The sequence below is a fragment of the Candidatus Methylomirabilota bacterium genome (assembly GCA_035260325.1).
Taxonomy (GTDB): Bacteria; Methylomirabilota; Methylomirabilia; order Rokubacteriales; family CSP1-6; genus AR19.
Genome location: DATFVL010000144.1, coordinates 1 through 57,671, shown reverse-complemented (window position 1 = coordinate 57,671; position 57,671 = coordinate 1). Strand labels below are relative to the sequence as shown.

Sequence of the window (57,671 nt, the reverse complement as noted above, 5' to 3'; positions counted from 1 at the left end):
CGACCCTCGACGAGATGCTCCCCGCGCTCGAGGCGGTCCTCGCCGGGCGGATGGCGGTGGACGAGCGCATGATGCTCACCGTCCGCGTCCTGCGCGGCGGCCAGCGGCTGTGCGAGTACGCGGCGCTGAACGACGTCGTCATCACCAAGTCCGCGGTGAGCCGGATCATCGACCTCGCCGTCTCGGTCGAGGGCCAGCACGCGACCGCGTACCGCGCCGACGGACTCATCATCTCGACCCCGACGGGCTCGACCGCGTACAGCCTGTCGGCCGGCGGCCCGATCCTCTTCCCGACGATGGACGCGCTGGTGCTGACGCCGATCTGCTCGCACACGCTGACGAACCGGCCGATCGTCGTCCCGGGCGGCCTCCGCGTCGAGGTCACCCTGCTGGCCGACCAGGAGGTGATGGCCACGGTGGACGGCCAGCTCGGGGTGCACCTCAAGGTGCACGACACGGTGGAAGTCGTGAAGGGCGGCGCGCGCATCCGGCTCCTCCGCTTCCCGCAGAAGGGGTTCTTCTCCGTGCTCCGGACGAAGCTGAAGTGGGGGGAGCGGTAGCGGCGTATCGCCCCGGATACCGCTTGAGCGGTCCGGCCGACTGACCTAGCATCCATTCCGATGCTGCGCGAGCTGCGCATCCGGAACTTCGCCGTGATCGAGTCCGTCACGGCGCCGTTCGGCCCCGGCCTGAACGTCCTGAGCGGCGAGACCGGGGCCGGCAAGTCCATGCTGATCGACGCGATCCTCCTCGTGCGGGGCGCCCGCGCCCAGACCGACGTGATCCGCACCGACGCCGAGACCGCCACCGTGGAGGCGGTCTTCGACGCCGAGCCCCGCGGCCCGGTGGCGGACGTCCTGGACGAGGCGGGGCTGGCCCTCGAGGACGGCCAGCTCGTCGTGCGCCGCGAGCTCGCGCGCGGGGGCCGCCACCGGGCCTTCGTCAACGACTCGCCGGTGACCGTGGCGCTGCTCGAGCGGCTCGGCGACCACCTCGTCGAGGTCCACGGCCAGCACGAGCACCAGCGGCTCCTCGAGCCCGCGCGCCAGCTCGAGCTGCTCGATCGGTTCGCCGACGCCGAGGACCTCCGCGAGCGCGTCGCCTCCCTCGTCGCGAAGTACCGGGCGGCCCGCGAGGCGGTCGAGCGCACGCGCGCGGCGGAGCGGGACCGGGCGCAGCGCGAGGACCAGCTGCGCTTCCAGGTCTCCGAGCTCGATGGCGCCCGCCTCCGGCCCGGCGAGGAGGAGGAGCTGCGCGGGGAGCGGCGCCGCGCCCAGCACGCGGAGCGCCTGCTCGCCGGGATCGTCGAGGCCGCCGCGCTTTTGGCGGACGACGAGGGCTCGGCGGCGGCGCGCATCCATCGGGCCGCGCGGCTCCTCACCGACCTCGGGCGCCTCGACCCCGCCTTCACCGGGCCCGTGGAGACGCTCGACGCGGCCGCCATCCAGCTCGACGAGGCGCTCGCACGGATCAGGGCGCTCCGCGACGCCGTGAGCGTGGAGCCCGGGCGGCTCGAGGCGGTCGACGAGCGCCTGGACGCGCTGACGCGGCTCAAGCGCAAGTACGGCGACACGGAGCAGGCGATGCTTGCATTCCGCGACCGGGCGGCGGCCGAGCTCGACCGCCTCGGGCGTCACGAGGAGATCCTGGCGGAGCAGGAGCGGCTCCTGGCCGAGCTGCACGCCGAGCTCGCCGAGGCCGCCGACGAGCTCTCCGAGCGTCGCAGCGCCGCGGGCGAGCGCCTGGCGCCCCAGGTCGAGCGCGAGCTGCGCGCCCTCGGGATGGAGCGCGCGGTGTTCCGGATCGCCCTCGAGCGCGGTGCCCTGGACGATGTCTCGCCGCGCGGCCTCGACCGCGCGGAGTTCCGGCTCTCGACGAACCCGGGCGAGGAGCTCCGCCCGCTCGCGCGCGTGGCGTCCGGCGGCGAGCTCTCGCGCGCGATGCTCGCGCTCAAGACGGTGCTGGCCAAGGCCGACCGCGTGCCCACGATGGTCTTCGACGAGGTGGACGCGGGCATCGGCGGGCGGGTCGCCGCCGTGGTGGCGCAGAAGCTCGCCGGCGCCGCGGAGGGGCGACAGGTCCTCTGCGTGACCCACCTGGCGCCGATCGCGGCGCGCGCGCATCACCACCTGCGCGTCGCCAAGAGCGTGCGGGCGGGCCGCACCCGCGTGAGCGCCGAGCTCCTCGCGGGCGAGGCGCGCGTCGAGGAGGTCGCGCGGATGCTGGGCGGCGCGCGAGTCACGGACACCGCGCGCGGCCACGCGCGTGAGCTGCTCGGCGCCGCGAGCGGCGGGCGCTGAAATCGCTCCGGGCCACGCGCGTGTGCCATAATCAATCGAGATGATCGAGGCCGTCCTCCGGGCGATCTTCGGCACCAAGCACGAGCGCGACGTCAAGCGCATGCAGCCCGCGGTCCAGGCGATCAACGCGCTCGAGCCGGCGGCGCAGGCGCTCGACGCCGCCGGGCTGCGCGCGAGGTCCGACGAATTCCGCAAGCGCCTCACCGACGGCGAGCCGCTCGACGAGCTCCTGCCCGAGGCGTTCGCCGTCTGCCGCGAGGCCGCGCGACGGACCGTCCGGATGCGCCACTTCGACGTCCAGCTCATCGGCGGCATGGTGCTCCACGCCGGGAAGATCGCCGAGATGGCGACGGGCGAGGGCAAGACGCTCGTCGCGACGCTGCCCGCGTACCTCAACGGGCTCACCGGGCGCGGCGTCCACATCGTCACCGTCAACGACTACCTCGCCAAGCGCGACGCGCAGTGGATGGGGCCCATCTTCCACGCGCTCGGCCTCTCCGTCGGCGTGATCCAGCACGAGGCCTCCTTTTTGTACGACCCGGCCTACGTGAGCTCGGACGCCCGGCTGACCACGCTCCGGCCCTGCACGCGCCAGGAGGCGTACCGCGCCGACATCACGTACGGCACGAACAACGAGTTCGGCTTCGACTACCTCCGCGACAACATGCGCTTCACGCTCGACGAGCTCGTCCAGCGCGAGCTCCACTACGCGATCGTGGACGAGGTGGACTCGATCCTGATCGACGAGGCGCGGACGCCGCTGATCATCTCGGGGCCCGCCGACGAGTCGACGGACCTCTACTTCAAGATCGACCGTGTGATCCCGAAGCTCAAGCGCGCGGCCACGATCGTCGAGGGCAAGCTGTCCGAGATCGAGGAGCAGAAGGCGGGCGACTTCATCGTGGACGAGAAGGCGCGCGCCGTGGCGCTGACCGAGGAGGGGATCGCGACCTGCGAGCGGCTCCTCAACGTCGACAACCTCTACGACCCGAAGCACATCAACCTCCTCCACCACATCCAGCAGGCGCTCCGCGCCCACGCGCTGTTCCGGCGCGACGTGGATTACATGGTGAAGGACGGGCAGGTGCTCATCGTCGACGAGTTCACGGGGCGCCTGATGCCGGGCCGGCGGTGGTCGGACGGCCTCCACCAGGCGGTCGAGGCGAAGGAGGGCGTGCGGATCGAGCGCGAAAACCAGACGCTCGCGACGATCACCTTCCAGAACTACTTCCGCATGTACGAGAAGCTCGCGGGCATGACCGGCACGGCCGAGACGGAGGCCGAGGAGTTCGGGAAGATCTACAAGCTCGACGTCACCGTGATCCCGACGAACCGCACGCTCATCCGGCTCAACCACCCGGACGTCGTCTACAAGACCGAGCGCGAGAAGTTCAACGCGGTGACCGAAGACATCATCGAGCGGAGCGCGAAGGGTCAGCCGATCCTCGTCGGCACCGTCTCGATCGAGAAGTCCGAGCAGCTCTCGAAGCTCCTGAAGAAGCGCGGCGTCCGTCACGAGGTGCTGAACGCGAAGTACCACGAGCGCGAGGCCGAGATCGTCGCCCAGGCGGGCCGCGAGGGCGCGGTGACGATCGCCACGAACATGGCCGGGCGCGGCACCGACATCCTGCTCGGCGGCAATCCCGACTTCCTCGCGAAGGAGATCCTCCGGAAGAGAGGGCTCGAGCCGGTGACCGCGTCGGAGGCGGACCGGCGGACGGCGTTCGAGGAGGCGTCGCGCATCACGGAGCCCGAGCATGGGCGCGTGGTGGCCGTCGGCGGCCTGCACATCGTCGGCACCGAGCGCCACGAGGCGCGGCGCGTGGACAACCAGCTCCGCGGCCGCTCGGGCCGGCAGGGCGATCCGGGCTCGTCCCGGTTCTACCTCTCGCTCGAGGACGACCTGCTCAGGATCTTCGGCTCGCAGCGGATCCAGACGATCATGGAGCGGCTCGGCATGCAGGAGGGTGAGCCGATCGAGCACCGGCTCGTGACGCGCGCGATCGCGACGGCGCAGAAGCGCGTCGAGACGCACCACTACGAGATCCGCAAGCACCTCCTCGAGTACGACGACGTGATGAACAAACAGCGCGAGATCATCTACGGGATGCGGCGGCAGATCCTCGACGGCGAAAGCCAGGCGGACACCGTCGCGGACTGGATCGAGGACGTCGCGGTCGGCGCGCTCGACGCTTACGCGGCGCGGGATGCCCACTCCGAGGACTGGGACCTCGCGGCGCTCGGCGAGGCACTCTACCGCCAGTTCGACGTCCGCATCCCGCCCGCGCGCTACGCGGAGGTCACCTCCCGCGACGGGCTCGACGAGCTGGTCGCGGAAGCGGTGCGCGAACGTTACGCGGCCCGCGAGCGCGAGCTCGGGCCGGACCTGCTGCGGGCGCTCGAGCGCCACGAGATGATGATCGTCATCGACCAGCAATGGAAGGACCACCTGCTCTCCATCGACCACCTGAAGGAGGGGATCGGCCTCCGCGGCTACGGCCAGCGCGATCCGCTGACCGAGTACAAGAAGGAGGCGTTCGAGCTCTTCCAGGACATGGTCGAGCGCGTGAAAGCCGCCGTCGTCGAGCGCCTCTTCAAGGTCCAGGTCGTCCGCGACGCGCCGATGGAGCTTCCCGCGCTGACGGCGTGGGCCGACGCGCGGGAGTCCCGCGGCGAGATGCCGCAGGAGCCCGGCCGCGCCCCCGTGGGGGCGGCCCGCCCGCAGGCTCCGGTGCGGACCGCGGCGGGCGAGAAGGTCGGGCGCAACGATCCGTGCCCGTGCGGGTCGGGCAAGAAGTACAAGAAGTGCTGCTACCTGAAGCAGTAGTGGTCGGCGGCGGGACCCGCCTCAGAGAGCCGTCGCCGCGGCGACGAGGTGGAACCAGTTGTAGCGGCTGCGGAACACGTCGACGGAGAGCACGAATTCGGCGACGGTGAGCGCCGGCGCGAGAGCGATGACCACGACGAGGGGCCGTCGCGTCACGGCGCCGAGCCCCGCGAGATAGAGCGTCGCGAAGGGCACGAGCGTACCCCCGATCAACCGACCGTTGGAGAAGAACGGGTAGCCGGGTGAGGGGCGCATCGACTCGAGATCGCTGAACCGAAACACCACCGACAGCGCGAGGAGGACGCCCACGGCCGCGACGAAGCTGGCGAAGCCGAGGCCGAGGAGAGCACCTGCTGCGTGAGCTCGGGCGCGCCACGCTCTCGAGGCCGCCAGCGCGAGGAACAACGCGGAGGAGCCGGAACATCAGATGTCGAGAGCCGTGAACGACGTCGTCACGCCGTGCCACGGGTATTCGCCGCGCTAGTAGGTCGCCATCAGGTCGTGCCAGAAGGGCCGCGCGAGCGCACAGGAGAATCACGATCCCGCGCTCGTGCCGCACGCTTCACCCGTCCCCCGGAAACGCATCCCGGTCCGCGCCTCACCCTTCGCCCCGCCGGCGCCCCGCGTCCGCGCCACGATCATCGCGCCACCAGGGCGATCCGGAGCACTCGGGACCTGGGGTCACGCCCCGCGGCCGAGCCTCGACATCTGGGGTCCGGCCCCGGCCGGGCCCCCCAGCGCTGGTACAATTCTTTTGGGCGTAAGGCCTCGTACGTGCTACATAAACTTTATGCGCCTCGAATCGATCACCCTGCACGGGTTCAAGTCGTTCGGCGAGAAGACCGTGGTGAAAGTGCTGCCCGGGATCACGGGCGTCGTCGGGCCGAACGGCTGCGGGAAGAGCAACATCTCCGAGGCGGTGCGCTGGGCCCTCGGCGAGCAGAGCGCCAAGTCGCTGCGCGGACAGCGGATGGAGGACGTGATCTTCTACGGCTCCGCCTCGCGCAAGCCCGTCGGGCTCGCCGAGGTCGAGCTCATGTTCGGGAACGACGGCGTGCTCAGCGTGCCATGGACCGAGGTCGCGGTCGCCCGCCGCCTCTACCGGACGGGCGAGAGCGAGTATCTCCTCAACCGGAACCTCGCGCGCCTGCGGGACATCCTCGACCTCTTCGCCGGCACGGGCGCGAACCCCCGCGCCTACTCGGTGATGGACCAGGACAAGCTGAACCACGTCCTCACCGCCAAGCCCCACGAGCGCCGCATCTTCATCGAGGAGGCGGCGGGCGTCGCGCGCTACAAGCAGCAGCGGAACGAGACGCAGGGCAAGCTCGACGCCGCCCGCCAGAACCTCGTGCGCGTCCGGGACGTGATGGACGAGGTGAAGCGGCAGCTCGGCTCGCTCGAGCGCCAGGCGAAGAAGGCGCAACAGTACAAGGCGCTGCAGACCGAGAAGCGCGACCTGGCGCTGGCGCTCGCGGCGGCCGACTGGATGGCGCGCGTCGCCGAGGGCGAGCGGCTCGCGGGCGAGATCGGGCGGCTGCGCGACGAGGAGCAGGTTCTCCGGACGCGGAGCGCGGGGCTCGCCGCGCGGGAGGCGCGCCAGCGCGAGCTCCTCCAGGCGAGCGACCACCGGCTCGCCGACCTGCGGCAGTCGGTCCAGAAGGTCCAGGGCGAGCTCGAGCGGCTCCTCGAGCGCCGCGAGCAGATGGGCCTGCAGCTCCGCGAGCTCGCGGAGGAGGCGGTGCGGGTTGCCGAGGAGCTCCGGGTCACGGCGGAGCGGCGCGAGACGGTGCTGGCCGAGCGCGACGCCGGCCACGCGGGGCTCGCGGAGGCGACCCGCCAGGCGGAGGAGCGCGACCGGGCGGCGGACGACCTCGCGGGGCGCCTCGAGCGGCTTCGCGCGGCCCTCGCCTCCGAGCGCGACCGCGCCGAGGCGCTTCGACTCGAGCAGGCGCGGCTCGCCGGCGAGCGCGTCGACCTCATGCGCCAGGCAGGCGAGCTCCGCGAGCGCGAGGCGCAGCTCGGGCGTCGGGCCGAGCGCCTCGCCCAGGAGTTGACCGAGGTCGAGGCGGAGGCCGGACGGTTGCACGCGCAGCGCGCCCGCTTCGTCGAGGCGCACGACCTGGCCCAGACCGAGCTCGGCGCGCTCGAGGGCGAGCGCCGGCAGCTCGCCGCGCGCCTCGAGGGCGCGGCCCGGCGCCTCGCCGAGGCCGAGGGCGGGCTCGCGGACACGCGCCTCGCGCTCGCGGCCCGGCGGTCGAGCCTCGAGGCGCTGGCCGAGCTCGAGCGCCAGCGCGAGGGCTACGGCGCCGGCGTGCGCGCCGTCTTCGGCGAGGGGCGCGCCAGCGGTCTCGCGGGGGTGGTCGGCACGGTCGCGGACCTCCTGGAGGTTCCGCCGGGGATGGAGCGCGCGATCGAGGCGGCCCTGGGCGAGCGGGTCCAGTGGGTGGTCGTCGAGCGCTTCGCCGACGCCCGCGCCGCGGTCGACTATCTGCGCGAGCGCTCGCTCGGCGCCGCCACGTTCCTCCCGCTCGAGCACCTGCCGTCGCCCGCGGGCACGCCCGCCGACGAGTCGGGCGTGCGCTGGGCGGCGGGGAGCGTCGCCGCGCCCAGCGCGAGCTTGGTGCACCACCTCCTCGGGCCCGTCGCGATCGTCGAGCACCTGGACCGCGCGGAGGCCCTCTGGCGCCGCAACGGCGTGGTGGCGATCTACGTCACTCCCTCGGGCGAGGTCCTGGGGCCGACGGGCCGCCTGCACGGCGGCGGCGAGACCCCGGCGTCCGGAGTCCAGCATTCGCTGCTTGCGCGCAAGCGCCGGCTCCGCGAGCTCGACGACGAGGTGCGGCGGCTCGCGGCGGGCGAGGCTCAGGCGCAGACGGCCGTGGCGGCGCTCGCCGAAGAAGTCACGGCGGCCCGCGAGCACGCCGCGCGGCTCGACCAGGCGGTCCACACCCGTCGGGCGCAGTGTCTCGCGAGCGAGAAGGACCTGGAGCAGGCGGCGCGCGAGCACGAGCGCGTCCAGCGCCACCTCGAGACGGTCCGCGCGGAGTCGCGGCAGGTGGAGCTCGAGACGGAGGAAACCGCGCGGACGCTCGGCCAGCTGGGCCAGCGCGTCGAGCTCGCGCGCGAGGCCGAGGCGGCCCACGAGGCCGCGATGGCGCGGAGCCGCGCGGCGATCGACGCCGCGCAGGTGCAGGAGGCGACGCTCGGCGGCGAGCTCACGGCGTGCCGCGTGGAGCTCGCCGGGGCGACGGAGCGCGTGGACGCGCTCGGCCGCGAGCTCCAGCGCCTTGGCGACATGGAGCGCGACCTCGCCGAGCGGCTCGAGCAGGCCCGGCGGCGGCAGGGCCAGCTCCACGACCGGCGCGCCTGGCTCGCCGAGGAGCGCGAGCGCACGGACGCGGGCGCGCGCGACGTCGCGATCGAGCGCGACCGGATGGAGGGCGAGACGCGGCTCGCGGCCGAGCAGCACGAGCAGCTCGCCGCCGAGCTGCGCGGGCTGGAAGGCGAGACGCGCGGCGTCGAGGGCGCGATCGGGCGGCTGATCTCGAGCGTCCACGAGCTCGACCTGGCCGCGACCGAGTGCCGCATCCGCCGCGAGGAGCTCGGGCAGGACGCGTGGCGTGCCTACGGGGTCGACGAGGCCGGGCTCCGTGCGGGTCACGATCCGGCGCGTGACCTCACGGGCGTGCGCGAGCGCGTGGCGGAGCTCGAGGAGCGCCTCGCGGCCATCGGCCCGGTGAACCTCGTCGCCGACGACGAGTACCGCGAGCTCGACGAGCGTCTCACGTTCCTCCGGACCCAGCACGACGACCTCGTCGGGTCGATCAAGGACCTCGAGAAGGCGCTCCGCGGGATGACCCGGAGCGCGCAGGAGCGCTTCGCCCAGGCCTTCGAGGAGATCAACCGCCACTTCCAGGGGATCTTCGAGCGGCTGTTCGAGGGCGGGCGTGCCGAGCTGCGGCTCGTGGAGGCCGAAGAGGGCGGCGACCCGCTCGACACGGGCGTGGATCTGATGGCCCAGCCGCGCGGCAAGCGGCTGCAGTCCGTGACGCTCCTGTCCGGTGGCGAGCGTGCGCTCACCGGGCTCGCCCTGCTCTTCGCCATCTTCTACTTCAGACCGAGCCCCTTCTGCGTGCTGGACGAGGTGGATGCGCCGCTCGACGACGCCAACATCCACCGCTTCCTCAAAGTGCTCCGTGAGCTGACGAGCCAGACGCAGTTCCTCGTCATCACCCACAACCGCAAGACCATGGAAGCCGCCGACGTCCTGTACGGCGTCACCATGGAGGAGCCCGGGCTCTCCAAACTCGTGTCGGTCAACCTGAACGCTCAGTAAGTAGGTGAAGTCGCAGGGGAAATGAGCTAGACTCGGCGGCGTCAGGGCTATGCCGTCCGTCGGCTCCTATCTCCGTGAGCTGCGCACCCGGCGAGGGGTTTCCCTCGAGGAGATCTCCCGCTCCACCCGGGTCTTGACCAGCTACCTGGAGGCGCTTGAGGCCGACGACTTCGAAGCCCTCCCGGCCCCGGTCTTCACGAGGGGCTTCATCCGCGCGTACTGCCAGACGCTAGGCGTCGCGCCGGACGAAGCGTTCGCCATCTACGACGGCCGCGCCGTGGACGCGCCCGAGACCAAGACGACGCCAGAGCCCCACGCGCGCCCGGCGGGGGCGGCCGCCACCGCGGAAGCCGCCCGGCGCCGAGAGACGGCCGAGACCCGGAGCCGCAGCGCCGTGCTCGCAGGGTTCGTGCTGCTCGTCGTGCTCGGCGTCGCGCTGTTCACCGTCACGCTCTGGCTCCAGCCCGCGCGCGAGCCCCGAAGGGAGGAGCGCGCGGCCGCGCGCGCCCCGGAGCCCAGGCCCGCGCCCGACGTCGAAGCGCGGCCGGCCGCCGAGACACCCCGCCCGGTCCCGGCGCCCGCCATGCCCGGGCCTCCCGCCGGGGCCTCGACCGGGGCGCCGCCCCAGATCGCCGGCGTCACGTCGCTCTACCGGCTCGTGGCGCGGACCTCAGAGCTCACGTGGATCCGCGTGCGCACGCAGGACGGCCGCACGAGCGAGGAGAATATCCCCGCGGGCGAGACCCGCGAGTGGGTGTCCAACCGGCCGTTCATCCTCACGATCGGCAACGCCGGCGGCGTCGCGTTCGAGCTGAACGGGCGGCCCGTGCCCCGGCTCGGCCCGAGCGGCGCGGTGATCGAGCGGCTGGTCCTGCCCGCGGACGTCCCGTGACCTTCCTCTCCGGTCTGGGCGCGCGCCTGCGCGAGGGGCTCCGGCGCTCCCAGGAGTACCTGGCGGGCGGCCTCGGCGCGGTCCTGGCACCCGAGCGGCCGATCGACGAGACGCTCTACGCGGAGCTCGAGGAGCTCCTGATCGCGGCCGACCTGGGCGCCGCCCTCGCGGCCGACTTCACGAACCGCGCGCGCGAGGAGGTCATGTTCGGGACGGTCACCCGCGCGGACCAGCTGCGCCCGCTGTTCCGCCGCTTTCTCCTCGACACGCTCGCCGCGGCGGCCCAGCCCCTGAGCCTCGACCACCGGCCGGCCGTCGTCCTCATGCTCGGCGTGAACGGCGCGGGCAAGACGACGACGGCGGCGAAGCTCGCCGCCGCGCTCAAGGGCTCCGGGAGGCACGTCCTCCTGGCGGCGGCCGACACGTTCCGCGCCGCCGCGATCGAGCAGCTCGAGCGCTGGGGCGAGCGCATCGGTGTCGAAGTGATCCACCAGGCCGCGGGCTCCGACCCCGCGGCGGTCGTCTTCGACGCGGTGAAGGCGGCGGCGGCGCGCGGCGCCGACGCGCTCATCGTGGACACCGCGGGACGCCTCCACACGAAGTCGAATCTCATGGAGGAGCTCGCGAAGCTCAAGCGCGTCATCGCGCGCCAGCTGCCGGGGGCGCCCCACGAGTCGCTGATGGTGCTGGATGCGCCGACGGGGCAGAACGGCTTTGCCCAGGCCCGCGTGTTCCACGAGGCGATCGGGCTCTCGGGCGTGGCGCTGACGAAGCTCGACGGCACCGCCAAGGGCGGGATCGTCGTCCGGATCGTCCGCGAGCTCCGGATCCCGGTCAAGCTGATCGGCGTCGGCGAGCGCGTCGAGGACCTCCAGACCTTCGAGGCCGAGGCCTTCGTGGACGAGCTGGTGCCGCCGTCGTGAGCGCGCCCGACGAGCGCTTCATGCGGCGCGCACTCGAGCTCGCCGAGCGCGGCCGCGGGCTCACGTCGCCGAACCCGATGGTCGGCGCCGTCGTCGTGACCCCGTCGGGAGAGATCGCCGGCGAGGGCGTCCACCTGCGCGCCGGAGGCCCACATGCCGAGGTCGAGGCGCTTGCCGCGGCGGGCCCACGGGCGCGCGGCGCCACACTCTACGTCACGCTCGAGCCGTGCGCCCACCGGGGGCGGACGCCCCCGTGCGCGTCGGCGGTCGTCGAGGCCGCGATCGCGCGCGTGGTGGCGGCGATCGGCGACCCGAACCCGCTCGTCGCGGGGCGGGGCTTCGAGATCCTCCGCGGCGCGGGGATCGAGGTCGTGTACGGGGTGCTCGCGGCGGAGGCGACGAGCCAGAACCGCGTGTTCCTCACCGCCGTGACCGAGCGCCGGCCGCACGTGACGCTCAAGGCGGGGATGACCCTCGACGGGAAGATCGCCGACGCCTCGGGGGCCTCGCGCTGGATCTCGGGTGAGCCGGCGCGCGCCCACGCCCACCGGCTCCGCAGCGAGGCCGACGCGATCGTCGTCGGCGTCACGACCGTCCTCCGCGACGACCCGGAGCTCACGGTGCGCCTGGCGCGTCCCTGGCCCCGCGAGCCCTACCGGGTCGTGCTCGACACCGGCGCCCGCACGCCCCCCGGGGCTCGACTGATCCGCGCCGGCGACCCGCGCCGCGTCCTCATCGCCGTGGGCGGGGGCGCGCCCGCCGAAGCGCGCGAGCGCCTCGCCGCGACCGGCGCGACGGTCGTGCCGTGTCCGACGCGGGACGGCCGTGTGGATCCGGGCGCGCTCCTCGCCGAACTCTACGCGCGGGACGTGCGCGGCGTGCTCGTCGAGGGGGGCGGCGAGGTCCACGCCGGGTTCCTCGACGCCGGCCTCGTGGACCGCGTGGCCTTCTTCGTCGCGCCCCTCCTCCTCGGCGGGCGGACCGCGCCGACCGCGATCGGCGGCGCCGGACGCGAGCTGAAGGGCGGCGTGCGGCTCGGGGCGCTCGCCGTCACGCGGCTCGGCGACGACCTCCTGGTCGAGGCCGACGTGGTCCGCGAGACGCGGGGCGCCTAGGATGTTCACGGGAATCGTCGAGGAGCTGGGGACGGTGGCGGCGCCGGCCCGCGGCGGGCCGGTCGCCCGGCTCGAGGTGCAGGCGAAGACGACGCTCGAGGACACGGCCGTCGGCGGGAGCCTCTCGGTCAACGGCGCCTGCCTCACGATCGTCGAGCGCCGGCCCGACGGGTTCGTGTTCGAGCTCGGTCCCGAGACCCTCGCGCGCACGACGCTGGGCCGCCTCCGCGCGGGCGAGCCGGTCAACCTCGAGCGCCCGCTCCGCTTCGGGGGCGCGCTGGGCGGCCACCTCGTCCTCGGCCACGTGGACGGCGTCGGAACCGTGGAGGAGGCAAGGCGTGTAGAATCGACCACACGGGTGCGCGTCGCGCTGCCCGGCCGGGAGCTCGAGCCGCTGCTGATCCCGCAGGGGTCGGTGGCGGTGGACGGGGTGAGCCTGACGGTCGCCGCCCTCGGCGACTGCTGGTTCGAGGTGATGCTCATCCCGCACACGCTCGCCGTGACGTCGCTCGGGCGGCTGGCGTCCGGGCAGGCGGTGAACATCGAGGCCGACGTGATCGGCAAGTACCTGGTGCGATCGCTCGCCCTCAGGGGGACGACATGACCGAGTTCTCGAAAGCCGAGGAGGGCATCGAGGAGATCCGGCAGGGGCGCATCCTGCTCGTGGTCGACGACGAGGACCGCGAGAACGAGGGCGACCTCGTGATGGCCGCGGACAAGGTGACGCCCGAGGCGGTGAACTTCATGGCCAAGTATGGCCGTGGCCTCATCTGCGTGCCGATGACGGGCGAGCGGCTCGACGAGCTGAAGATCTCGATGATGGTCTCCGACAACACCGCGCCCATGGGCACGGCCTTCACCGTCACCGTGGACGCGCGGCGCGGCGTCACGACGGGCACGTCGGCGTACGACCGGGCGGTGACGATCCGCACGCTGGTCGATCCGCAGATGAGCGCCGAGGATCTGACGCGCCCGGGCCACGTCCTGCCGCTCCGGGCGATGCCGGGCGGGGTGCTCCGGCGGGCGGGTCACACCGAGGCGGCGGTGGACCTGGCCCGCCTGGCCGGCTGCTCGCCGGCGGGCGTGATCTGCGAGGTGCTCGACGAGGACGGGGGCATGGCGCGCGTGCCGCAACTCGTGGAGCTCGCGGAAGCGCACGGCTTCAAGATGATCACGATCAAGGAGCTCATCGAGTACCGGATCGTGAAGGAAAAGCTGGTCCGGCGGATCGCGACCACCAAGCTGCCGACAGACTTCGGCGACTTCACCACGATCGCCTACGACACGACGGTGGACGCGCGGGTGCCGGTGGCGCTCGTGATGGGGCAGGTGGCGGGCGACGAGCCGGTGCTGGTCCGCGTCCACTCCGAGTGCCTGTTCGGCGACGCCTTCCACTCGCGGCGCTGCGACTGCGGGCAGCAGCTCGAGAAGGCGCTGGCGATCATCCAGGCCGAGGGCCGGGGCGTGTTCGTCTACATGCGGCAGGAGGGCCGGGGGATCGGCCTCGTGAACAAGATCCGCGCCTACGAGCTGCAGGATCAGGGCAAGGACACCGTCGAGGCGAACCAGGCGCTCGGCTTCAAGCCCGACCTGCGCGATTACGGCATCGGCGCCCAGATCCTCGTCGACCTCGGTGTGAAGAACCTCCGGCTCCTCACCAACAACCCGAAGAAGATCGTCGGCCTCGAGGGTTACGGCCTGCACATCGCCGAGCGCGTGCCGATCGAGACCCCGGCGACCGAGGCCAACCGGAAGTACTTGAGCACGAAGCGCGACAAGCTCGGCCATCTCCTGTCCTCGCTCCCCGACTGAGATGGCCGGCCGCGCGCCTGAGGCGCGCCGCCCCCGCGCGGCGCGGCGCTCGCAGCGGTTCGCGATCGTCGCGGCCCGCTTCAACGAGCGCATCACCAAGCGCCTCGTGGACGGCGCCCGCTCGGCCTTCGCCGAGGCCGGGTTCGACACCGAGCGCGTGGAGGTCCACTGGGTGCCCGGCTCCTTCGAGCTGCCCCAGGCGGCGTCGCTCCTGGCCGCGACGCGGCGTTACGCGGGCATCGTCTGCGTGGGCGTGGTCATCCGCGGCCAGACGCCGCACTTCGAGCACATCGCGCGCGAGGCGGCCGCGGGGATCCGCCAGGTCGCCCTGTCCACCGGCGTCCCGGCGACGTTCGGCGTGATCACGGCGCTGAGCGAGGAGCAGGCGTGGGACCGCGCCGGCGGCGAGGTCGGCAACCGCGGCGAGGAAGCCGCGGCGGCCGCGCTCGAAATGGCCAAGTGGATCGAGGATGTCCGTCGGAATCGGGCGGGTCGGAGCCCCGTGCTCCGCGGGAAGTCCGCGGGAGCGGAGCCCCGTGCGCCTCTTTCGGGCCACCCTCGGCCGCCGCGGGCTCGCGGCCCCCGCAACAACTAATGGGCAAGCGCCGGAAGGCCCGCGAGATCGCCCTCCAGTTCCTCTACGAGCTGGACCTCCACGCCGAGCACGACCCGGCGGCGCGCGAGCGCGACTTCTGGGCACGGCACCCGCTCGCGGCGGGCGGGCGCGCCTTCGCGGAGGCGCTCGTCCGCGGCACCAAGGTCAACCAGGCGAAGATCGACCAGACGATCGTGCAGTGCACGGAGCACTGGGACCTCGACCGGATGGCCGTCGTGGACCGGAACATCCTGCGCCTCGCGGTCTACGAGCTCCTGTGGAGCCCCGAGGTGCCGCCGAAGGTGGCGATCAACGAGGCGATCGAGATCGCGAAGAAGTTCGGGACGAAGGAGTCGGGCCGCTTCATCAACGGCGTCCTCGACAGGATCCATCGCGACCTCCGTCCCACGGCCTGACCCGGGCGCCATGCGATACGCCGTCCTCTCGGACATCCACGGCAACCTCGAGGCCCTCGACGCGGTGCTGGCCGACGCCGCCGACCGGGCCGACGCGCTCCTCTGTCTCGGGGACGTGGTCGGCTACGGCGCCGACCCGCTCGCATGCGTCGAGCGTGTCGCGGGGCGCGCCGCGGCGACCATCGCCGGGAACCACGAGCACGGGGTCGTGGGCCTCCTCGACCTCGAGTGGTTCAATCCCTACGCGCGGGCGGCGGCCGAGTGGACCCGAGAGCGGCTCGACGACGACCACCTACGCTACCTCGCCGCGCTGCCGCTCACCGCCGAGGTGGCCGACGCGACGCTCGCGCACGCGTCGCCGCGTCATCCGGAGGAGTGGGACTACCTGCTCTCGGCCGAAGACGGCTTCGACGCGTTCCCCGCTTTCGCGACACGCCTCTGCTTCGTCGGTCACACCCACGTCCCGGGCGTCTGGTCCCTCGGCTCCTCGGGCCCCGAGTACCTGGTAGGGGCGATCGAGCTCCGGCTCGAGCACGGCCGCCGCTACCTCGTGAACGTCGGGAGCGTCGGCCAGCCGCGCGACCGCGACCCGCGCGCCGCTTACGCGCTGTGGGACGTCGAGCGCGGCCGGCTCGAGATCCGGCGCGTGCCGTACGAGGTCGAGCGGGCGCAGCGGAAGATCCTCACCGGGGGGTTGCCCCGTCTGTTGTCGGACCGCCTCGCGAGGGGCGCCTGAACCGGTTCCGCGCGCTGCGCGAGCAGCTGGCGCTGGCCGCCCTGCTCGCGGGGAGCGCCCTCGGCCTCGCCCTCGCGTTCCCGCGGACCGACTGGGACGGGGTGGCGTGGGTGGCCGTGGTGCCAGTCATCGCGATGGCGCTGGCCCGCCCGCCGGGCGTGGCGCTCGCCTGGGGATGGCTCTTCGGGCTGGTCTTCTTCCTGGTGCTCCTCCGCTGGCTCGACTTCACCTTCCAGGTCTACAGCGCGATTCCGTGGCCGCTCACCTGGGGACCGATCGGCCTCCTCGCCGCGTACTGCGGTCTGTACGTGGGCATCTTCGCCTGGGCCGTTTCCTGGATCGGCCGGCGGCGCTCGCCGACGCTGGCGCTGGCGGCCTCGCCCTTCCTCTGGGTGGCGGCCGAGTGGGTGCGCGGGCGCCTCATGGGCGGGTTCCCGTGGGGCGAGCTCGGCTACTCGCAGTATCTCCGTCTGCCGGTCATCCAGATCGCCGAGCTCGGCGGGGTGCACGCGGTGTCGTTCGTCCTGCTCTCGGTGAACGCGGCGCTCACCGGGTGCCTCGCGCTGGCCTGGCGCCGCGCACTGGTGGGTCTGGGCGTCGGCGCGGCGCTCGTGAGCGCGGCCCTCGGCTTCGGGATGAGCCGGCTCGCCGAGCCGAGCCCGCCGGGCGAGGTCCGGGTCGCGCTGATCCAGCCGTCGATCGCCCAGCCGCTGAAGGCGGACCCGGGCTACGCCGCGACGACGCTCGGTATCGCGACCTCGCTCACCCGCCGCGTGGGCACCGAGCACCCCGACCTGATCGTCTGGCCCGAGACCTCGCTACCCGCCGTGCTCCGGCGGGAGCCGCGGATGCTCGCGGGCCTCCAGGCGCTCTCCCGTGAGCTCCGAGCCCCCATTCTGGTCGGGACGATCGACGTTGACGAAACGTCTCCGCCAAGGCTCTACAACACTGCGTTTTTCTTGACGGAGCGAGGCATCGCCGGACGCTATGATAAGATTCATCTCGTCCCGTTCGGAGAGTACGTGCCGTTGTCCACGGTCATCGGCTTCGTGCGAGGCTGGGCCGAGTTCATCGCCGACCTCGAGCCCGGCGCCCGCGCCGTGGTATTCCCTGGGCCGCCGGCGCCGCTCGGTGTCGTAATCTGTTACGAAGGAATCTTCCCGGAGCTCATGCGCGAGTTCGTGAGGGGCGGAGCGCGGCTGATGGTGAACATGACGAACGACGCGTGGTTCGGCCGAACGGACGGCCCGTGGCAGCACCTCGCCATGTATCCGTTCCGTGCGGTCGAGCACCGCACCGCCGTCGTCCGAGCGGCGAACACCGGCGTGTCGGCGGTCATCGCGCCGAGCGGCCAGATCATCCGGCGGCTCACGCTCTTCCGGCGCGGCGCGGTGTCGGAGCCCGTCCCGCTGCGGTCCCGGCTGACGCTCTACACCCGCTTCGGCGAGTGGCTCGCGTACCTGTCGCTCGCCGTCTCCGCGGGTGCGCTCGGCGCCGCGGCGCGCCGTCGGAGCGCCTAGTCGTGGGCGAGCTCAAGCGCGATGTCGCCGACCTCGTCGCCCGCGTCGGCGAGCTCAGGGGGCATCTTTGACATTCCCGGCAAGGAGCAGCGGCTCGCCGCGCTCGACACCGAGATGGCGTCGCCGGCCTTCTGGGAGGACAACCGGCGCGCCCAGGAGCTGATCCGGGAGCGCACCGAGCTCGCCCGCACCGTGGCGCGCGTCGGTGAGCTCACGACGCGGGCCGAGGAGCTCGGCGTGATGCTGGAGCTCGCCGCCGAGGCGGGCGACTCGAGCCTCGACACCGAGATCGCCGAGGGCACGGCGAAGCTGCGCGCCGACCTCGACGAGTTCGAGCTGAAGATCCTGCTCTCGGGTCCGCACGACGCGAAGGCGGCGGTCCTCTCGATCCATCCCGGCGCGGGGGGCACCGAGTCCCAGGACTGGGCGCAGATCCTGCTCCGGATGTACCTCCGCTGGTGCGAGCGTCACGGCCTCACGGCGGAGGTCGTGGACCTCCTGCCCGGCGACGAGGCCGGGATCAAGTCGGCGACGGTCGAGGTCACGGGCGACTACGCCTACGGCTACCTCCGCGGCGAGACCGGCGTCCACCGGCTCGTCAGGATCTCGCCCTTCGACGCATCCCGGCGGCGCCAGACGAGCTTCGCCTCGGTCGCCGTGGTGCCTGAGGTGGACGACGTCGAGGTGAGCGTGCGTGAGGACGAGATCCGCGTGGACGTCTTCCGCGCCTCCGGCCCGGGCGGGCAGGGGGTCAACACCGCGGACTCCGCGGTGCGCATCACGCACCTGCCGACCGGGATCGTCGTCCAGTGCCAGAACGAGCGGTCGCAGCTCCGGAACCGGGACACCGCGATGCGGATCCTCAAGGCCCGGCTCTACGAGCTCGCCCAGAAGAAGCAGCGCGAGGCGCTCGCGGAGCTGGCCGGGGAGAAGAAGGAGATCGCGTTCGGCAGCCAGATCCGCTCCTACACCTTTCATCCCTACCAGCTGATCAAGGACCACCGCACGGGGCTCGAGATCGGCAACGTCGAGGCCGTGATGGACGGCGACCTCGACGCCCTCATCAAGGCCTACCTGCTCTGGTCCCGGGGAAGCCAGGCGTGACCGAAGACACGAACGACCTCGTCCGCCATCGTCGGGAGAAGCTCGAGTCGCTGCGCGCGCTCGGCGTCGACCCCTTCGGGGGCCGCTTCCCGGTGACCCACTGGGCGCGGCCGCTCGCCGACCGGCTCCGCGCCGCGAGCGAGGAGGAGCTGAAGGCGGTCGAGCCCGTGAGCCTCGCGGGGCGCGTGGTCGCGCTCCGTCACCACGGCAAGTCGTGCTTCGCCCACCTCATGGACTACACGGGGCGGATCCAGCTCTACGCGCGCGCCGACCGGCTCGGCGACGACTACGCGCGCTTCACCGACCTCGACCTCGGCGACTTCGTCGGCGTCACGGGCGAGATGTTCCGCACGCGCACCGGCGAGCTCACGCTGGGCGTCAAGTCGTTCGGCTTCCTCGCGAAGGCGCTGCGGCCGCTCCCCGAGAAGTGGCACGGCCTCAAGGACGTGGAGACGCGCTACCGGCAGCGTTACGTGGACCTCGTCGTGAACGCCGACGTGCGCGCGATCTTCGTCCTCCGCACGCGCCTCGTCGCGGCGATCCGGAGGTTCTTCGACGCGCGCGGCTTCCTCGAGGTCGAGACGCCGATGATGCAGCCGATCCCCGGGGGGGCGATCGCGCGGCCGTTCAAGACCCACCACAACGCGCTCGACATGGACCTGTACCTGCGGATCGCGCCGGAGCTCTACCTGAAGCGGCTCCTCGTCGGCGGGCTCGAGCGCGTCTACGAGATCAACCGCAACTTCCGGAACGAGGGCGTCTCGACGCAGCACAACCCCGAGTTCACGATGCTCGAGTTCTACCAGGCGTACGCCGATTACACGGACCTCATGGACCTGACCGAGGCGCTCTTCGTCGAGCTGGCGCAGACGGTCCGCGGGAGCCTCGCGCTCACCTGGGGGGAGCACGCGATCGAACTCACGCCGCCGTGGCGGCGGCTCCGCTTCTTCGACGCGCTCGCGCAGGCGCTCGGCGTCGGCGTGACGCCCGCGACCGACCCGGCGACGCTCGCGCGGGCCGTGGCGGCGCGGGGGATCGAGATGGCCGGCGCCCCCGCGTGGAAGCTCTGGAAGGAGGTCTTCGAGCGGCTCGTCGAGCCCACGCTGGTCCAGCCGACCTTCGTCGTGGACTTTCCGATCGAGCTCTCGCCGCTTGCCAAGCGGAAACGCGAGGACCCAGCGCTCGTGGACCGCTTCGAGCTCTTCGTCGGGCGGCGCGAGATGGCCAACGCCTACAGCGAGCTCAACGATCCGGTGGATCAGCTCGCGCGCTTCCGCGAGCAGGCCCAGCTCCTCGCGCGGGGCGACGACGAGGCGCACTGGCTCGACGAGGACTACGTGCGCGCGCTCGAGTACGGCATGCCGCCGGCGGCCGGGGAGGGGATCGGGATCGACCGGCTCGTGATGCTCTTCGCCGACCAGCCCTCGATCCGCGAGGTGATCCTCTTCCCGCACCTCCGGCCCGAGGGCGGGCGGCCGGCGGGCGCGGAGGGGCGCGAGGCGCCGTGAAGCGCGGGCTCCCCTTCGAGCTGTTCATGGGGCTCCGCTACCTGCGCGCGCGGGGCCAGCGCACGAACCTGTCGCTGTTCGTGTGGATCGGGGTCGGGGGCGTCTTCCTCGGCGTCGCGGCGCTCATCGTCGTGCTCGCCACGATGACCGGATTCCAGGACGGCATCCGCGACCGGATCATCTCCGCCAACCCGCACCTGCTCGTCTACCACGCCGGCCGCGGAGGGCTCGGCGAGGCGGAGGCGGTGGCGGCGCGCGTCGCGGCGATCCGCGGCGTGCGCTCGGCGACGCCGTTCGTCCACCAGCAGGCGCTCTTCACGCTGCCGGGGGGCGGCGCGCACGGCGGGCTGGTCCGGGGCGTCGACCTCCAGGCGCCCACGGTCGTCCAGGACCTCCAGGGGCAGCTCCGCAGCGGGAGCGTGCGCCCGCTCGCCGACGGTGAGGCGGCGATCCTGCTCGGGCGCGAGCTCGCGCGCATGCTCGGCGTGAGCGTGGGCGACGAGGTCACCGCGATCTCGCCCGAGGGCGCCCTGACCGCGGTCGGCATGGTCCCGCGGATGCGCCGCTACACCGTCGCGGGGACCTTCGAGCTCGGCATGTACGAGCTCGACGCCTCGCTGGCCTACCTGGCGCTCCCGGCGGCGCGCGAGTTCGCCGGGCTCCAGGGGGCGAGCGGCATCGAGGTCAAGCTCGTCGACCCGTTCGACGCCAGGCGCGTGGGGCGCGCCGTCGGCGCCGAGCTCGGCCCCCCCTACTGGGTGCGCGACTGGATGGACATGAACCGCAGCCTCTTCGCCGCGCTCCAGCTCGAGAAGCTCGCGCTCTTCGTCATCGTGACGATCATCGTCCTCGTCGCCGCGTTCGCGATCATCGGCCATCTCGTGCTGCTGGTGGCCGAGAAGCGCAAGGAGATCGGCGTGCTCAAGGCGATCGGCGCCTCGGGCCGGAGCATCACCATGGTCTTCTTCACCGTCGGGATGACCATCGGCGTCGCCGGCACCCTCGCGGGCAGCGTGCTCGGGCTCGGCCTCATCTGGGCGCAGAACACGTACAAGATCATCAGGCTGGCGAGCGACGTCTACCAGATCAGCTACCTGCCGATGAAGCTCACCCTCGGCGACGGGCTGATGGTCATCGGCGCGACGCTGTTCCTGTCCTTCCTCGCGACGATCATCCCGGCGCGCCGTGCGGGCGCCCTCGAGCCGGTGGACGTGCTGCGCTATGAGTAGCCCCCCCGCCGGGCGGGACCGCTCGGCGGGCGCGCCGGCGCTCCTCGCGGGCGAGGAGCTCGACAAGGAATACCGCTCGGGTCCCGAGGTCGTCCGCGTCCTGCGCGGCGCAAGCCTCGCGATCCGGCCCGGCGAGATGGTCGCCCTCGTCGGCGCCTCCGGCGTCGGCAAGTCCACGCTCCTCCACCTGCTCGGCGCCCTCGACCGGCCGACCGCGGGCCGCGTCCTCTGGGAGGGCGAGGACCTCTTCGCGCGCGGCGAGTCGGACCTCGTGCGTTACCGGCGGCAGCAGGTCGGCTTCGTCTTCCAGTTCTACAACCTGCTCGGCGAGATGAGCGCGCTCGAGAACGCGATGATCCCGGCGCTCCTCCTCCGAAAGCCCGCGGAGGAGGCGCGGGAGCTGGCGGGCGCGGCGCTGGCCGAGGTCGGGCTCGGCGATCGCCTGCGCCACCGGCCGGGCGAGCTCTCGGGCGGCGAGCAGCAGCGCGTCGCGATCGCCCGGGCCCTGGTCAACGCGCCCAAGCTGATCCTGGCGGACGAGCCGACCGGGAACCTCGACCCGAAGGCGAGCGAGGTCATCTACGACCTGTTCGCGAGGCTGCAGGCGGAACGGGGCATCGCGTTCCTCGTGGCGACCCACAATCCCGACCTCGCCCGGCGGGCCGAGCGGGGCTACCGGCTGATCGAGGGACGGGCGCGAGAGATCGACTAAGGGTTTCGCGGATTTACTCCCGCGCGAGAAAAGGCTAGCGGGCATCTGGAGCGTGGGCTATACTGAGCGCGTAGCCTACTAACTAGCCGTCGTCGAAAGAGAATTTGCCGCTCGACGACCTGGGGGAGGGGTGGGGGACGGCCAGTGTTTGAACGATTCACCGAACGGGCGCGACGGGTCATCATCCTGGCTCGGGAGGAAGCAGGCCGCTTTCGTCACGATTTCGTCGGAACGGAGCACGTCCTTCTCGGTCTGATTCGCGACGGCGAGGGCATCGCGACGGCCGTCCTCCAGCGCCTCGGGCTCAGGCTCGAGACGGTGAAGGCGGAGGTCGAGCGTGCCCTGGCAGGCTTCCCCAAGACGCTCACGTTCGGCGAGGTCCCCTTCACCCCGCAGGCCAAGCGGGTGCTCGAGCTCTCCATCGAGGAGGCGCGGCAGCTCGGCCACAACTACATCGGCACCGAGCACCTCCTGCTCGGGCTGATGAAGGAAGGCCAGTCGATCGCGGCGAAGATCCTCGAGTCGCTCGGGGCGCGGCTGGACGAGGTGCGGCAGGAGACGCTGGCGCTCCTGGGCGACCAGTACTACCCCCGGCCGAAGAAGCGCTCCCAGACCCCGGTCCTCGACGAGTTCGCCCGCGACCTCACGCAGCTCGCACGCGAGAGCAAGCTCGACCCCGTCATCGGCCGCGAGCAGGAGATCGAGCGGGTCATCCAGATCCTCGCGCGCCGGACGAAGAACAACCCCGTCCTCATCGGCGAGCCCGGCGTCGGCAAGACGGCGATCGTCGAGGGGCTCGCGCAGAAGATCGTCAGCCACGACGTGCCGGACGTCCTGGCCAACAAGCGCCTCCTCCAGCTCGACCTGGGCGCCCTGGTCGCGGGGACGAAGTACCGCGGCCAGTTCGAGGAGCGGCTCAAGGCGGTCATGAAGGAGATCCGGCAGTCGGAGAACGTCGTCCTGTTCCTCGACGAGCTGCACACGCTGATCGGCGCCGGCGCGGCCGAGGGCGCGATCGACGCGTCCAACATGCTCAAGCCCGCGCTCTCGCGCGGCGAGATCCAGACGATCGGCGCGACCACGCTCGACGAGTACCGCAAGTACATCGAGAAGGACGGCGCGCTCGAGCGCCGCTTCCAGCCGGTGATCGTCAAGGCGCCGACGGTGCCGGAGGCCATCGAGATCATCCGCGGCCTGCGCCACAAGTACGAGGCGCACCACCGCGTCAAGATCACCGAGCAGGCGATCAACGCCGCCGTGCACCTCGCCGACCGCTACATCACGGACCGGCAGCTCCCGGACAAGGCCATCGACGTGATCGACGAGGCGTCGTCGCGGACGCGGCTCATGGCGCTCACGCCGCCGCCCGAGCTCAAGGAGCTCGAGAAAGAGCTCGAGCGCGTGATCCGCGAGAAGGACATGTACCTCGAGGCCCAGGAGTTCGAGAAGGCGGCCTCGCTGCGCGAGAAGGAAAAGATCCTTCGCCACCGCGAGGAGGAGCTCAAGCGCGAGTGGGAGAAGAACAAGGGCAAGGGCACCCAGTCGGTGGAGGAGGTGGACATCGAGTTCATCGTCTCGCGCTGGACGGGGATCCCGCTCGCCAAGCTCGAGGAGAAGGAGTCCGCGAAGCTCGCGCGGATGGAGGAGGCCCTGCACGGCCGGATCGTCGGCCAGGACCCCGCGGTCGCCGCGGTGGCGCGGGCGATCCGCCGCTCGCGCGCCGGCCTGAAGGACGCGAAGCGCCCCGTCGGGTCCTTCGTCTTCCTCGGCCCGACCGGCGTGGGCAAGACCGAGCTCGCGCGGGCGCTCGCCGAGTACCTCTTCGGCGACGAGAACGCGCTGATCCGCGTGGACATGTCCGAGTACATGGAGAAGTTTTCCGTCTCGCGGCTGCTCGGGGCGCCCCCGGGCTACGTGGGCTACGAGGAGGGCGGCTTCCTGACCGAGAAGGTGCGCCGGCGCCCGTACTCCGTGGTGCTCTTCGACGAGATCGAGAAGGCGCATCCCGACGTGTTCAACATGATGCTCCAGGTGCTCGACGACGGGCGGCTCACGGACTCGCTCGGCCACGTCGTGGACTTCAAGAACACCATCCTCATCATGACGTCGAACCTGGGCACGAGCCTGATCGGCAAGCGCGTGTCGCCCGGCTTCCTGCAGGAATCCGACGAGGCGTCGTACGACAAGATGAGGGACCGGGTGCTGGAGGAGCTCAAGCGCGCGTTCCGACCGGAGTTCCTCAACCGGATCGACGACATCATCGTCTTCCACGCGCTATCGCTCGACCACATCAAGCAGGTCATCCGGTTCATGATCGCCCGGATCAACAAGCAGCTGGCCGAGAAGGGTATCGAGCTCGTCCTCTCGCCCGCCGCCGAGTCCACGCTGGTCGACAAGGGCTACGACGCGACGTACGGCGCGCGGCAGCTGCGGCGCACGATTCAGAAGGAGATCGAGGACCCGCTGGCCGAAAAGATCGTGCGCGGCGAGGTCGCGGAACACGCACGCATCGAGGTCGACGTCGACGCGGCGGGCTTCACGTTCCGCGAGGCGCAGGCTGTCGAAGCGCCGCTCGAGCTTGCAGAGCACTAGGACGCTGTTCCCACACTCCTGAGCGTCCGGTGACGACAAGGGGTCGAGTCCGTCTCACCATTGTTGTCGCCCTCGTGACCGCCGTCCTCGGCGTCCGGGCCGCGGCGGCGCAGCCCCCGGCCCAGCGGCCGCCGTCCATCACGATCAAGGAAATCGCCGTCGAGGGCGCGCGGCGCGTCCAGGAGGCGGTCGTGTTCGGGCGGGTGAAGAGCACGGTCGGTTCCCCGTTCAACCCGACCCTCCTGTCGGAGGACATCCGCGCCATCTTCGGCCTCGGCTTCTTCGACGACGTGCAGCTCAAGGTGGAGGACTTCGAGGGCGGCGTGAAGGTCACGTTCGTCGTCACGGAGCGCCCGTTCGTGCGCGACGTGGATTTCGCCGGTAACAAGGAGCTCAAGCGCGAGGAGCTCCAGGACAAGATCGACCTCAAGCTGGGGCGGGTCTACAACCCGGTGGACGTCCAGCGCGCGGTCGAGAAGCTGCGCGACTTCTACGAGGACGAGGGCTACTTCGAGGTGCAGATCACGCCCAACGTGGAGAAGTTCGCCGACGGCGACGTCCGCGTGGTGTTCAGCATCGCGGAGGGGCGGCAGATCAAGATCGACACGATCGTCATCAAGGGCAACGCGGGCCTCAGCGACAAGGTGATCAAGGACGCGCTGGCGACCCGCGAGCGCCAGTACTTCATCCTCCGCGGCAAGGTCCAGCGCCAGCGCCTCGACGAGGACGTCGAGCGGATCATCACCCTCTACAACGACCACGGGTACGTCCAGGCGCGCGTCGAGTCCACCGACGTCAAGGTGGACCGCGAGCGCGCCCTCGTGACGATCACGTTCACGATCGTCGAGGGGCCGCAGTTCCGCGTCGGCGAGATCAAGGCGACGGGCTTCACGCTCCTGCCGGAGAAGGAGATCATGCGCCAGGTCCCCTTCAAGCCCGGCGACGTCTTCAGCCGGACGGCCATCCGCGACAGCGTGAAGGCGATCGAAGCCCTCTACAGCACGATCGGCCGGGCCTCGGCCGACGTGGCGGCGCGGACCGACCAGGTGCCCGGCCAGAACGTCTTCAATCTCACGTACGAGATCGTCGAGGGGCCGGAGGTCTACGTCGAGCGGATCAACATCACGGGGAACGTGCGCAGCCAGGACAAGATCCTCCGCCGCGAGATCCCGCTGCACGAGGGCGACCTCTACACGCTGCAGAAGAAGGACCGGGCCCGCCAGAAGCTCGTCAACCTCGGGTACTTCGAGAAGGTGGACGTCACGACCCAGCCGGGATCGGACAAGACCAAGATCATCGTCAACGTCGACGTGACCGAGAAGCCGACCGGCCTCTTCAGCCTCGGCGGCGGCTACTCGTCGGTGGACGCCTTCGTCGGCACGCTCGACCTGGCCCAGCGCAACTTCCTCGGGCGCGGGTGGGAAGCCTCCGCCCGCCTCCGGCTGGGCGCCCGGACGACCCAGGGCGTGATCAGCTTCACCGATCCGTGGTTCCTCGACCAGCCGCTCTCGGCGGGCTTCGACCTCTTCAGCACGGATCGGATCTTCACCGAGTACCACTACAACTCCCTCGGCGCCGGGCTCCGGCTGGGGCACCCGTTCCTCGAGTACTGGCGGTGGAACCTCGGCTATCGCGTCTCGCAGGACCGGATCAGCCACCTGTCCGACGTCGCCGCGCTCTCCCCGGCGCTCGTCGACCAGGTCGGGACGCGCGTGACCTCCATGGTCTCAGGCGTCCTGTCGCGCGACAGCCGCGACAACGTCACCTTTCCAACCACGGGCGGCCAGGCCAGCGCCTCGGTCGACTTCGCCGGCCTCGGCGGCGACTCGCGCTACGTGAAGACGGGCGTGTTCTTCACCCGCTTCCAGTCGATCTGGCTCGGCCACGTTCTCTCCGGCCGCGCCGAAGCGGACTACGGCTTCGGCTGGTCCCAGGACCCGCTGCCGCTCTTCGAGCGCTTCTACCTCGGCGGCCCGAATTCGGTCCGCAGCTTCAAGTTCCGCCAACTCTCACCCCAGGACGAGAGCGGCAACCGGATCGGCGGCAACAGCGAGGTGCTCGGCAACCTCGAGTACCTCATCCCGCTGCCGCTCGGGTTCCGGCTCGCGGGCTTCTTCGACATCGGCCAGGTCTATGGCTTCGGCAGCGACTTCGACCTCTCGACCCTCCGCAAGGCCGCCGGCCCCGGCTTCCGCTGGCAATCCCCGTTCGGGCCGATTCGCATCGACTACGGCGTGAACCTGGACCGCAAGAAGGGCGAGAACTTCGGCGCGGTTCAATTCTCGGTCGGCACGCCGTTCTAGGAGGCTCTGATGAGGGCACTGGGGAGCGCATTGATCGTCACGGCCGCCGCGCTCGTCGTCGCCGCGCCCGCGCTCGCTCAGGCGCCGGGGACGCGAATCGCGTTCATCGACGTCCAGCGCGTCCTGGCGCGCTCGGCCGCGGGCGTCGCCGCGCGCGAGCAGCTCGAGCGCGAGAAGGCGGGGATGCAGAAGGACATGGACGCCAAGCGCAAGGAGCTCGAGGCGCTGCGCGACGAGCTGGAGAAGAAGGGCCCGCTCATGACGGCGGAGGCCCGGCGTGACAAGCAGGACCAGTTCGAGCGCAAGCGGCGGGACGCCGCGCGGCTCGCCGACGACCTCCAGAAGGAGCTCGAGAAGAAGGAGGCGGTGCTGCTCCAGAAGGTCCTCCAGGAGATCTCCGGCGTCATCGAGAAGATCGGCAAGGAGCGCGGCTACCACCTCGTCGTCGAGCGCCGTGGCGCCGCCATCCTCTACGCCTCGCCGGAGGCCGACCTGACCGAGGAGATCATCAAGGCGTACGACCAGCAGGCCGCGAACAGCAAGATGAAGAAGTAGCGCCGCCGATGGGCAACAGAGCGGGGTTCACCCTGGGTGAGCTCGCCGAAACCCTTCGGGCGACGCTGGAGGGCGACCCGACCCGGATCGTCACCGGCGTGGAGACGCTCGACGCCGCCGGTCCCGAGCACGTCGCCTTCCTGATCGATCCGCGCTACGCCAAGTCCGCGGCGGCCTCGCGCGCCGGCGCGTTCCTGGCCGGCCCGGACGCCGCGGGCCTCCCCGGGCCCGTGCTGCGGACGGCGAAGCCCCAGCAGGCGCTCATCCGCCTGCTCCTGCTCTTCCACCCGCCGCCGGCGGCCGCGCCCGGCGTCGATCCCACCGCGGTGGTCGCGGCGGACGCGCGCGTCGACCCGACCGCGGCGGTGGGCCCGCTCGCCGTGGTCGAGTCGGGCGCGGTGCTGGGCCCGCGCGTGCGCGTCCACGCCTTCGCGTTCGTCGGCGCGCGCGCCGAGGTCGGGGAGGACTCCGTGCTCCACCCGCGCGTGGTGCTCTGCGCGGGCGTCAGGCTCGGGCGCCGCGTGATCGTCCACGCCGGCGCGGTGGTCGGCGCCGACGGGTTCGGCTACGCGTTCGACGGGGAGGCGCACCGGAAGATCCCGCAGGTGGGCGGCGTCCTCATCGAGGACGACGTCGAGATCGGTGCCAACACGACGATCGACCGCGCGACGCTCGGCAACACCGTCGTCCGGCGGGGCACGAAGATCGACAACCTCGTCCAGATCGCGCACAACGTGGAGATCGGCGAGCACTCGATCGTCGTCGCCCAGGTCGGCATCGCAGGCTCGAGCCGGATCGGGCGCGGCGTGATCCTGGCCGGACAGGTCGGCGTCGCCGATCACCTGACGGTCGGCGACGGCGCCGTCGTGCTCGCGCAGTCGGGACTCGCGCGCGACGTCGCGCCGGGCGAGAAGGTCTTCGGCACGCCGGCGCGGCCCGTGCTGCGCGCCAAGCGCCTCTTCACCCTCGAGGAGCAGCTCCCCGAGATCGTGAGGCGCCTTCGCCAGGCGGAGCGGCGGCTCGAGCGCCTCGAGGGCCAGCTCGGTCTCGCCGGCCCCGAGCGGACGAAGGGCGATGACGCGCGCTGAGCCGATCCATCCGACCGCGCTCGTGGACCCGGCCGCCCGGATCCATCCGGCGGCGCGGATCGGCGCCTTCTCCGTCGTCGGCGCCGGGGTCACGATGGGCGCCGAGGCGGAGGTCGGCCACCACGTCGTGCTCGAGGGGCGCGTCGAGCTCGGCGCGCGCGCGAAGGTCGGCCACGGCGCGGTGCTCGGCGGCCGGCCCCAGGATCTCAAGTTCAGGGACGGGACGCCCTCCGGGGTGCGGATCGGGCCGGACACGGTGCTGCGCGAGTACGTCACGATCCATCGCGCGACGCGTCCCGAGGGCTGGACCGAGATCGGCGCGGGCTGCCTCATCATGGCGTACTGCCACGTCGCGCACGACTGCCGCGTGGGCGACGGCGCGATCCTCATCAACTACGCGGGCATCACCGGCCACTGCGAGATCGGCGAGCGCGCAACGATCGGCGGGCTCACCGGCGTCGTGCCGTTCACGCGCGTCGGCGCCTTCGCGTACGTCGGCGGCCTCAGCAAGGTGACCCAGGACGTGCCGCCGTTCGTCCTGGCCGAGGGCAGTCCCGCGACGGCGCGCGGCGTCAACGTCGTGGGGCTCCGGCGCGCCGGCGTGCCGCCGGAGGACCGCCGCGTGATCCAGGACGCCTACCGGATCCTCTACCGCTCGGGCCTGGCGCCGCAGGGCGCGGTGGAGCGCATCCGGCGCGAGCTGCCCGCGATCCCGCCGGTCGCGCGGCTGCTCGAGTTCATCGCCGGGGCGCGGCGGGGGATCTGCGGCGCGCCGAGCCCCGAGCCGGGCGCCGTCCCCGCGCCGTCGGAAAGCGAGCCGGTGTGAGCGTGGAGCCACGGCTCCGAGCGGGCGTGGTGGGCGCCGGGCACATGGGCCAGTACCACATGCTCGTCTACGCCGAGCTGTGGGACATCGAGCTGGCCGGCGTCGTGGACGTGGACCGCGAGCGCGCGGCCGCCGTCGCGGCGCACTACGGGACGCGCGCGTTCACCGACCACCGCGACCTCCTCGGCCGGGTGGACCTCGTCAGCGTCGCGGTGCCGACGGAGCAGCACGCCGCGATCGCGAGCGACTTCCTCGAAGCGGGCGTCGGCGTGCTGGTCGAGAAGCCGATCGCGCCATCGCTGGAGGAGGCGCGCGAGCTCTTCGCGCTCGCCCGCCGGCGGGGCGCGGTCCTGCACGTCGGCCACGTCGAGCGGTTCAACGGCGCGGTCCAGGAGCTGAAGAAGATCGTCGAGCGGCCGATCCTCGTCGAGTCCCGCCGCCTCGGGCCGTTCGCGCCGCGTGTCCAGAAGGACACCGTCGTGATGGACCTGATGATCCACGATCTCGACATCGTGCTCGGGCTCGTGGACTCCCCGCCGCGCCGCCTCACGGCGATGGGCATCGCGGTACACTCGCCGGTGACGGACGTCGCGACCGTCCAGATCGGCTTCGAGTCCGGGACGATCGCGATCATCACCGCGAGCCGCGCCACGGAGGAGAAGATCCGCACGCTCGCCGTGACCCAGCCCGACGCCTTCGTGGTCCTGGACTACGCCGAGCAGGACATCCGCGTGCACCGGCGTGCCGCGCAGGAGTACACGCTCGAGCGCGAGTCCATCCGGTACCGCCGCGCCTCGTTCGTCGAGCACGTCCAGGTCCACCGGGAGAACCCGTTGAAGCTCGAGATCCAGCACCTCGCCCGGGCCGTGCGGCGCGTCCGGGCGGGGGAGCCGCTCGTCCTCGCGGAGAGCGAGGACATCCGCTCGCTCGCGATGGCGCTCGAGATCGAGCGGATGATCCGCGACGGGCGCTCCGAGACCGCGTACGCCGCGAATCCACCGTGGAGCGGGCGCTCGGCCTGATGTGCGGCGCCGGCGTCCTGCCGGCGCGCATGGCGGCGGAGGCGCGGCGCCAGGGCTGGCGCGTCGTGGCCTTCACCTTCGGCGAGGCGCCCGGCGTGGAGCGCCACGCGGAGCGCACGATCCCGAGCCGGCTCGCCGAGCCGGGCGCGGTGCTGGCGGGGCTCCGCGACGCGGGTGTGACCGCGGCGCTCTTCTCCGGGCGGTTCTCGGCCCGCGACGCGCTCGGCGCGCGCCCGGGCGACGCGGCGGCGCACGCCATGGAGGCGCGCGCCGGCTCGCGGCTCGACGTGCGCCTCATCGAGGTCGTCGTGGCGACCTTCACCGAGATGGGCATCACGGTCCTCGACCAGCGGCCGTTCCTCGGCGACGGCCTGGCGGCGGCGGGCTGCTGGTCCGCGCGCCAGCCGACGGACGAGGAGCAGCGGGACGTCGAGCGCGGGCTCGCGCTCGCGCGGCTCCTGGCGGACGCGCGCGTGGGCCAGACGGTCGTCGTGCGGCGCGGCGCCGTGACCGCCGTCGAGGCGATCGAGGGGACGACCGAGGCGATCCGCCGCGGCGCGGCGCTCGCCGGCCCCGGCGCGGTCGTGGTGAAGGCCGTGGCGCGCGACCACGACTACCGGTTCGACACGCCGACGATCGGGCCCGAGAGCGTGGACGCTGCCGCGGCGGGGGCAGCCGCCGTGGTGGCGGTCGAGGCGGGGCGCGTGCTGCTCCTCGATCGCGACGAGAGCGTGCGGCGGGCGGACGCGGCCGGCATCGCGCTCGTCGGAGCCTGACGTGGGCGCGGCCGCGCTCGACATCATGCTGGTGGCGGGCGAGGCGTCGGGCGACCTGCACGGCGCCGCGCTCTGCCGGGCGCTCCGGGCCGAGCGCCCCGGCTGCCGGCTCTTCGGGATGGGAGGCGCGCGGATGGCGTCGGCGGGAATGGAGCTGCTCGTGGACGTGACGGCGGCGGCCGCGACGGGCGCGAGCGAAGCGGCCGGGCGCGTGCCGCTCCTGCTGCGCGCGTACCGGCGGCTCCGCGCGGCCCTCGAGGGCGCGCGGCGCCCGCGGGTCCTCGTCGTCATCGACTTCCCCGAGTTCAATCTGCGCCTGGCGCGCGCGGCGCGCCGCGCGGGCGTGCCGGTCGTCTACTTCATCCCGCCCCAGATCTGGGCGTGGCGCGGCGGCCGCGTGCGGACGATCCGCCGGCGCATCTCGCTCGTGCTCGCCGTGTTCCCGTTCGAGGCGGCGATGTATCGCCGCGCCGGCGTGCCGGTCGAGTTCGTGGGCCACCCGGTGCTCGACGCCGTGGCGGGTGCGCCGGACCGGGCGACGGCGCGGCGCGGCCTCGTCCTCGACGCGGGGGCGCCGGTGATCGGGCTCCTGCCCGGAAGCCGGCGCGAGGAGGTCGAGCGCGCGCTGCCGCTCATGCGCGAGGCCGCGGCGATCGTGGCGCGCGCACGGCCCGACGCGCGCTTTCTCCTGGCCCTCGCCCCGACCGTGGACGCGGCCGCGGTGCGGCGCGGTCTCGGCGCGGCGCCGCGGATCGAGGTGGTGGGCGGGGACACGTACGGCGTCATGCGCGCGTCCGATCTCGTGCTGGTGACGTCGGGCACGGCGACGCTCGAGGCGGGCGTGCTCGGCACGCCGATGGTCGTTTGCTACCGGTTCTCGCCGCTCTCCGCGCTCGTCGCGCGCCTCCTGATCCGCGTGCCCTGGTTCAGCCTGCCGAACCTGACGCTCGGGCGCGCGGTGGTCCCCGAGCTCTTCCAGGGGGCGGCGTCGGGCGAGAATCTCGGCCGCGAGGCGCTGGCGCTCCTCGAGACGCCCGGCGCGCTCGCCGCGCAGCGCGCGGCCCTGGGGGAGCTCGCGGGAGAGCTCGGCCGGCCGGGCGTCGGCGCGCGCGCGGCGCGGCTCGTCCTCGCCGAGGCGGGGCGGTGAGCCGGGCCCTCGGCGGCCTCGCGCCGCCGCTCGCCGCCGCCGCGGTGCGGCTCCTCGGCGCCACGCTGCGCGTGACCGTCACGGGCGCCGACGGCCTCACGCCTCGCTGGGCGGCGGGCGAGCCGCTCATCTACGCCGTCTGGCACGGCCGCATCCTGATGGTCCCGTGGCTGCACCGGCGTCTCGCGGCGACCCGCGGCGCCCGGCCGGTCACGATCCTGGCGAGCCGGTCCGAGGACGGCGACCTGGCCGTGCGCTACGCACGCCGCTTCGGGCTGCCATCGGTGCGCGGCTCCTCCTCGCGCGGGGGCGGGGACGCGGCGCGCGCGCTGCTCGCGCGGCTCCGGGGCGGCCACGACGTCGCCCTCGTTCCGGACGGGCCCCGCGGGCCGCGCGGCCAGGTCGGGCCCGGCGTCGTCGCCCTCGCCGCGCTCACGGGCGCGCCCATCGTGCCGCTCGCCGTCGCGGCGCGGCCCGCGTATCGCCTGGGGAGCTGGGACGAGCTCATGATCCCGCTGCCGTTCGCGCGCTGCGCCCTCGTCTTCGGCGCGCCCCTCCGCGTCGCGCGCGACGCCGACCGCGAGCGGGCGACGAAGGAGGTCGCGCGGGCCCTCGACGAGGCGACCGTGGCCGCCGACCACCTGGTGGGCGCCTGATGTACGCCGCGTACACCCTCCTCGCCGGCGTGGCGCTGGTGCTCGTCTACGCGCCGGCGGCGCTCCTGCGCCGGCTCCGCCGAGGCGTCCCGCTCCACCTCCGCGACCGCCTCGCCCTGCGCGCCTCGCGGCCCGCGCCCGGCCCGCGCGCGGGCTGGCTGCACGCGGTCTCCGTCGGCGAGGCGATCGCCGCGGCGCCGCTCGTCGAGGGCCTGCACCGCCTGCGCCCGGACCTGCCGCTGGTCGTGACGACGGTGACGGCGACGGGCGCCGGCGTCGTGGGCGAGCGCTACGCCGGCGTCGCGACCCACCGGTTCTTCCCGATCGACCTGCCGTGGGCGGTGCGGCGCTTCCTCGACGCGCTCCACCCGGCGTTCCTCGTGTGCATGGAGACCGAGCTCTGGCCCAACCTCCTGCGCGCCCTCGCGGCGCGTCGCATCCCGGTGATGATCGCCAACGGCAGGATCTCCGACCGCTCGTACCGCCGCTATCGCCTGATCCGGCCGTTCATGGCGCGGGTGCTCGACGGCGTCCGTGTCTTCGCGATGCAGTCCGCCGAGGACGCGCGGCGGATCATCGCGCTCGGCGCCCACCCGGAGCGCGTCGTGGTCACCGGGAACGTCAAGAACGAGCCGCTGCCCGACACCGCGGGCTCGGTGGATCTCTGGCGGCGCATGCTCGGGCTCGAGCCCGGCCAGCCGGTCTGGATCGCCGGCAGCACGCATCGCGGCGAGGAGGCGATGGTTCTCGACGCCCACCAGCGCGCGCGCCGCGAGTTCCCGAGCCTGGGCCTCGTCCTGGCGCCCCGGCATCCCGAGCGCGCCGACGAGGTCGCCGATCTCGTCGCGGCGCGCGGCTTCCCCGTGGTCCGCCGGAGCGCGCTGCCGCGCGCCCGCGAGCGGCACGCGATCGTGGTGCTCGACACGGTCGGCGAGCTCGCCCCGCTCTACTCGGTCGCCGACGTCGTGTTCGTCGGCGGGAGCCTCGTGCCGGCCGGCGGCCACAACATGCTCGAGGCGGCGCTCCGCCGGAAGCCGGTGCTCTTCGGTCCGCACGCGACGAACTTCCGCGAGGCGGCGACGCTCCTCGAGACGGTGGGCGCGGCGCTCGTCGTCCGCGACGGCGACGAGCTCGGCCGCGAGCTGGCGCGCCTGCTCGCCGACGCGGACCTCAGGCAGAAGCTCGGCGAGGCCGGCTACGAGGCGGTCGCGTCGCGCCACGGCGCCGTCCAGGAGACGCTCGACCTGGCCGCCCGGTTCCTGCTCCCGGGGGCGGCCGGGTGAGCGAGCGCGGCTCGCGGCTCACGCGCGGCTGGGAGGAGGGCTTCGGACGCGGGGCCGGGGGCCTCCTGTCGGCGGCGGGCGGCGGCTACCGCGGGCTCCTCGGCGCGCGCGAGTGGCTCTACGCGCGCGGCGTGCTGAAGTCGCGCTCCGTCGGCGTCCCCGTCGTCTCGATCGGCAACCTGACCGTCGGCGGCACCGGCAAGACGCCCGCGGTCGAGGTCGCGGTGCAGACGCTCACCGCCCTCGGCCACAGGCCGGCCGTCGTGAGCCGCGGCTACGGCCGGCGCACGGGCGGCATCCACGTCGTCGCCGACGCGGCCTCGATCAGGCTCGACGCCGAGGAGGCGGGCGACGAGCCGTTCCTGCTCGCGCGGCGCCTGCCGGGGGTGCCCGTCGTGGTCGGCGGCAACCGCTACGCGACCGCGCGCCTCGCCATCGAGCGCTTCGGTGTCACCGCGATCGTCCTCGACGACGCCTTCCAGCATCGGACGCTCACGAAGGACCTCGAGGTCGTGATGGCGCTCGCGTCGGACCCGTGGGGCAACGGCCGGCTGCTGCCCGCCGGGCCGCTGCGGGAACCGCTCGCGGCGCTCGCGCGCGCCGACCTCGTCGTCGCCATGGGGGCGGCGACGCTGGGCGAGGCGCGGGACGTCGTGGAGACCGTCGCGCGCGTCGCCCCGAGCGTGCCCGTCCTCACCGCGCGCGTGGTGCCCGCCGAGTGCTGGGAGGCGAGCCGGATGCGGCCGGTGAGCCTCGGCGACCTCGCGGGCAAGCGCGTCCTCGGCTTCGCCGGCATCGCCGTGCCCCGCGCGTTCGCCGCCACGCTCGAGGCGAGCGGCGTCACACTCGCGGAGCTCGTGCCGTTCGCCGATCACCACTGGTACGCGGCGGACGACGTCGCGCGGCTCGACGCCCTCGCGGGCGAGCTCGACGCCGACGTGCTCGTCACGACCGAGAAAGACTGGGTCCGGCTGCGCAAGCTCCCACTCCCGCGCCGCCCGCTGTGGGTCCTCGCGATCAGGCTCGTCCTGACCTCGGGCGAGGACGCGTGGCAGGCGGCCTTCGGACGTACGTGCTCGAGAAGCTGAGCGTCCGCCTGCCGAACTGGCTCGGCGACACCGTGATGGCGGTACCGGCGCTGCGCGCGCTGCGCGCGGCGCTCGGCGACGCGCGGATCCTCCTCGCGGGTCCGTGGGCGCCGCTCCTGGCCGGCCAGGGGCTCGCCGACGTGCTCGTGGCGTATCCGCGCGCCTGGAGCGGCCGGCTGCGCGCCGCGGACGAGGTGCGGAGATTCGGCGCCGGCGCGGCCGTGCTCCTGCCGAATTCCCTCGAGGCCGCGCTGGCCGCGGTGTACTGGGGGGCGCGCCGGCGGATCGGCTACGCGCGGGGCGGGCGGAGCTGGCTCCTGAGCGATCCCGTCGCGCCGCCCGACCCGCGCCTCCACCAGGCGGACGAGTACGGCCTGCTCGTCGAGCGGCTCGGCGCGCGCGTGGCCGACGGCGTGCCGCGGCTCCAGCCGCCCAGCGCGGACTCGGCCGAACGCGCCCGGGCGCGCGCGCTCCTCGCGGAGGCCGCCGCGCACGGCGGACGAGGACCCATCGTCGGTGTCCACCTCGGGGCCGAGTTCGGGAGCGCCAAGGTGTGGCCGCGCGAGCGGGTCGTCGAGTTCTGCCGGGCCCTCCGTGCGTCGGGGGGCTCGCCGGTCCTCCTCGGGGCCCCGGCGGACGTGCGGGCCGCCGAGGCGGTTCGCGCGGAGGTGCCCACGCCGAGCCTCGTGGGACGCGACAGTCCGGCCCTCCTGCCGGCACTCCTCGCGGAGCTCGACGCGCTCGTCGCCGGCGACACCGGCGTCGCGCACCTGGCGGCGGCGCTCGGCAGGCCGGTGGTCGCGCTCTTCGGCCCCACCGACCCGGCGTGGAGCGCCCCGCGGGGGCCGGTGACGGTCCTCGCGCGTCCCGTGCCGTGCGCGCCGTGCTTCTACCGGACGTGCCCGATCGATCACCCGTGTATGCGCTTGATCTCCGCCGAGCGCGTGAGGGAGCGCGTCGAGGCGCTCTGCGGAGCACGGCGCTGAAGCCGTTCACCGTCCTCCACCTCGTCGCGAACCGCTGGTGGACGGGGAGCGCGGACCCGACGATCCAGCTCGTGCGAGGTCTCCGCGACCGGGGCCACCGCGTGCTCCTCGGCGTCATGCCGGGCGACCGGTTCGAGCAGAAGGCGCGTGAGGCGGGCCTCGAACTGGTCGAGGGCCTCCGGCTCCACCCGGGCGCCCTCCCGCGCGATACGCTCCGGCTCCGGGCGGTGATCCGGCGCGAGGGCGTGGATCTCGTCCACGCGCACCACTCGCACGATCACTGGCTCGCGCTGGTGGCGCGACCCGCGGGCCGGGGCCGCGGCCGCGCGACGGTGGTGCGCACGTTCCACACGCTGCGCGCGGTGAAGCGCGACCGCCTCGCCGCTGGCCTCTATCGGCGGACGGCGGGCGTCTTCGCGGTCTCGCGCCAGATCGAGACGCGCTGCCGCGAGGTCGGCATCCCCCACGAGCGCGTCTTCTGGATCCCCGGCGCCGCCGACCTGCCGCGCTTCGCGGGGGACGCCGACCCGCGGCGGGTCCGCGAGGAGTTCAAGCTCGGCGACTCGCCCGTGATCGTGTCGGTCGCGCGCCTGGCGCCGAACCGCGGCCACGAGCTCCTGCTCGCGGGCTTCCGCCAGCTCCTCGGCCGAATGCCCCTCGCGCGCCTGCTGCTCGTCGGCAAGGGGGAGACGCGCGCGCGGCTCGAGCAGCTCGTCGCCGAGCTCGGGCTCGCGGCGCGGGTCGTTTTCACCGGGTACCGGGACCGCGACCTCCCGGCGCTCCTCGCGGCGGCCGACTGCTTCGCGCTGATGGCGGCGGGCTCCGACGACTCGTGCCGCGCGGCCCTCGAGGCGATGGCCGCGGCGCGCCCCGTCGTCGCGCGGCGCGTGGGCGCGTTGCCGGAGACCGTGGTCCACGGCGAGACCGGCCTCCTCGTCGAGGACGACAGCCCGGAGAGCGTCGCGGCCGCCCTCGCCCGGGTCCTCGGCGCGGCGGACCGCGGCCGCGCCATGGGGCTGGCGGGCCGGGTGCGCGCGCAGACCGTCTTCAGCCCGGAGCGCTCGCTGGACACGGTGGAGCGCGTGTACCGGAGCCTCGCGTGAGGATCCTCCAGCTCGTGTCCTGCCGCGGCTGGTCGTCGGACGCCTACTGGGCGGCGCGCGTCACGCGCGAGCTCGAGCGGCGCGGCCACGCGGTCACCCTCGGCTGCCGCGCCGGGACCGAGGCACGCGTGCTGGAGCCGGCGCGCCGCGAGGGCGTCACGCGGATCGAGACGTTCGCGTTCGCGAGCGGCCTCGCCCCAGGCGCCGACGTCGCCGACGTGAGGCGGCTGGCGCGGCGCTTCCGCGAGGCGGACGTCGTCCACGTCCACCGCGGCAAGGAGCACTGGCTCGCGGCCGTCGCGAATCGCGTGAGCGGCGCGCCGAAGCCCCTCGTGCGGACGCGGCACATCGCGCAGGCCGTCCGGCCGCACCCGGCGAACCGCTGGCTCTATCGCCGGGCGACCGCGTGGGTCGTGACGGTGACCGAGGCGATCCGGGGGCAGTACGTCGCGGCGGGGCTCCTCCCGGAAGACCGCGTCACGGCGCTCCCCGGGGGCGCCGACGCCGAGCGTTATCGGGGAGTGCCCGGCGATGCCGCGGCGCGGCGGCGGCTCGGCGGCGAGGCCGGCCGGCCGCTCGTCGGCATGCTCGCAGGCCTCCGCGTGATGAAGGGGCACCACGTCGTGGTGGAGGCCGCGGCGCGGCTCGCCCGCGAGGGTCTCCGCCCGCGCTTCGCGTTCATCGGCCGGGGCGGCACCGAGGCGTCGGTCCGGGAGGCGATCGGGCGCGCCGGGCTCGCGGAGCAGTTCACGATCTCGGGGTGGCTCGACGACGCGCCGGGCGCCCTCGCGGCGCTCGACATCGCGCTCTACGTCCCGCTCGAGTCCGACGGCATGTCGCGCGTCGTCTTCGAGTGCCTCGCCGCGGGCCGGCCGCTGATCGCCTCGCGCGTGGGCGTCGTCCCGGAGGTGCTGGAGGACGGCGCGCACGCCGTTCTCGTACCGGCGGGCGACGGGGCGGCGCTCGCCGCGGCGCTCGCCGGGCTCCTCGGCGACCCGGGCGCGCGCGCGCGGCTCGGCGACGCGGGGCGAACGCTCGTCGAGCGCCGGTACTCGGGTGCCCGCGTCGCCGAGGCCCTCGAGGCCCGCTACGCCCGTCTCGCGACCCCGGGCGCGTGAAGATCTCCGTCCTCGCCTTCGACCTCGCGGACAACGCCACGGGCCGCGCCGACCTGCTGGCGCGGCTCCTGGCCCCGCGCTTCGAGGTCGAGGTCGTCGGGCCGCAGTTCGGCCCCGAGCTCTGGAAGCCCGCGCAGGGCGGCGACGTCGCCCACCGCGGCGTCCCGGCGGGGAAGTACCCCGGCTTCTTCAAGGCGATCCCCGAGCTGCTCCGCCTCGCGGACGGCGACGTGCTGGTCGCGTCCAAGCCGCGGCCGACGAGCTACGGCGTCGGGCTCCTCGCGCGCGCGCGTCGCCGCCGGCCGCTCCTGCTCGACATCGACGACTGGGAGCTCGGGTTCTTCCAGCGGTCGGGCGCGTGGGGCCGCGTGGGCCGGGCGCTCGACCTCGCCGACCCGAACGGCCTCGCCTGGACGTGGACGGCGGAGAAGCTCGTCCGCCGCGCCGACGCCCGCCTCGTCGCGTCGCGGTTTCTGGAGGCGCGCTTCGGCGGCGCGTTCGTCACGCACGTGCGCGACACGGACGCCTGGGACCCGGCGCGCTACGACCCGGCGTGGGCGCGCGCGGGGCTCGGTGTGGGGAACCGGCGTGTCGTCATGTTCCTGGGCACGCCCAGGGCCTACAAGGGCGTCGACGACCTTGTCGCCGCCGTGGGGCGCCTCGGTCCGGACGTCGTGCTCGCCCTGGTGGGCGCCCGGCCCGAGCGCGCGGCCGCGCGCGGCTGGGCCGGACGGCCGGACATCAGGGTGACGGGGGAAGTCCCGTTCGAGGACGTGCCGCGCTACCTCGCGGCGGCCGATGTCGTCGCGGTGCCGCAGCGCGCGACCCCGGACACGCTCGCCCAGGTGCCGGCGAAGCTCCTCGACGCGATGGCGCTCGGCCGCCCGATCGTGTCCACGGCGGTCTCGATGATCCCGGAGATGCTCGCGGGCTGCGGCCGCGTCGTCGCGCCGGGAGACGTCGGCGCGCTCGCCGAGGCGATCCGCGACCTCCTCGCGCGTCCGGCCGAGGCCGCGGCGCTCGGCGCAGCGGCGCGGCAGAGGTGCGAGGAGCGCTACAGCTTTCGCGCGGCGCGCGCCGTGCTCTTCCCGCTGATCGATCGACTCGTCTCAAGGTGGCCGGTGAAATGAGTCGCGACATGCGGAACGGAGCCGCCCCGCACCTCGCTCAGGGCACGTTCCGAGTGCCACCGGCCTCGCGGACCCCGCTCCAATGAAGCTCCTCGTCATCGCGCGGCCCTTCGTCTTCCACGGCGGCGTCGAGCGGGCGACCGCCGGCCTCGTCCGGGCGCTCGTCGAGCACGGGTACGACGTGCACCTCTTGACCCCCGGCGGCCGGTATCGGGTGCCGGGCGTGACGCACCACGCGCTCCCGCTGCCGCCGCTCCCGGCGGCGGCGCGTGCCCTCGCCCTCGCCGCGGCGGCGCGCGTCGCCGTGGCGCGCGGCGCGTGGGACGTCGTCCAGAGCCACGAGCGCACGCTCCGCCAGGACGTCTACCGCGCGGGGGAGGGCTGCCACCGCGGCTACCTCGCGAGCCTCGAGGGCCGGCGCGCGCGCGGGCTCTACCACCGCATCGTCCTCGGCCTCGAGCGTCGCGTGTTCGCCCGGACGCCCGAGGTCGTCGCGATCGCCAGGCGCGGGGCCGCCGAGATCGCGGCGCTGTACGCGGTGGCGCCGGCGCGCCTCTCGGTCGTCTACAACGGCGTGGACCTCGCGCGATTCCATCCGCGGAACCGCGCGGCCCATCGCGCGGCGGCGCGCGACGAGGCGGGAATTCCGCGCGACGCCTGGACCGTGCTCTTCATGGGGAGCGGCTTCGAGCGCAAGGGACTCGCGACGCTCGTGGAGGCCTTCGGCGCCTTTCCCGACCGGACCAGCCGTCTGCTCGTCATCGGCCGGGGCGACGCGGCGCCGTCGCGGGCCGTCGCCGGCAAGCTCGGGATCGCCGAGCGGATCGTCTGGCTCGACCCGCGGGAGGACGCCGAGCGGTGGTACGCGGCCGCCGACGTGGTCGCGCTGCCGAGCCGCTACGAGCCCTTCGGCAACGTCCACCTCGAAGCGCTCGCCTCCGGCGTCCCGGTCGTCGCCAGCGCCGCGGCGGGCGGGGCCGAGGTCATTCGCGAAGGCTCGAACGGCGCGGTCGTCGATCCTCGGAGCCCCGCCGCGCTGACCTCGGCGCTCGCACGGCTGCGCGCGATGCCCGCACGGGAGCTGTCCGAGGCCGCGCGCGCGTCGGCCGAGCCCTTCACCTTCGCGGCGCAGGTCGAGGGTTTCGTGCGGATTTACAATCGGTTCCGGGGCGCAAAGTGGGATTCTTCTTGAGAAATCCGCGGCGTCCGGCTTAGACTCGGAGCGTGGTGTCGCGGCCCGCGGTGTTCCTGGATCGTGACGGCACCCTGACCGAGGAAGTCGGGTACGTCAACCACCCGCGGCGGCTCCGACTCCTGCCACGCTCGGCCCGAGCGATCCGCCGCCTGAACGAGGTGGGTGTCGCCGCGATCGTCGTCACCAACCAGGCGGGGGTCGCGCGCGGCTACTTCTCCGAGGAAGTCCTCCAGGCGGTGAACGCGGCGCTCGTCGCTCAGCTCAAGGCCGAGGGCGCGCACCTCGACGCGATCTACGTCTGCCCGCATCACCCGACCGAGGGCGAGCCGCCCTACCGGCTCGACTGCGACTGCCGCAAGCCGAAGCCCGGGCTTCTCCACCGCGCCGCCGCCGACCACGGCCTCGACCTCACCCGCTCGACGCTCGTGAGCGACAGGCCGTCCGACCTCGTCGCGGCGCGCGCCGTCGGCGCCGCGGCGGTGCTCGTGCTCACGGGCTACGGCCTCGGCGAGTGGGAGTACCGGCGCGCGCGCTTTCCCCTCGAGCCCGACCACGTCGCGCCGGACCTGCTCGACGCGGTCGAGTGGGTGCTCGCGAGGCGCCGGGCGTGACGGACGTGACGGCCGGCATGCGCGCGGCGATCGACGGCTTCGGCGCGCGCACCGTCGTCGTCGTCGGCGACCTGATCGAGGACGAGTACCTCTTCGGCAAGCCCGCGCGCATCTCGCGCGAGGCCCCGGTGCTGATCCTGCGCTTCGCCCAGCGTGAGGTGCTGCTGGGCGGCGCGGCGAACGCCGCCCACAACGTCCAGGCGCTCGGCGCGCGCGTCGTCCCGCTCGGCGTCGTCGGGCGGGACGCCGCCGGCGACGAGCTGGCCGCGCTCTTCCGCGCGGCCGGGATGCCGACCGACGGGATCGTCGCCGAGGCCGGCCGGACGACCCCCGTGAAGACGCGCGTCATGGCGGGCGGCTACCAGTCCACGCGTCAGCAGGTGGTGCGCCTCGACCGCGAGCCCGCCAGCGAGCTCACGCCCGTGACCGAGGACGCGCTGCTCGGGCGCCTCGCCACGCTGGGCGCGCGCGCCGACGCGATCCTCGTCTCCGACTACGGGTACGGCACGCTCACGCCGCGCGTCTTCGAGGGCGTCCGGGCGGCGGCGCGCCGGACCGGCGCGGTCGTCAGCGTGGACAGCCGCTACCAGCTCCCGCGCTTCACCGGCGTCACCGCGGCCACGCCCAACGAGGCCGAGCTCGAGCAGCTCACCGGGATGCCCGCCGACGACGAGCGGGGCGTGGAGAAGGCGGGCCGCCAGCTCCTCGAGCGCCTGGACGCGCGGCTGCTCCTCGTCACGCGCGGGAGCCAGGGCATGGCCCTCCTCGAGCGCGACGGGGCCACGACCTTCATCCCGATCCACGGCACCGACGAGATCGCCGACGTGACCGGCGCGGGCGACACGGTGATCGGCACGTTCACGCTCGCGCTCGCGTGCCGGGCCGCGCCCGCGGACGCGGCCGCGCTCGCCAACGTCGCCGGCGGCCTCGTCGTCATGAAGCGCGGGACGGCGACGGTCCCGCGCGACGAGCTCCGGAAGGCCCTGGGTCTGTGACGGGAGCAGTGCGAGCTGAGCTGCTCGGCAGCGAGGCGAGCCCGTGACCCTGGACGAGGCCGCGGCGCTCGCCGAGCGGCTTCGGGCCGAGGGAAAGCGCATCGTCCTCGCCAACGGCTGCTTCGACCTCCTCCACGTCGGCCACGTCCGGTACCTCGCCGCCGCCCGGCGCCTGGGCGACGTGCTCTTCGTCGGCCTCAACTCCGACCCGACGGTGGCGCGCCTGAAGGGCCCGGGCCGCCCCCTCATGCCCGCCGCGGAGCGCGCCGAGATGCTCCTGGCGCTCCGCCACGTGGACCACGTCGTCGTCTTCGACGACGAGCGCGCCGACCGGCTGATCGAGCGGATCCGCCCCGACGTCCACGCCAAGGGCACCGACTACACGCAGGCCGCAGTACCCGAAGCGGCGACCGTGCGGAAGGTCGGCGGCCGCGTCGCGGTCGTCGGCGACCCGAAGGACCATTCCACGCGCGACCTCATCGCGCGCATCGTCGGGCGGTTCAGGTGAACATCGCCCTGGTCAAGCTCTCCTCGCTCGGCGACGTGGTGCACGCGCTGCCCGCCGCCGGGGCGCTCCGCGCGCGCTTCCCGCGCGCGCGCCTCGCGTGGATCGTCGAGCGGCACGAGGCCGCCGTGCTCCGGGGGAACCCGGCGCTCGACGAGGTCGTCCCCGTGGACACGCGCGGCTGGCGGCGGGTGCGCACGCCGCTCGGCGCGGCGCGCGCCGCGGGGGAGCTTGCCGAGCTCCGGCGCCACCTCGCCGCCGCGCGCTTCGACGTCGCGGTGGACCTCCAGGGCCTCGTGAAGAGCGGCGTGCTCGCGGCGGCGACCCGGGCGCCCCTCCGCATCGGCCTCGCGGCGAGGCGCTGCCGGGAGCCGCTCGCCGCGCTCTTCACCAACCACCGCGTGACGCCGCCGGCCGCCGCGCGGCACGTCGTGGAGCAGTGCCTCGCTCTGCTCGAGCCGCTCGGGGTGTCGGGCGCGCGCGTCGAGTTCCCGCTGCCGTGCGACGCCGCCGCCGAGGCACGGGCGGACGAGCTCCTGGCGGCGGCCGGCTTGAAGCCGCGCGACCGCCTCGTCGTCCTGAACCCGGGGGCGGGGAGGGCCGACAAGCGCTGGCCCGCCGAGCGGTTCCGCGACCTCGGGGGCCGGCTCACCACCGAGGCGGGCGCGCGGGTGCTCGTCGTCTGGGGACCGGAGGAGCGGGCGCTCGCCGAGGCGGTGGCCGGTGGCCGCCTGGCGCTGGCGCCGCCCACCGACCTCGACGCGCTGATCGCGGTCCTCCGCCGCGCGAGCGTGGTCGTCGCGGGCGACACCGGACCGCTTCACGTGGCCGCGGCGCTCGGCGTGCCCTGCGTGGGGCTCTACGGGCCCACGTCGGCCGAGCGGAACGGGCCCTGGCGCCAGCGGGCGCTCGAGAGCCCGGACGGGCGGCTTCCGTCCCTCGCCGTGGCGCCGGTCTTCGAGGCGGTCGCGGAGGCGCTGGGCCCGTGAGGCCGCGGGTCTCGGTGGTCGTGGTCACGCTCGACGAGGAGGAGCGGCTGCGCGCGTGCCTCGAGAGCGCCGTGTGGGCCGACGAGCTCGTGGTCGTGGACGCCGAGTCCACCGACAAGACCGTCGAGGTCGCGCGCGAGTTCACCGACCGGGTCATCGTCCGGCCCTGGCCCGGCTTCGCCGCCCAGAAGAACTTCGGCCTGGCCCAGGCGACCGGCGACTGGGTCCTCTCCCTGGACGCCGACGAGGAGGTCCCGCGCGAGCTCCGGGACGAGATCCTCGCCACGGTCGCGGGTGAGGCGCCGTGCGCGGGCTACCGGATCCCCCGCCGGAACGTCATGTGGGGGCGCTCCATGCGCCACGGCGGCCTCTATCCCGACTGGCAGCTCCGCCTGTTCCAGCGCGGCCGGGGCCGCTTCGTCGAGCGCGCCGTTCACGAGTCGGTCGAGGTCACGGGGCGGGTCGGGCGCCTCCAGGCGCCCCTCGTCCACCGGAGCTACCGCGACCTCGCCCACTTCGTGGCGCGCGCCGACCGCTACTCGACGCTCGCGGCCGAGGACTGGGTCCGGAGCGGGCGCCGCGCGCGGGTGGGGGACCTCGTCCTCCGGCCGGCCGGGCGGTTCCTCTCCATGTACGTCGCCCGCGGGGGGTTCCTCGACGGCTGGCGAGGCTTCCTTCTCGCGGTGCTCTACGCGTACTATGTGTTCATCCGTTCGGCGAAGGTCTGGGAGAGGACGAGGCTCGGATGACCAAGGCGAAGGAACGTGTGCTGTCCGGCATGCGCCCCTCGGGGAAGATCCATCTCGGCAACTATCTCGGGGCGCTGAAGAACTGGGTGGGCCTGCAGGACGCTTACGACTGCTATTACTTCGCGGCCGACTGGCACGCGCTCACCGACGACACGGACACGTCGACCGTCCCGGGAGACACGGTCGAGATGCTCGCAGACTGGCTCGGGGCGGGGCTGGACCCGGAGCGCTCGACGCTGTTCATCCAGTCCCTCGTGCCCGAGCACGCGGAGCTCCACCTGCTGTTCTCGATGGTCACGCCGGTGGCGTGGCTCGAGCGCGTGCCGACCTACAAGGAGCGGATCGAGCAGCAGGGGATCGCGTCGCCCTCGTACGGGCTGCTCGGCTACCCGCTCCTTCAGGCGGCGGACATCCTCATGTACAAGCCGCGCTGGGTACCCGTCGGCATCGATCAGGTCCCGCACGTCGAGCTGACCCGTGAGGTGGCGCGGCGGTTCAACCACGCCTTCAAGCCGGTCTTCCCCGAGCCGGACGCGAAGCTGACGGAGATCCCGAAGGTTCCGGGCACGGACGGGCGGAAGATGTCGAAATCCCTCGGCAACGCGATCCTCCTCTCGGATCCACCCGAGGAGATCGCGCGGAAGGTCAAGCCGATGGTCACCGACCCCGCGCGCAAGCGGCGCACCGATCCCGGCAATCCCGACATCTGTCCCGTCTTCGACCTCCACAAGATCTTCACGCCGTCGGCCGACCGCGAGTACTGCGCGACGGGCTGCCGGACGGCGGCCATCGGCTGCCTCGACTGCAAGGACGTGCTGCTCAAGCACATGCTCCCGCCGCTCGAGAAGATCCGCGCGCGGCGGCAGGCCTACGCCGAGAAGCCGGACGCGATCAAAGAGATCCTCTACGAGGGCTCCAAACGCGCGCGCGCGGTCGCCCAGACGACGATGGGCGAGGTCCGCGCCGCCGTGGGCCTACTGCCATGAGCGCGGAGGAGGCGCCTACGCTCGACGCCGGCCGCGATCTGACGCTGCGCGTGGGGGAGTTCGAGGGCCCGTTCGACCTCCTGCTCCACCTCTGCCGCACCAACGAGATCGACCTCGCGCGCCTGCCGGTGCGGACGATCACCGACCAGTACCTCGCCCACCTCGAGGCCCTGGAGTTCCGCGACCTCGAGATCGCGGGCGGCTGGCTCGTGATGGCGGCGACGCTCATCTACCTCAAGTCGAAGCTGCTGGTGCCCCCCGACGAGACCGCCGCCGAGGTCCTCGACGAGGAGGGCGAGGCGCTGCGCCTCGAGCTGGAGGAGCGCCTCCGCGAGTATGCGCACGTGAAGGCGCTCGGCGCCCGGCTCGCGGAGCGCGAGACCGAGCAGGCGCTCGTGTGGGGGCGGCCGTCGAGCACCCTGCCGCTGCCCGAGGATGTGCCGCTCGAGGACCTCTCGGTTCACCTCCTCGAGCGCGCCGTGCGCCGGCTGATCGAGGAGCAGCTCCGGCGGAAGCCCCGCGAGATCGAGCCGAACCCGCCCTCGATCCTCGAGCGGATGGCCGAGATCCTGGTGCTGCTCCGCGACACGTGGTCGCTGCTGTTCTCGTCGCTCGCGGGCGGCGAGCGCCAGCGCTCGGAGATCGTCGTCACGCTCCTGGCCGTGCTCGAGCTCGTGCGCCTCGGGAAGATCAAGACGCAGCAGAGCGAGCTCTTCGGGGAAATCGTGATCGAACGCCAGAACGGGGAGACCCATGCCGACGCCAGTTGACGTCGTCGAAGCCCTGCTGTTCGCGTCCGACACGCCGCTGGAAGCGGAGCGCATCCGCGACGTGCTCGACCTCGAGAGCGCGCAGGCCGCGCGCGGGCTGGTCGAGGAGCTACGCCTGCGCTATCAGGAGCGCGGCCTCATGATCGTCGAGGTGGGCGGCGGCTACCGCATGGTGACGCGGCCCGAGCTCGCCCCCTGGCTCGTCAAGCTCGCGCGCGCGCGGACGAAGCAGCGCCTGTCGCGGCCCGCGCTCGAGACGCTCGCGATCATCGCCTACAAGCAGCCGGTGTCGCGGCCCGAGGTGGACGCGATCCGCGGCGTCAACTCCGAGGCGGTCCTCGAGAACCTCCTCGAGCGGCGGCTCGTCCGCATCGCCGGGCGCAAGGACGCCCCCGGGCGGCCGTACCTCTTCGAAACGACGCGCGAGTTCATGGTCGCGTTCGGCCTCCGCGACCTCGGCGACCTGCCGAGGGTCGAGGGTGAGCTGGTCGTGCCGGAGCTCGCCGCGGTCGCCGAGCATGGCGAAGCTCCGACTCAACAAGATCCTGGCGCAGGCGGGGCTGACGTCCCGGCGGGGGGGTGACCGCCTGATCGCCGAGGGCCACGTCGCGGTCAACGGCGTGGTCCTGGCGAGCCCAGCCACGCTCGCCGATCCCGAGACCGACGTCATCACCGTCGACGGGCGCCCGCTCCCGCCCGCCGAGTCCCGCGCGTACGTGCTGCTCCACAAGCCCCGCGGGTACGTCACGACGCGCTCCGACCCGCAGGGCCGCCCGGTGGTCACCGACCTGGTACCGGCGGGCGTCCGGCTCTACCCGGTCGGCCGCCTCGACTGGGACGTCGAGGGCGCACTCCTCCTGACGAACGACGGGCCGCTCACGCATCGCCTCCTTCACCCCCGCTACGAGCTCCCGCGCGTCTACGAGGCCCTGGTGGAAGGGCGGGTGGGGCGGGCCGACCTCGAACGCTGGCGTCGTGGCGTCGCGCTCGCCGACGGGCCCGCGACGCCGCTCGCCGTGGAGCTCCTCGGGGCGTCCGCGCGGGCGAGCCGGATGAGGCTCACGTTCACCGAGGGCCGCAAGCACGAGGTGAAGCGCTATTGCGAGGCCCTGGGCCACCGGGTCGCGCGGCTCCGGCGCGTCGCCTTCGGGCCGATCGGGCTCGGCGACCTCCGGCCCGGCGCCTCGCGCCGCCTGACGCCGCGCGAGGTGCGGGCGCTGCGCGCGGCCGTGGCCGAGCCCCGGCGCCCCTGACTTGCTCTTGCCAGACGCGTGGGCCTATAATCCCGGGATACGATTCGAGCTCGGTTCGCAGGAGTTTCTATGAACCTGGACGATTGGCGTTCCAGGATCAATGACCTCGACGACCAAATCCTCAAGCTCCTTACCCAACGCGCCGAGGCCGCCCGCCAGATCGGAGACCTCAAACGACGTCAGGACGCGCCGTCCTATGTCCCGGAGCGTGAAGTCGAGATCCTGCGCCGCCTGACGGCGGCGAGCGCCCGCCCGCTCACCCCCGAGGCCGTCGGCGCCATCTGGCGCGAGATCCTGGCCGCCTGCCGGGCGCTCGAGGCCGAGCTCACGGTGGCCTACCTCGGGCCGCAGGCGACCTTTACCCACCTGGCCGCGCTCCAGCACTTCGGCGCGGGCGCGGGCTGCCGCCCCGCGCGCTCCATCGGCGAGGTCTTCGACGACGTGGCGCGGGGGCGGGCGGACTACGGCGTCGTGCCGGTGGAGAACAGCACGGAGGGCGCGGTCAACATCACCCTCGACCGGCTGAGCGTGTCGGAGGTCCTGATCTGCGGCGAGCTCCGGCTCGAGATCGCCCAGCAGCTCCTGTCGCGGGCGGCGGACCTCGGCGAGATCAAGCGCGTCGCTTCGCACCCCCAGGCGCTCGCGCAGTGCCGCGGCTGGCTCGGCGAGCACCTGCCCGACGTGGTGACCGAGGAGACACTGTCCACCGCCGCCGCCGCGGAGCTGGCCGCGACCGACCCGGCCGTCGCGGCGATCGCCTCGGAGCTCGCCGCGCGGCTCTACGGCGTGCCGGTCCTCCGCTCGCGCGTCGAGGACAACCCGCACAACACGACGCGCTTCCTCGTCGTCGGGCGGCAGTCGGTGGCGCCGACCGGCCGCGACAAGACGACGATCCTCTTCGCGATGCGCAACGAGCCCGGCGCGCTCTACCGGATCCTCGAGCCGCTCGCCCGGGCGGGGATCAACCTCACCAAGATCGAGTCGCGCCCGGCCAAGCAGGGGCCCTGGGAGTACGTCATCTTCGTCGACCTCGAAGGGCACCGCGACACCCCCGGCGTCGCGTCGGTGCTGCGTGAGGTCGGGGAGCGGACCCTCCACCTGAAGATCCTCGGGTCCTACCCGGCCGCATAAGGAGAGAGCATGCCTACGCAGTGGGAATCCCTCGCGAACGAACACATCCTGGGGATCGCGCCCTACGAGCCCGGCAAGCCCATCGAGGAGCTCGAGCGCGAGTTCGGCATCCCGGACGCGATCAAGCTCGCCTCGAACGAGAACCCGCTGCCGCCCTCCGACCGCGTGCAGAAGGCGATCCTCGCGGTGCTGCACCACGGCAACCGCTATCCGGACGGCAGCGGTTTCTACCTCCGCCAGGCGCTCGCCAAGAAGCACGGCTTCATGCCCGAGCAGATCGTGCTCGGCAACGGCTCGAACGAGCTGATCGAGCTGCTCGTGCGCGCGTTCCTGCGGCCGGGCGACGAGGCGGTCATGCCGCACCCGTCGTTCGTCGTCTACCCGATGATCGTCCAGGCGGCCGGGGGCGTCCGCGTCATGGTCATGCTCAAGGAGTACCGGCTCGACCTCGAGGCCATGGCGCGCGCGATGACGCCGATGACGAAGCTCGTGTTCATCGCGAACCCGAACAATCCGACGGCCACGATCGTCACGGCCGACGAGGTCGAGCACTTCATGGCGCGGGTGCCCGAGCGCACGATCGTCGTCTTCGACGAGGCCTACATCGAGTTCGCGCTCGGCCCCGACTTCCCGGAGGTGCTCCAGTACGTGAAGCAGGGCCGCAAGGTGATCGTCCTCCGGACCTTCTCGAAGGCCGCGAGCCTCGCCGGGCTGCGCGTCGGCTACGGCGTCGCGGACGCGGACGCGATCTCGCTCATGAACCGCATCCGCCAGCCCTTCAACGTCAACTCGCTCGCGCAGGCGGCGGGGCTCGCGGCGCTCGAGGACGAGGCGCACATCATGGAGTGCGTCCGGATGATCGAGGCCGGGCGCCACTACCTCTACGACGAGTTCAAGAACCTGGGCGTCTCCTACGTGCCCTCGCGCGCGAACTTCATCCTCGTGGACGTCGGGCGGAGCGCCGCGGACATCTTCCAGAAGCTCCTCCAGCACGGCGTGATCGTGCGCCCGCTGACGCCCTTCGGGATGGAGACCGCGCTCCGCATCACCGTCGGGACCCCGGAGGAGAACCGCAAGCTCGTGAAGGCGCTCCAGGCCGTGCTGGGGAAGCGACCCGCGTGATCCGGACGCTCGCGATCGTCGGCGTGGGCCTGCTCGGAGGCTCGGTCGCCAAGGCGGCCCGGGCCGGCGCGCTCGCGCGCTCGATCGTGGGCGTGGGCCGCGACCGCGCGCGCCTCGAGGCGGCGCTGCGCGACGGGGCGATCGACCGCGTCACCACCGACCTCGAGGCGGGGGTGGGCGGCGCCGACTTCGTCCTGCTCGCCGCGCCGGTGCTGGCGATCGAGGCCCTGCTCGAGCGCGTCTGGCGCGCGGCGGCCGACGGCGCGACGCTGACCGACGTGGGCTCCACGAAGGCGGCCATCGTCCGCCGCGCCGAGGGGCTCGCCGCGGGGCGACCGCTCGCGTTCGTGGGCAGCCACCCCATGGCCGGCTCGGAGAAGAGCGGCTACGGCGTGGCGCGCCCCGACCTCTTCCAGGGCGCGCTCGTGCTCGTGACGCCCACCGATCGGACCGAGCCGCGGGCGCTCAAGGCCGTGACGGGGTTCTGGGAGGCGCTGGGCGCCCGCGTCGACGCGCTCGAGCCGGAGGCGCACGACGCCGCGGTCGCCGCGATCAGCCACCTGCCGCACGCGGTCGCCGACGCGCTGATGGATGCGGTCGCGCGCTCGGCGCCGGAGGCGCTCGGGTTCGCCGCGCGGGGCTTCAAGGACATGACGCGGATCGCGGCGTCCGATCCGGACATGTGGGCCGACATCTTCGTCGCGAACCGCGAGGCGGTCGGGCGGAGCCTCGACGCCTTCCGCCGGGCGCTCGACGAGCTCGCGCGCGCGATCGCGGGGGGCTCCCGCGACGAGCTCCGCGCGCGGCTCGCGCGCGTCAAGGCCGCGCGGGAGGCGCTCCGGTGAGGTTCCGCGTGCGCCCGGTGACGCGCCTCGAGGGCACGGCGCAGGTGCCGGGCGACAAGTCGATCTCCCACCGGGCGGCGCTCCTCGGGGCGCTCGCCGACGGGGCGACGGAGGTGCACGGCTACCTCGAGGCGGAGGACTGCCTCCGGACGATCGCCGCCGTCCAGGCGCTCGGCGCCGACGTCACCCGGAAGGGGCCCGGGCACTACCGGATCGTCGGTGCGGGGCTCCATGGCCTCCAGGAGCCCGGCGACGTCGTGGACTGCGGCAACTCCGGCACGAGCGCGCGGCTCCTGCTCGGCGTGCTCGCGGGTCAGCCGTTCTGGACGATGCTGACGGGCGACGAGTCGCTCAGGCGCCGGCCGATGGGTCGCGTCGCCGAACCGCTCGCGCGGATGGGCGCGACGCTCGTCGGGCGCAAGGACGCGACGCGCCTGCCGCTGGCGATCAAGGGGCTGCGGCGGCTCCGGGCGCTCGCCTACGTCTCGCCGGTGGCGTCGGCGCAGGTGAAGTCGGCGATCCTGCTCGCCGGGCTCTACGCCGACGGGCCGGTCTCGGTCACCGAGCCCGCGCGGTCGCGCGACCACTCGGAGCGCATGCTCCGCCGGTTCGGCGCGCGGCTCTCCGTCGAGGGCACGACGGTGACGCTCACGCCGGGCGAGCTCGCCGCGACGACCGTGCACGTGCCGGGGGACGTCTCGTCGGCGGCCTTTCTCCTGGTGGCCGGCGCGATCGTCGGCGCCGGGCGCGTGACCGTCGCGGGCGTGGGCGTGAACCCGACGCGCACCGGCGTGCTCGACGTCCTCGAGGCGATGGGCGCGCGGCTCGAGGGCGCGCGCGGCGCCGCGGGCGACGAGGGCGAGCCCGCGGCGAGCCTCACGGTGGGCGCCTCCCCGCTCCGGGCGACGGCGATCGGCGGCGCGCTCGTGCCGCGGCTCATCGACGAGGTCCCGGCGCTCGCCGTGGCGGCGGCGGTCGCGCGCGGGGTCACGACCATCACCGACGCGGCGGAGCTGCGCGTGAAGGAGTCGGACCGGATCGCGATGCTCGCGCGCGAGCTCGGCAAGATGGGCGTCCGCGTCGAGGAGCGGCCCGACGGCATGGCGATCGCGGGCCCGCAGCGCTTCCGCGGCGCCCGGGTGTCGAGCGGCGGTGACCACCGCATGGCCATGGCGCTCGCCGTCGCGGGGCTGGTGGCCGACGGGGAGACGCTGGTGGACGACACGGCGTGCGTGGCGACGTCGTTCCCCCAGTTCGCCGAGACGCTCAACGCGCTCGCGGGGACGCAGGCCGTGGTCGCGGAGGATGAGTAGTGCGAGGGAGCCGGTGATCACGATCGATGGTCCGGCCGGCGCGGGCAAGAGCACGGCGGCGCGGCTGCTCGCCCGGCGCCTGGGCTACAAGCTCGTGCCGACGGGCATGATGTACCGCGCGGTCGCGTTCGGCGTCCTCCGGGACGGGGCGCCGCGCCACGAGGGGCCCGAGCTCTCGGCCTACCTCGCGTCCGTCGAGGTCCGGATGGCCGACGGGCGGGTGCTGCTGAACGGCGTGGACGTGACGGCCGAGGTCCAGAGCCAGGAGGTTGCGCAGGCGACGTCGCTCCTCACGATGCTCCCGGTCGTGCGCGAGAAGGTCACGCCGCTGCAGCGGCGGGAGGCCGCCGGGGGCGGCGCCATCCTCGAGGGCCGCGACACGGGCACGGTCGTGTGGCCGGAGGCCGAGGTGAAGTTCTTCCTGACCGCGTCGCTCGAGGCGCGGGCGCGCCGGCGGCACGCCGAGCTGATCGCCCGGGGCGTGTCGCGGCCGCTCGGCGCGGTGCGCGAGGAGCTGCGCGCGCGCGACGAGCAGGACACGACGCGCGCCCTCGCGCCGCTCCGGCGGGCGCCGGGCGCGATCGAGCTGGACACGTCGGACCTCACGATGGACGAGGTGGTCGAGCGGATGCTCGCGGAGGTCGAGCGCAAATGCTCTACCGGGCGGTGAAGCCGGTCGCGCGGGCGCTCCTGCGCCTCCTGTTCCGGCTCGAGGTGGTGCACCCGGAGCGCGTGCCCGGGGCGGGCCCGCTCCTGCTCGTCGCGAACCACTCGAGCTTCCTCGACCCGCCGCTGGTGGGGAGCACCTGCCCGCGACGGCTCGCGTTCCTGGCGAAGGCGGAGCTCTTCCGCATTCCGCTCTTCGGCCGCCTCCTCCACGCCCTCGGCGCGCGGCCGATCCGGCGCGAGGGCGCGGATCCGGCGGCGCTGCGCACCGCGCTGCGCGTGCTCGAGGCGGAGGGGGCGCTGCTGATCTTCCCGGAGGGCACGCGCGGCGACGAGGGCGCGCTGCGGCCGGCGAAGGCGGGGGCGGGGATGCTGGCCGTGATGAGCGGCGCCTCGGTGGTGCCCGTGTACGTGAGCGGCAGCGGGCGCGCCTGGCCGCGGGGCCGGCGCCTCCCGCGGCCGGCGAAGGTGCGGGTGACGTTCGGGGAGCCGCTCCGCTTCGCGGCGCCGCGCGGCGCCGGCCGCAAGCACACGTACGAGACCGCGAGCCGCCAGATGATGGCGGCGATCGCGAGCCTGAGAGATTCCCCGGCGGCGGGGGCGACGACGGCGCCGCGGCTCTTCGCACAAATCCAATGACTGGAGGAACCGGAGGCATGAAGAAGGACGAACCACGCAGCACCCTGGCCGGGTCGGGAAAGGAGGCCGAGGACCCGGCCGAGGAGCGGATGGAGGACTGGTACCGCGAGGGCGTCACCAGCGAGTTCGAGGAGGGCGAGGTCGTCCGCGGCCGCGTCGTCCACGTCGGCACGAGCGAGGTGCTCGTCGACGTCGGCTACAAGAGCGAGGGCGCGATCCCCATCGAGGAGTTCCATCGCCACGGGACGCTGCCCAAGGTCGGCGAGGAGATCGAGGTGTACCTCGAGGCCAAGGAGGACTCCGAGGGCCTGATCGTCCTCTCGAAGGACAAGGCCGACAAGATCAAGGTGTGGGATGCCATCACCCAGGCCCACGAGAAGGGCCTGCCGGTGGAGGGCCGGGTCGTCGAGGTCGTCAAGGGCGGCCTCGCGGTGGACGTGGGGGTCAAGGCGTTCCTGCCGGGCTCGCAGGTGGACCTCCGGCCGGTCAAGAACCTCGCCGCGATGGTCGGCCAGAGCATCCGCGCGAAGGTCATCAAGCTCAACCGCCGGCGCGGCAACGTGGTGCTCTCGCGCCGCGCCGTGCTGGAGGAGGAGCGCGAGGAGAAGAAGAAGCACACGCTCGAGATCCTGTCCGAGGGCATGGTGCTGACGGGCACGGTGAAGAACATCACCGACTACGGCGCCTTCATCGACCTCGGCGGCATCGACGGGCTCCTGCACGTGACCGACATGAGCTGGGGCCGCGTCGGCCACCCCTCGGAGATCTTCCAGGTCGGCGACCAGGTGGAGGTCGTCGTCCTCCACTTCGACCGCGAGACGGGCCGCGTGTCGCTCGGCTACAAGCAGAAGTCGTCGGACCCGTGGGAGCGCGTCGAGAAGACCTACGCCCCCGGCACCAAGGCGCGCGGCCGGGTCGTGAGCCTCACCAACTACGGCGCGTTCATCGAGCTCGAGCCCGGCGTCGAGGGCCTCGTGCACGTCTCCGAGATGTCGTGGACGCGGCGCGTCCGGCACCCCTCGAAGCTCGTCAACGTCGGCGACGAGGTCGAGGTGATCGTGCTCGACGTCAACCGCGCGGGCAAGCGGATCTCGCTCGGCATGAAGCAGGTCGAGGCGGATCCGTGGGCGACGATCGAGGAGCGCTACAAGCCCGGCACGCGCATCATGGGCAAGGTGCGCAACCTCACCGACTTCGGCGCGTTCGTCGAGCTCGAGCCGGGCGTGGACGGCCTGCTCCACATCTCCGACATGTCCTGGACGCGGAGCGTCGGCCACCCGTCGGAGATCCTCAAGAAGGGGCAGGACATCGAAACCGTGATCCTGAACCTCGATCGCGAGAACAAGCGCATCTCCCTCGGGTTCAAGCAGATCCAGCCCGACCCGTGGTCCACGGTGGCGCAGCGCTTCCCGATGGGCTCGCGCGTGACGGGCAAGGTCGTCCGGCTCACCGACTTCGGCGCGTTCGTCGAGCTCGAGCCGGGCGTGGACGGGCTCCTGCACATCTCCCAGATGTCGAGCCGGCCGATCGGCCGGCCCGACGAGATCGTCAGCGTCGGCGACGAGCTCACGCTGCTCGTGATCCGCGTGGACGCCAACGAGCGGCGCATCGGGCTCTCCCTCAAGGAGCTGGCCCATGCGATCGAGCCGCCGAAGGTGACGGACGAGCGTACCGAACGCGGCCGTCGCGGCAAGAAGGGCAAGCCCCGCGACGACTATGACTACGAAGACGAGAGCTAGCCCCGGGCGCCGGTGGGCCCTGCTCGGGGTCGCGCTGGCGGTCTACCTCGGGGTGGGCGGCCTCCTCGTCGTCGCCCTCGCGTCGCTCGGGCGGCCCGGCCCCGCCGGGGGCGGGGCGATCTTCGGCGAGCGCGTCGCGGTCGTCGAGCTCGAGGGGCTCATCGTGGACGTGGAGGAGCTCATCCGCGAGCTCCGGGGCCATCGCGACAACCCGGCGGTGCGCGCGGTCGTGATCCGCATCAACAGCCCGGGCGGCGTCGTGGCGCCGACCCAGGAGCTCCACGCGGCGCTCAAGCGCGTGCACGACGCCGGCAAACCGGTGGTCGCGTCGCTCGGCGCCGTGGCGGCATCGGGCGGCTACTACGTCGCCGTCGCCGCCGACCGGATCTACGCGGATCCCGGCACCCTCACGGGCTCGATCGGCGTCATCATGCAGATGGCGAGCCTCCACGAGCTCCTGAAGAAGGTCGGCGTGGACTACGTGATCGTCAAGGCGGGGGAGTACAAGGACATCGGCAGCTTCGCCCGGCCGATGACGCCCGACGAGCGGCGCATGCTGCAGGCGCTGCTCGACGACGTGCACGGCCAGTTCATCGCCGCCGTCGTGGCGGGGCGCAAGCTCGAGCGCGCCGACGTGCTCCGCTTCGCCGACGGGCGCATCGTCTCCGGCAGCCAGGCCAAGGACCTCCGGATGGTCGACGCGCTCGGCGGCCTCGAGGAGGCCATCGAGGGCGCCGCGACGCTCGCGGGGCTCCCGAAGCCTCCGCGGGTCGTCGGACCCCGGCGAAAGTTCTCGGTCATCGATCTCCTGCGGAACGAGCTCGGCCTCGGCGGGTTCGGGGCGTTCCGCGGGTCACTGCCGCTCTTCAAAACGCCGCTCTACCTGATGGACTGAGGCCAGCGATTGACCACCGATCGCTCGAGTAGGTTCTGAAGCTCCGCTTTCCAAGCTGCTGTCAGCACGAACCTTCTGCTCCCGATCTAGTCTCGGCGCCGGCGCCCTTCCGAAGCGGCAACAGCGCGAGACGGTGGGATTTTCCTCGGCGCGCCGGGCCCCCTCTGGGTGCCCGCGAGCGATGTGGCCTAACTCCCTGTGCTGCTTGACATTCTTTTCGCTCGCGTGCTAGCTTGCCGTGAAGCCAGGAGGCGTGGATTCCTCCGGAAGGAACGGAGTCGACGATGACCAAAGCCGACCTGATCGACGAGGTCTCGAAGATCTCGAGCCTGACGAAGAAAGAGACGGAGACGATCGTCAACACGATCTTCGACAACATCACCGACGCGCTGTCGAAGGGCGACAAGGTCGAGCTCAGGGGCTTCGGCAGTTTCCGGATCCGTCACCGCAACTCGCGCAAGGGGCGGAACCCCAAGACCGGGACGAGCGTGGACGTCCCCCAGAAGCGGGTGCCGTTCTTCAAGGTGGGCAAGCGGCTGCGAGAGCTCGTCAACGGGTGAACCGGCCTCGGGCGGCGTGAAACGCCTCTGGGCGCCCTGGCGCATGGGCTACGTGGGCGCGGGCGGGGCGCCGCCCTCCGAATGCGTGTTCTGCTCGGCCCTGGCGGCGCCCGACGACCGTAAGAACCTGGTCCTCCACCGGGCCGCGCACGCCTTCCTGGTCCTGAACGCCTACCCGTACGCGCCCGGCCACCTCATGGCCGTGCTCAACCGGCATGTGGGCACGCTCGCCGAGGCGCGGGCGGACGAAGTGGCGGAGATGATGGAGCTCGTCGCCAGGGCGATCACGCTCCTGACCGTCGAGTACCGCGCCGAGGGGTTCAACGTCGGCTGGAACCAGGGCCGGGTCGCGGGCGCGGGGATCACCGACCACCTGCACGTCCACGTCGTGCCGCGCTGGAGCGGCGACACGAACTTCATGCCGGTCTTCGCCGACGTGCGCGTCATGCCCGAGGCGCTCGAGGCGACGTACGACCGGCTCCGGGGACGCCTCGTTGCCTGACCGGCCCGGCGAGCCCACGCCGATGATGCGGCAGTATCGGGACCTCAAGCGCCGCTACCCCGACCACCTGCTGCTGTTCCGCCTCGGCGACTTCTACGAGATGTTCTTCGAGGACGCCGAGCTGGCGTCGCGCCTCCTGCAGATCACGCTCACGTCGCGGCAGGACGCGCCGATGGCCGGCATCCCCCACCACGCCGCCGACGGCTACATCGCGCGGCTCGTCCGCGCGGGCCGGAAGATCGCGGTGTGCGAGCAGCTCGAGGCGCCGGGCCAGGCGAAGAAGCTGCTGAAGCGCGACGTCGTGAGGATCATCACGCCGGGGACCATCACCGACACGGCGTACCTCGCCGGCGCCGCGAACAACTTCCTCCTCGCCGTGGTGCGGAGCCGCGAGGCGACGGGCGTCGCGCTCGTGGACGTCTCGACCGGCGAGTTCTGGGCGGGGGAGGACGCGGGGCGCGAGGACGCGACGCTCGCGGCGGTCCTCGTGCGCCGGCCCGCCGAG

At 73.2% G+C, this 57,671-nt stretch carries 54 protein-coding genes (1 of these 54 running past the window's edge); 53 read left to right on the top strand and 1 reads right to left on the bottom strand.

Annotated features, from left to right (window positions below):
• The 3 genes in view from VKG64_09820 to secA are tightly spaced (at most 60 nt apart) and all read left to right on the top strand, a layout consistent with a single transcriptional unit that may run on beyond the window.
• Positions 1–560, top strand: partial view of an NAD(+)/NADH kinase gene (locus VKG64_09820; GenBank protein HKB25338.1) — the 3' portion only. It extends 298 nt beyond the left edge of the window; the window shows 560 of its 858 coding nt (coding positions 299–858); the start codon falls outside the window, past its left edge; the stop codon is at positions 558–560.
• Between the two features lie 60 nt (positions 561–620).
• Positions 621–2,300, top strand: a complete 1,680-nt coding sequence (gene recN / locus VKG64_09815) for a DNA repair protein RecN (protein ID HKB25337.1) — start codon at positions 621–623, stop codon at positions 2,298–2,300.
• Between the two features lie 40 nt (positions 2,301–2,340).
• Complete coding sequence (gene secA / locus VKG64_09810) at positions 2,341–5,127, top strand: preprotein translocase subunit SecA (GenBank protein HKB25336.1); 2,787 nt, start codon at positions 2,341–2,343, stop codon at positions 5,125–5,127.
• Positions 5,128–5,148: 21 nt separating this feature from the next.
• Here secA and VKG64_09805 read toward each other — a convergent pair whose 3' ends face one another.
• Positions 5,149–5,436: a hypothetical protein gene (locus VKG64_09805; GenBank protein HKB25335.1), complete on the bottom strand. Its 288-nt coding sequence runs from the start codon at positions 5,434–5,436 to the stop codon at positions 5,149–5,151.
• A gap of 481 nt (positions 5,437–5,917) precedes the next feature.
• Here VKG64_09805 and smc point away from each other — a divergent pair, with 481 nt between their 5' ends.
• From smc to VKG64_09555, 50 genes are all read left to right on the top strand, one after another.
• Complete coding sequence (smc, locus tag VKG64_09800) at positions 5,918–9,466, top strand: chromosome segregation protein SMC (GenBank protein HKB25334.1); 3,549 nt, start codon at positions 5,918–5,920, stop codon at positions 9,464–9,466.
• A gap of 49 nt (positions 9,467–9,515) precedes the next feature.
• Positions 9,516–10,358 (top strand): helix-turn-helix domain-containing protein, encoded by an 843-nt coding sequence (locus VKG64_09795; GenBank protein ID HKB25333.1) that lies wholly within the window; start codon positions 9,516–9,518, stop codon positions 10,356–10,358.
• Positions 10,355–11,281 (top strand): signal recognition particle-docking protein FtsY, encoded by a 927-nt coding sequence (gene ftsY, locus VKG64_09790; protein ID HKB25332.1) that lies wholly within the window; start codon positions 10,355–10,357, stop codon positions 11,279–11,281. Before VKG64_09795 ends, ftsY begins: the two co-directional genes overlap by 4 nt.
• Positions 11,278–12,396 carry a bifunctional diaminohydroxyphosphoribosylaminopyrimidine deaminase/5-amino-6-(5-phosphoribosylamino)uracil reductase RibD gene (gene ribD / locus VKG64_09785; GenBank protein ID HKB25331.1) on the top strand — a complete coding sequence of 373 codons (1,119 nt, stop codon included), beginning with the start codon at positions 11,278–11,280 and terminating at the stop codon, positions 12,394–12,396. Before ftsY ends, ribD begins: the two co-directional genes overlap by 4 nt.
• Before the next feature lies 1 nt (position 12,397).
• A complete protein-coding gene (locus VKG64_09780) occupies positions 12,398–13,000 on the top strand; it encodes a riboflavin synthase (protein ID HKB25330.1) in 603 nt (200 codons plus the stop codon).
• On the top strand, positions 12,997–14,208 hold the full coding sequence (locus VKG64_09775) for a bifunctional 3,4-dihydroxy-2-butanone-4-phosphate synthase/GTP cyclohydrolase II (protein ID HKB25329.1): 1,212 nt from the start codon (positions 12,997–12,999) through the stop codon (positions 14,206–14,208). The genes VKG64_09780 and VKG64_09775 overlap by 4 nt, the downstream gene beginning before the upstream one ends.
• Before the next feature lies 1 nt (position 14,209).
• Positions 14,210–14,803 carry a 6,7-dimethyl-8-ribityllumazine synthase gene (gene ribH / locus VKG64_09770; protein HKB25328.1) on the top strand — a complete coding sequence of 198 codons (594 nt, stop codon included), beginning with the start codon at positions 14,210–14,212 and terminating at the stop codon, positions 14,801–14,803.
• Positions 14,803–15,219 carry a transcription antitermination factor NusB gene (nusB, locus tag VKG64_09765; protein HKB25327.1) on the top strand — a complete coding sequence of 139 codons (417 nt, stop codon included), beginning with the start codon at positions 14,803–14,805 and terminating at the stop codon, positions 15,217–15,219. The genes ribH and nusB overlap by 1 nt, the downstream gene beginning before the upstream one ends.
• A gap of 10 nt (positions 15,220–15,229) precedes the next feature.
• Positions 15,230–15,955, top strand: a complete 726-nt coding sequence (locus VKG64_09760; protein HKB25326.1) for a metallophosphoesterase family protein — start codon at positions 15,230–15,232, stop codon at positions 15,953–15,955.
• A complete protein-coding gene (lnt, locus tag VKG64_09755) occupies positions 15,952–17,475 on the top strand; it encodes an apolipoprotein N-acyltransferase (GenBank protein HKB25325.1) in 1,524 nt (507 codons plus the stop codon). Before VKG64_09760 ends, lnt begins: the two co-directional genes overlap by 4 nt.
• Before the next feature lie 2 nt (positions 17,476–17,477).
• A protein-coding gene (gene prfB / locus VKG64_09750; GenBank protein HKB25324.1) for a peptide chain release factor 2 occupies positions 17,478–18,579 on the top strand; the annotation gives its coding sequence in 2 pieces (ribosomal slippage) (positions 17,478–17,531 and positions 17,533–18,579; 1,101 coding nt in all).
• Positions 18,576–20,087: a lysine--tRNA ligase gene (gene lysS, locus VKG64_09745; GenBank protein ID HKB25323.1), complete on the top strand. Its 1,512-nt coding sequence runs from the start codon at positions 18,576–18,578 to the stop codon at positions 20,085–20,087. Before prfB ends, lysS begins: the two co-directional genes overlap by 4 nt.
• Complete coding sequence (locus tag VKG64_09740; GenBank protein ID HKB25322.1) at positions 20,084–21,316, top strand: FtsX-like permease family protein; 1,233 nt, start codon at positions 20,084–20,086, stop codon at positions 21,314–21,316. Before lysS ends, VKG64_09740 begins: the two co-directional genes overlap by 4 nt.
• Positions 21,309–22,028: an ABC transporter ATP-binding protein gene (locus VKG64_09735; protein ID HKB25321.1), complete on the top strand. Its 720-nt coding sequence runs from the start codon at positions 21,309–21,311 to the stop codon at positions 22,026–22,028. Before VKG64_09740 ends, VKG64_09735 begins: the two co-directional genes overlap by 8 nt.
• Before the next feature lie 144 nt (positions 22,029–22,172).
• Positions 22,173–24,620 (top strand): ATP-dependent Clp protease ATP-binding subunit, encoded by a 2,448-nt coding sequence (locus tag VKG64_09730; protein ID HKB25320.1) that lies wholly within the window; start codon positions 22,173–22,175, stop codon positions 24,618–24,620.
• A 74-nt stretch (positions 24,621–24,694) separates the two neighbouring features.
• Positions 24,695–26,923 carry an outer membrane protein assembly factor BamA gene (bamA, locus tag VKG64_09725; GenBank protein HKB25319.1) on the top strand — a complete coding sequence of 743 codons (2,229 nt, stop codon included), beginning with the start codon at positions 24,695–24,697 and terminating at the stop codon, positions 26,921–26,923.
• Positions 26,924–26,932: 9 nt separating this feature from the next.
• Positions 26,933–27,478 (top strand): OmpH family outer membrane protein, encoded by a 546-nt coding sequence (locus VKG64_09720; protein ID HKB25318.1) that lies wholly within the window; start codon positions 26,933–26,935, stop codon positions 27,476–27,478.
• A gap of 8 nt (positions 27,479–27,486) precedes the next feature.
• The gene (gene lpxD, locus VKG64_09715; protein ID HKB25317.1) at positions 27,487–28,566 is read left to right on the top strand and encodes a UDP-3-O-(3-hydroxymyristoyl)glucosamine N-acyltransferase; all 1,080 of its coding nucleotides are present in this window, start codon (positions 27,487–27,489) and stop codon (positions 28,564–28,566) included.
• Positions 28,553–29,392: an acyl-ACP--UDP-N-acetylglucosamine O-acyltransferase gene (lpxA, locus tag VKG64_09710; protein HKB25316.1), complete on the top strand. Its 840-nt coding sequence runs from the start codon at positions 28,553–28,555 to the stop codon at positions 29,390–29,392. Before lpxD ends, lpxA begins: the two co-directional genes overlap by 14 nt.
• Complete coding sequence (locus tag VKG64_09705) at positions 29,389–30,414, top strand: Gfo/Idh/MocA family oxidoreductase (protein HKB25315.1); 1,026 nt, start codon at positions 29,389–29,391, stop codon at positions 30,412–30,414. The genes lpxA and VKG64_09705 overlap by 4 nt, the downstream gene beginning before the upstream one ends.
• Positions 30,393–31,190: a UDP-2,3-diacylglucosamine diphosphatase LpxI gene (lpxI, locus tag VKG64_09700; GenBank protein HKB25314.1), complete on the top strand. Its 798-nt coding sequence runs from the start codon at positions 30,393–30,395 to the stop codon at positions 31,188–31,190. Before VKG64_09705 ends, lpxI begins: the two co-directional genes overlap by 22 nt.
• 1 nt (position 31,191) lies before the next feature.
• Entirely contained in the window at positions 31,192–32,337 is a 1,146-nt protein-coding gene (lpxB, locus tag VKG64_09695; GenBank protein ID HKB25313.1) for a lipid-A-disaccharide synthase, read from the top strand.
• Positions 32,334–32,993 carry a lysophospholipid acyltransferase family protein gene (locus tag VKG64_09690; protein ID HKB25312.1) on the top strand — a complete coding sequence of 220 codons (660 nt, stop codon included), beginning with the start codon at positions 32,334–32,336 and terminating at the stop codon, positions 32,991–32,993. Before lpxB ends, VKG64_09690 begins: the two co-directional genes overlap by 4 nt.
• The gene (locus VKG64_09685) at positions 32,993–34,276 is read left to right on the top strand and encodes a 3-deoxy-D-manno-octulosonic acid transferase (GenBank protein HKB25311.1); all 1,284 of its coding nucleotides are present in this window, start codon (positions 32,993–32,995) and stop codon (positions 34,274–34,276) included. Before VKG64_09690 ends, VKG64_09685 begins: the two co-directional genes overlap by 1 nt.
• The gene (gene lpxK, locus VKG64_09680) at positions 34,273–35,364 is read left to right on the top strand and encodes a tetraacyldisaccharide 4'-kinase (protein ID HKB25310.1); all 1,092 of its coding nucleotides are present in this window, start codon (positions 34,273–34,275) and stop codon (positions 35,362–35,364) included. The genes VKG64_09685 and lpxK overlap by 4 nt, the downstream gene beginning before the upstream one ends.
• Positions 35,325–36,350 (top strand): glycosyltransferase family 9 protein, encoded by a 1,026-nt coding sequence (locus tag VKG64_09675; GenBank protein ID HKB25309.1) that lies wholly within the window; start codon positions 35,325–35,327, stop codon positions 36,348–36,350. The genes lpxK and VKG64_09675 overlap by 40 nt, the downstream gene beginning before the upstream one ends.
• Positions 36,351–36,421: 71 nt before the next feature.
• Positions 36,422–37,453, top strand: coding sequence for a glycosyltransferase family 4 protein (locus VKG64_09670; GenBank protein HKB25308.1), 1,032 nt, complete (start codon positions 36,422–36,424; stop codon positions 37,451–37,453).
• Complete coding sequence (locus VKG64_09665; protein HKB25307.1) at positions 37,450–38,571, top strand: glycosyltransferase family 4 protein; 1,122 nt, start codon at positions 37,450–37,452, stop codon at positions 38,569–38,571. The genes VKG64_09670 and VKG64_09665 overlap by 4 nt, the downstream gene beginning before the upstream one ends.
• Positions 38,568–39,701: a glycosyltransferase family 4 protein gene (locus VKG64_09660; protein ID HKB25306.1), complete on the top strand. Its 1,134-nt coding sequence runs from the start codon at positions 38,568–38,570 to the stop codon at positions 39,699–39,701. The genes VKG64_09665 and VKG64_09660 overlap by 4 nt, the downstream gene beginning before the upstream one ends.
• Positions 39,702–39,783: 82 nt before the next feature.
• Complete coding sequence (locus VKG64_09655; GenBank protein HKB25305.1) at positions 39,784–40,893, top strand: glycosyltransferase family 4 protein; 1,110 nt, start codon at positions 39,784–39,786, stop codon at positions 40,891–40,893.
• 32 nt (positions 40,894–40,925) lie between these two features.
• Complete coding sequence (locus tag VKG64_09650; protein ID HKB25304.1) at positions 40,926–41,507, top strand: HAD family hydrolase; 582 nt, start codon at positions 40,926–40,928, stop codon at positions 41,505–41,507.
• Positions 41,504–42,502 (top strand): PfkB family carbohydrate kinase, encoded by a 999-nt coding sequence (locus VKG64_09645; protein HKB25303.1) that lies wholly within the window; start codon positions 41,504–41,506, stop codon positions 42,500–42,502. Before VKG64_09650 ends, VKG64_09645 begins: the two co-directional genes overlap by 4 nt.
• A gap of 43 nt (positions 42,503–42,545) precedes the next feature.
• Positions 42,546–43,010 (top strand): adenylyltransferase/cytidyltransferase family protein, encoded by a 465-nt coding sequence (locus VKG64_09640; protein HKB25302.1) that lies wholly within the window; start codon positions 42,546–42,548, stop codon positions 43,008–43,010.
• Positions 43,007–43,996: a lipopolysaccharide heptosyltransferase I gene (gene waaC / locus VKG64_09635; protein ID HKB25301.1), complete on the top strand. Its 990-nt coding sequence runs from the start codon at positions 43,007–43,009 to the stop codon at positions 43,994–43,996. The genes VKG64_09640 and waaC overlap by 4 nt, the downstream gene beginning before the upstream one ends.
• Positions 43,993–44,745, top strand: coding sequence for a glycosyltransferase family 2 protein (locus VKG64_09630; GenBank protein HKB25300.1), 753 nt, complete (start codon positions 43,993–43,995; stop codon positions 44,743–44,745). Before waaC ends, VKG64_09630 begins: the two co-directional genes overlap by 4 nt.
• Positions 44,742–45,731 carry a tryptophan--tRNA ligase gene (trpS, locus tag VKG64_09625; protein ID HKB25299.1) on the top strand — a complete coding sequence of 330 codons (990 nt, stop codon included), beginning with the start codon at positions 44,742–44,744 and terminating at the stop codon, positions 45,729–45,731. Before VKG64_09630 ends, trpS begins: the two co-directional genes overlap by 4 nt.
• Positions 45,728–46,501, top strand: coding sequence for a segregation/condensation protein A (locus VKG64_09620; GenBank protein ID HKB25298.1), 774 nt, complete (start codon positions 45,728–45,730; stop codon positions 46,499–46,501). The genes trpS and VKG64_09620 overlap by 4 nt, the downstream gene beginning before the upstream one ends.
• Positions 46,485–47,084 (top strand): SMC-Scp complex subunit ScpB, encoded by a 600-nt coding sequence (scpB, locus tag VKG64_09615; protein HKB25297.1) that lies wholly within the window; start codon positions 46,485–46,487, stop codon positions 47,082–47,084. Before VKG64_09620 ends, scpB begins: the two co-directional genes overlap by 17 nt.
• Positions 47,020–47,754 (top strand): pseudouridine synthase, encoded by a 735-nt coding sequence (locus VKG64_09610; protein HKB25296.1) that lies wholly within the window; start codon positions 47,020–47,022, stop codon positions 47,752–47,754. Before scpB ends, VKG64_09610 begins: the two co-directional genes overlap by 65 nt.
• A 69-nt stretch (positions 47,755–47,823) precedes the next feature.
• Positions 47,824–48,885, top strand: a complete 1,062-nt coding sequence (gene pheA / locus VKG64_09605; protein HKB25295.1) for a prephenate dehydratase — start codon at positions 47,824–47,826, stop codon at positions 48,883–48,885.
• Positions 48,886–48,894: 9 nt separating this feature from the next.
• Positions 48,895–50,007, top strand: coding sequence for a histidinol-phosphate transaminase (hisC, locus tag VKG64_09600; GenBank protein HKB25294.1), 1,113 nt, complete (start codon positions 48,895–48,897; stop codon positions 50,005–50,007).
• Positions 50,004–50,852, top strand: coding sequence for a prephenate dehydrogenase/arogenate dehydrogenase family protein (locus VKG64_09595; protein ID HKB25293.1), 849 nt, complete (start codon positions 50,004–50,006; stop codon positions 50,850–50,852). Before hisC ends, VKG64_09595 begins: the two co-directional genes overlap by 4 nt.
• Positions 50,849–52,165 (top strand): 3-phosphoshikimate 1-carboxyvinyltransferase, encoded by a 1,317-nt coding sequence (gene aroA / locus VKG64_09590; protein HKB25292.1) that lies wholly within the window; start codon positions 50,849–50,851, stop codon positions 52,163–52,165. Before VKG64_09595 ends, aroA begins: the two co-directional genes overlap by 4 nt.
• 13 nt (positions 52,166–52,178) lie before the next feature.
• Positions 52,179–52,835, top strand: a complete 657-nt coding sequence (gene cmk, locus VKG64_09585) for a (d)CMP kinase (protein ID HKB25291.1) — start codon at positions 52,179–52,181, stop codon at positions 52,833–52,835.
• Positions 52,817–53,470 (top strand): lysophospholipid acyltransferase family protein, encoded by a 654-nt coding sequence (locus VKG64_09580; GenBank protein ID HKB25290.1) that lies wholly within the window; start codon positions 52,817–52,819, stop codon positions 53,468–53,470. The genes cmk and VKG64_09580 overlap by 19 nt, the downstream gene beginning before the upstream one ends.
• A gap of 17 nt (positions 53,471–53,487) precedes the next feature.
• Entirely contained in the window at positions 53,488–55,209 is a 1,722-nt protein-coding gene (locus tag VKG64_09575; protein ID HKB25289.1) for a 30S ribosomal protein S1, read from the top strand.
• Positions 55,187–56,104, top strand: a complete 918-nt coding sequence (gene sppA, locus VKG64_09570; GenBank protein HKB25288.1) for a signal peptide peptidase SppA — start codon at positions 55,187–55,189, stop codon at positions 56,102–56,104. Before VKG64_09575 ends, sppA begins: the two co-directional genes overlap by 23 nt.
• Positions 56,105–56,388: 284 nt before the next feature.
• Positions 56,389–56,664 (top strand): integration host factor subunit beta, encoded by a 276-nt coding sequence (locus VKG64_09565; protein HKB25287.1) that lies wholly within the window; start codon positions 56,389–56,391, stop codon positions 56,662–56,664.
• 16 nt (positions 56,665–56,680) lie between these two features.
• Complete coding sequence (locus VKG64_09560; GenBank protein HKB25286.1) at positions 56,681–57,166, top strand: HIT domain-containing protein; 486 nt, start codon at positions 56,681–56,683, stop codon at positions 57,164–57,166.
• A gap of 22 nt (positions 57,167–57,188) precedes the next feature.
• Positions 57,189–57,671, top strand: a 483-nt coding sequence (locus VKG64_09555) for a DNA mismatch repair protein MutS (protein ID HKB25285.1), incomplete at its 3' end; no start/stop codon positions are given.

Coding starts and splice junctions, on each gene's coding strand:
- recN (HKB25337.1), top strand. CDS start 621: ATGCTGCGCGAGCTGCGCATCCGGAACTTCGCCGTGATCGAGTCCGTC.
- secA (HKB25336.1), top strand. CDS start 2,341: ATGATCGAGGCCGTCCTCCGGGCGATCTTCGGCACCAAGCACGAGCGC.
- smc (HKB25334.1), top strand. CDS start 5,918: ATGCGCCTCGAATCGATCACCCTGCACGGGTTCAAGTCGTTCGGCGAG.
- VKG64_09795 (HKB25333.1), top strand. CDS start 9,516: ATGCCGTCCGTCGGCTCCTATCTCCGTGAGCTGCGCACCCGGCGAGGG.
- VKG64_09780 (HKB25330.1), top strand. CDS start 12,398: ATGTTCACGGGAATCGTCGAGGAGCTGGGGACGGTGGCGGCGCCGGCC.
- VKG64_09775 (HKB25329.1), top strand. CDS start 12,997: ATGACCGAGTTCTCGAAAGCCGAGGAGGGCATCGAGGAGATCCGGCAG.
- ribH (HKB25328.1), top strand. CDS start 14,210: ATGGCCGGCCGCGCGCCTGAGGCGCGCCGCCCCCGCGCGGCGCGGCGC.
- nusB (HKB25327.1), top strand. CDS start 14,803: ATGGGCAAGCGCCGGAAGGCCCGCGAGATCGCCCTCCAGTTCCTCTAC.
- VKG64_09760 (HKB25326.1), top strand. CDS start 15,230: ATGCGATACGCCGTCCTCTCGGACATCCACGGCAACCTCGAGGCCCTC.
- VKG64_09735 (HKB25321.1), top strand. CDS start 21,309: ATGAGTAGCCCCCCCGCCGGGCGGGACCGCTCGGCGGGCGCGCCGGCG.
- VKG64_09720 (HKB25318.1), top strand. CDS start 26,933: ATGAGGGCACTGGGGAGCGCATTGATCGTCACGGCCGCCGCGCTCGTC.
- lpxD (HKB25317.1), top strand. CDS start 27,487: ATGGGCAACAGAGCGGGGTTCACCCTGGGTGAGCTCGCCGAAACCCTT.
- lpxA (HKB25316.1), top strand. CDS start 28,553: ATGACGCGCGCTGAGCCGATCCATCCGACCGCGCTCGTGGACCCGGCC.
- VKG64_09685 (HKB25311.1), top strand. CDS start 32,993: ATGTACGCCGCGTACACCCTCCTCGCCGGCGTGGCGCTGGTGCTCGTC.
- VKG64_09655 (HKB25305.1), top strand. CDS start 39,784: ATGAAGCTCCTCGTCATCGCGCGGCCCTTCGTCTTCCACGGCGGCGTC.
- trpS (HKB25299.1), top strand. CDS start 44,742: ATGACCAAGGCGAAGGAACGTGTGCTGTCCGGCATGCGCCCCTCGGGG.
- VKG64_09620 (HKB25298.1), top strand. CDS start 45,728: ATGAGCGCGGAGGAGGCGCCTACGCTCGACGCCGGCCGCGATCTGACG.
- scpB (HKB25297.1), top strand. CDS start 46,485: ATGCCGACGCCAGTTGACGTCGTCGAAGCCCTGCTGTTCGCGTCCGAC.
- VKG64_09610 (HKB25296.1), top strand. CDS start 47,020: ATGGCGAAGCTCCGACTCAACAAGATCCTGGCGCAGGCGGGGCTGACG.
- pheA (HKB25295.1), top strand. CDS start 47,824: ATGAACCTGGACGATTGGCGTTCCAGGATCAATGACCTCGACGACCAA.
- hisC (HKB25294.1), top strand. CDS start 48,895: ATGCCTACGCAGTGGGAATCCCTCGCGAACGAACACATCCTGGGGATC.
- VKG64_09580 (HKB25290.1), top strand. CDS start 52,817: ATGCTCTACCGGGCGGTGAAGCCGGTCGCGCGGGCGCTCCTGCGCCTC.
- VKG64_09575 (HKB25289.1), top strand. CDS start 53,488: ATGAAGAAGGACGAACCACGCAGCACCCTGGCCGGGTCGGGAAAGGAG.
- sppA (HKB25288.1), top strand. CDS start 55,187: ATGACTACGAAGACGAGAGCTAGCCCCGGGCGCCGGTGGGCCCTGCTC.
- VKG64_09565 (HKB25287.1), top strand. CDS start 56,389: ATGACCAAAGCCGACCTGATCGACGAGGTCTCGAAGATCTCGAGCCTG.